Annotated in this window: 34 protein-coding genes, 2 tRNA genes and 1 pseudogene; 18 read left to right on the top strand and 19 right to left on the bottom strand. The window is 34.0% G+C overall.

Features of this window, described 5'->3' with window-relative positions; translation table 11 throughout:
* Nucleotides 1–123: 123 nt before the first annotated feature.
* Both CJF42_RS14560 and CJF42_RS14555 read right to left on the bottom strand, forming a co-directional pair.
* Nucleotides 124–199 (bottom strand) — tRNA-Thr (locus CJF42_RS14560).
* 42 nt (nt 200–241) lie between these two features.
* A tRNA-Phe gene (locus CJF42_RS14555) sits at nt 242–317 on the bottom strand.
* Between the two features lie 259 nt (nt 318–576).
* Between CJF42_RS14555 and CJF42_RS14550 the strand changes: the two genes are divergently transcribed.
* Nucleotides 577–3,285, top strand: coding sequence for a hybrid sensor histidine kinase/response regulator (locus CJF42_RS14550; protein ID WP_095367388.1), 2,709 nt, complete (start codon nt 577–579; stop codon nt 3,283–3,285).
* Between the two features lie 222 nt (nt 3,286–3,507).
* On the opposite strand, the gene CJF42_RS14545 is transcribed toward CJF42_RS14550, so the two are convergent.
* Complete coding sequence (locus CJF42_RS14545; protein WP_095367387.1) at nt 3,508–3,783, bottom strand: oxidative damage protection protein; 276 nt, start codon at nt 3,781–3,783, stop codon at nt 3,508–3,510.
* A gap of 51 nt (nt 3,784–3,834) precedes the next feature.
* The gene (gene mutY / locus CJF42_RS14540) at nt 3,835–4,881 is read right to left on the bottom strand and encodes an A/G-specific adenine glycosylase (RefSeq protein WP_095367386.1); all 1,047 of its coding nucleotides are present in this window, start codon (nt 4,879–4,881) and stop codon (nt 3,835–3,837) included.
* Nucleotides 4,882–5,019: 138 nt separating this feature from the next.
* Here mutY and trmB point away from each other — a divergent pair, with 138 nt between their 5' ends.
* The 5 genes from trmB (at nt 5,020) to arcA (ending at nt 9,928) form a co-directional block, all read left to right on the top strand.
* A complete protein-coding gene (gene trmB / locus CJF42_RS14535; protein WP_095367385.1) occupies nt 5,020–5,745 on the top strand; it encodes a tRNA (guanosine(46)-N7)-methyltransferase TrmB in 726 nt (241 codons plus the stop codon).
* A 6-nt stretch (nt 5,746–5,751) separates the two neighbouring features.
* Nucleotides 5,752–6,801, top strand: a complete 1,050-nt coding sequence (gene rsmC / locus CJF42_RS14530) for a 16S rRNA (guanine(1207)-N(2))-methyltransferase RsmC (RefSeq protein ID WP_095367384.1) — start codon at nt 5,752–5,754, stop codon at nt 6,799–6,801.
* A gap of 93 nt (nt 6,802–6,894) precedes the next feature.
* Nucleotides 6,895–8,514 carry a sensor histidine kinase gene (locus CJF42_RS14525; protein WP_095367383.1) on the top strand — a complete coding sequence of 540 codons (1,620 nt, stop codon included), beginning with the start codon at nt 6,895–6,897 and terminating at the stop codon, nt 8,512–8,514.
* Nucleotides 8,514–9,065: a YfiR family protein gene (locus tag CJF42_RS14520; protein WP_095367382.1), complete on the top strand. Its 552-nt coding sequence runs from the start codon at nt 8,514–8,516 to the stop codon at nt 9,063–9,065. Before CJF42_RS14525 ends, CJF42_RS14520 begins: the two co-directional genes overlap by 1 nt.
* Before the next feature lie 146 nt (nt 9,066–9,211).
* The gene (gene arcA, locus CJF42_RS14515) at nt 9,212–9,928 is read left to right on the top strand and encodes a two-component system response regulator ArcA (RefSeq protein WP_095367381.1); all 717 of its coding nucleotides are present in this window, start codon (nt 9,212–9,214) and stop codon (nt 9,926–9,928) included.
* A gap of 87 nt (nt 9,929–10,015) precedes the next feature.
* Here arcA and CJF42_RS14510 read toward each other — a convergent pair whose 3' ends face one another.
* On the bottom strand, nt 10,016–12,355 hold the full coding sequence (locus tag CJF42_RS14510) for an ATP-binding protein (RefSeq protein WP_095367380.1): 2,340 nt from the start codon (nt 12,353–12,355) through the stop codon (nt 10,016–10,018).
* Between the two features lie 75 nt (nt 12,356–12,430).
* Nucleotides 12,431–14,347 carry a type 1 glutamine amidotransferase family protein gene (locus CJF42_RS14505; protein ID WP_095367379.1) on the bottom strand — a complete coding sequence of 639 codons (1,917 nt, stop codon included), beginning with the start codon at nt 14,345–14,347 and terminating at the stop codon, nt 12,431–12,433.
* Between the two features lie 145 nt (nt 14,348–14,492).
* On the opposite strand from CJF42_RS14505, the gene CJF42_RS14500 reads away from it, so the two are divergent.
* From CJF42_RS14500 to CJF42_RS14485, 4 genes are all read left to right on the top strand, one after another.
* Nucleotides 14,493–15,083, top strand: coding sequence for a DUF2726 domain-containing protein (locus tag CJF42_RS14500; protein ID WP_095367378.1), 591 nt, complete (start codon nt 14,493–14,495; stop codon nt 15,081–15,083).
* A gap of 78 nt (nt 15,084–15,161) precedes the next feature.
* Nucleotides 15,162–15,869, top strand: coding sequence for a 5'-methylthioadenosine/S-adenosylhomocysteine nucleosidase (mtnN, locus tag CJF42_RS14495; RefSeq protein WP_095367377.1), 708 nt, complete (start codon nt 15,162–15,164; stop codon nt 15,867–15,869).
* Nucleotides 15,870–16,856 (top strand): cobalamin biosynthesis protein CobD/CbiB, encoded by a 987-nt coding sequence (locus tag CJF42_RS14490; protein WP_252097618.1) that lies wholly within the window; start codon nt 15,870–15,872, stop codon nt 16,854–16,856. It abuts the gene before it with no gap.
* Entirely contained in the window at nt 16,840–17,664 is an 825-nt protein-coding gene (locus CJF42_RS14485; RefSeq protein ID WP_095367376.1) for a cobalamin-binding protein, read from the top strand. The genes CJF42_RS14490 and CJF42_RS14485 overlap by 17 nt, the downstream gene beginning before the upstream one ends.
* A 29-nt stretch (nt 17,665–17,693) precedes the next feature.
* On the opposite strand, the gene tyrS is transcribed toward CJF42_RS14485, so the two are convergent.
* Entirely contained in the window at nt 17,694–18,896 is a 1,203-nt protein-coding gene (gene tyrS, locus CJF42_RS14480; protein ID WP_095367375.1) for a tyrosine--tRNA ligase, read from the bottom strand.
* Nucleotides 18,897–19,344: 448 nt separating this feature from the next.
* Between tyrS and CJF42_RS14475 the strand changes: the two genes are divergently transcribed.
* Both CJF42_RS14475 and CJF42_RS14470 read left to right on the top strand, forming a co-directional pair.
* Nucleotides 19,345–20,697 carry an OapA family protein gene (locus CJF42_RS14475; protein WP_095367391.1) on the top strand — a complete coding sequence of 451 codons (1,353 nt, stop codon included), beginning with the start codon at nt 19,345–19,347 and terminating at the stop codon, nt 20,695–20,697.
* 110 nt (nt 20,698–20,807) lie between these two features.
* On the top strand, nt 20,808–22,943 hold the full coding sequence (locus CJF42_RS14470; RefSeq protein WP_095367374.1) for a DUF6351 family protein: 2,136 nt from the start codon (nt 20,808–20,810) through the stop codon (nt 22,941–22,943).
* A 299-nt stretch (nt 22,944–23,242) separates the two neighbouring features.
* Here CJF42_RS14470 and CJF42_RS14460 read toward each other — a convergent pair whose 3' ends face one another.
* The 8 genes from CJF42_RS14460 to prmB all read right to left on the bottom strand — a co-directional run bounded on the left by CJF42_RS14460 (nt 23,243) and on the right by prmB (nt 31,736).
* The gene (locus CJF42_RS14460; RefSeq protein WP_095367372.1) at nt 23,243–24,373 is read right to left on the bottom strand and encodes a sodium ion-translocating decarboxylase subunit beta; all 1,131 of its coding nucleotides are present in this window, start codon (nt 24,371–24,373) and stop codon (nt 23,243–23,245) included.
* A gap of 8 nt (nt 24,374–24,381) precedes the next feature.
* Entirely contained in the window at nt 24,382–26,166 is a 1,785-nt protein-coding gene (oadA, locus tag CJF42_RS14455; protein ID WP_095367371.1) for a sodium-extruding oxaloacetate decarboxylase subunit alpha, read from the bottom strand.
* 11 nt (nt 26,167–26,177) lie between these two features.
* The gene (locus CJF42_RS14450; protein ID WP_095367370.1) at nt 26,178–26,447 is read right to left on the bottom strand and encodes an OadG family transporter subunit; all 270 of its coding nucleotides are present in this window, start codon (nt 26,445–26,447) and stop codon (nt 26,178–26,180) included.
* A 1,044-nt stretch (nt 26,448–27,491) separates the two neighbouring features.
* Nucleotides 27,492–27,767, bottom strand: coding sequence for a YfcL family protein (locus CJF42_RS14445; RefSeq protein WP_095367369.1), 276 nt, complete (start codon nt 27,765–27,767; stop codon nt 27,492–27,494).
* Nucleotides 27,768–27,785: 18 nt separating this feature from the next.
* Entirely contained in the window at nt 27,786–28,913 is a 1,128-nt protein-coding gene (locus CJF42_RS14440; protein WP_095367368.1) for an ATP-NAD kinase family protein, read from the bottom strand.
* A 6-nt stretch (nt 28,914–28,919) separates the two neighbouring features.
* Entirely contained in the window at nt 28,920–29,444 is a 525-nt protein-coding gene (locus CJF42_RS14435; protein ID WP_095367367.1) for an elongation factor P hydroxylase, read from the bottom strand.
* A gap of 116 nt (nt 29,445–29,560) precedes the next feature.
* Nucleotides 29,561–30,661: a chorismate synthase gene (aroC, locus tag CJF42_RS14430; protein ID WP_095367366.1), complete on the bottom strand. Its 1,101-nt coding sequence runs from the start codon at nt 30,659–30,661 to the stop codon at nt 29,561–29,563.
* Nucleotides 30,662–30,806: 145 nt separating this feature from the next.
* Nucleotides 30,807–31,736, bottom strand: a complete 930-nt coding sequence (prmB, locus tag CJF42_RS14425; protein WP_095367365.1) for a 50S ribosomal protein L3 N(5)-glutamine methyltransferase — start codon at nt 31,734–31,736, stop codon at nt 30,807–30,809.
* 152 nt (nt 31,737–31,888) lie between these two features.
* Here prmB and smrB point away from each other — a divergent pair, with 152 nt between their 5' ends.
* Complete coding sequence (smrB, locus tag CJF42_RS14420; RefSeq protein ID WP_095367390.1) at nt 31,889–32,470, top strand: endonuclease SmrB; 582 nt, start codon at nt 31,889–31,891, stop codon at nt 32,468–32,470.
* A 46-nt stretch (nt 32,471–32,516) separates the two neighbouring features.
* Here smrB and sixA read toward each other — a convergent pair whose 3' ends face one another.
* On the bottom strand, nt 32,517–32,990 hold the full coding sequence (sixA, locus tag CJF42_RS14415) for a phosphohistidine phosphatase SixA (protein WP_095367364.1): 474 nt from the start codon (nt 32,988–32,990) through the stop codon (nt 32,517–32,519).
* A gap of 226 nt (nt 32,991–33,216) precedes the next feature.
* Between sixA and CJF42_RS14410 the strand changes: the two genes are divergently transcribed.
* The 3 genes from CJF42_RS14410 to CJF42_RS14400 all read left to right on the top strand — a co-directional run bounded on the left by CJF42_RS14410 (nt 33,217) and on the right by CJF42_RS14400 (nt 38,568).
* Nucleotides 33,217–35,901 (top strand): insulinase family protein, encoded by a 2,685-nt coding sequence (locus CJF42_RS14410; protein WP_095367389.1) that lies wholly within the window; start codon nt 33,217–33,219, stop codon nt 35,899–35,901.
* 75 nt (nt 35,902–35,976) lie between these two features.
* Nucleotides 35,977–38,211 (top strand): EAL domain-containing protein, encoded by a 2,235-nt coding sequence (locus CJF42_RS14405; protein WP_095367363.1) that lies wholly within the window; start codon nt 35,977–35,979, stop codon nt 38,209–38,211.
* Between the two features lie 96 nt (nt 38,212–38,307).
* The gene (locus CJF42_RS14400; RefSeq protein WP_095367362.1) at nt 38,308–38,568 is read left to right on the top strand and encodes a DUF2999 family protein; all 261 of its coding nucleotides are present in this window, start codon (nt 38,308–38,310) and stop codon (nt 38,566–38,568) included.
* A 269-nt stretch (nt 38,569–38,837) separates the two neighbouring features.
* On the opposite strand, the gene aspS is transcribed toward CJF42_RS14400, so the two are convergent.
* Complete coding sequence (gene aspS / locus CJF42_RS14395) at nt 38,838–40,616, bottom strand: aspartate--tRNA ligase (protein ID WP_095367361.1); 1,779 nt, start codon at nt 40,614–40,616, stop codon at nt 38,838–38,840.
* A 598-nt stretch (nt 40,617–41,214) separates the two neighbouring features.
* Here aspS and CJF42_RS14390 point away from each other — a divergent pair.
* Entirely contained in the window at nt 41,215–41,619 is a 405-nt protein-coding gene (locus CJF42_RS14390) for a YgjP-like metallopeptidase domain-containing protein (RefSeq protein WP_095367360.1), read from the top strand.
* A gap of 127 nt (nt 41,620–41,746) precedes the next feature.
* Nucleotides 41,747–41,848, top strand: a pseudogene (locus tag CJF42_RS28640) (thioredoxin-dependent thiol peroxidase); the annotation flags it as partial.
* A 57-nt stretch (nt 41,849–41,905) separates the two neighbouring features.
* Here the strand turns inward: CJF42_RS28640 and CJF42_RS14380 are convergent.
* Both CJF42_RS14380 and CJF42_RS14375 read right to left on the bottom strand, forming a co-directional pair.
* Nucleotides 41,906–43,339: a hypothetical protein gene (locus CJF42_RS14380; protein ID WP_141235564.1), complete on the bottom strand. Its 1,434-nt coding sequence runs from the start codon at nt 43,337–43,339 to the stop codon at nt 41,906–41,908.
* 92 nt (nt 43,340–43,431) lie between these two features.
* Nucleotides 43,432–45,306: a helicase-related protein gene (locus CJF42_RS14375; RefSeq protein WP_095367358.1), complete on the bottom strand. Its 1,875-nt coding sequence runs from the start codon at nt 45,304–45,306 to the stop codon at nt 43,432–43,434.
* Between the last annotated feature and the right edge of the window lie 254 nt (nt 45,307–45,560).

The raw sequence follows: 45,560 nt of genomic DNA, 5'->3' as shown, positions 1-45,560 counted from the left end.
CGAGGCACATAAACTGTGCTAATCTTAATTATGTATATTAATTTGTGCCTACTAACCGAATCTAACGGATAATTGGCATGAGTTACTGATTACAGCTGCTCATTTTTATCTTTAAATAATAAGTGGTGCCGACTAACCGAGTCGAACGGTTGACCTACTGATTACAAGTCAGTTGCTCTACCAGCTGAGCTAAGTCGGCACACTAAAACTGTCTAACGTTTAAATAAAACGAAAAAATAAATGGTGCCTCGACGCGGAATCGAACCACGGACACGAGGATTTTCAATCCTCTGCTCTACCGACTGAGCTATCGAGGCAGTACCTAACAAACTTTGCAGCTGTATTGGTGTGCGGCGTATTAAACTGGTTTTACTTGTTTAAGTCAACTTTTTTTTTCACTCTATTTATTGTTTGCATAGTTTTCAATCAAGGTTATGATTTAAAGCTTAATAAGACATCAATTTGATAAAAAGTCATACAAAATACTTAGCGTCGCTTTTAATAAATAATAGGCATGCTATTATCAAATTTTCTAATAAAAAGCTTTCGATATTAATAACAAGGAATCTCTTACGTATGAATGCAGCAGCACTTTCCTCTAAAAAAGTTATGCATCTTATATATGTTCTTCTTTTATCTGTTCTTATTTTATCCATCGCTTATACAACATATTTAATTCCTGCAGAAAGTAACCATTACTCAAAATCAGAAATTAAAAATATTGCCAATAAGATTGATACTCCACTTGCTAATTCTATTACCAGATTTGGTTACAACACTGCCATTCAAATTTTATTTTCAGTCAAAGCGATAAATCCCAAACTCGATTTTCTTTTATATAAGAAAATAAAAACAAGTTCATTGCAGCTGATCAGTCAAACTTCAGATATAAAGATTGCAGGAATTTTAAAAAATCACACCATTGAAAAAGATCAAAAAATGATGTTGCACCACATATTAAAGATAAACGAAAATATCGTTGGTACTTTAGTAATAGTGCAGGCAATTAAAAAACCAAATAATGACCTTTTTTATATTATGTTAACTGCCAGTATTATTATTAGTCTAATTTTAATGTTTATATTTCCACGTTATTTAAGTAAAACAATAAGAAATAGTACACTACAGCTTGAAAATGAAATGATTCTAATCACACAAAAGCAAGATTTTAGGTTGTCTGTTTCAACAAATATTGGTTTAGGCTTAAAGCAGATTTCGATTTTAATTAATCAGCTATTAAATAAATTACAAAGTCAAAAAGAATCTCATGCGCAAATTGAGCTTGATTTACAAGCTTTACATTCGAATCTTGAGATTCAAGTCGCGTCTCGAACAGAGGAGCTAGAAAAGGCCATAAAGTCTGCAGAGCTTTCAAATGAGTCTAAATCAACTTTCTTAGCCACTATGAGCCATGAGATCCGCACACCGATGAATGGCGTTATAGGCACGATAGATTTATTACGCCATACCGACTTAAGTGGCACACAGCATAGATTAAGCAGTATCATTCGTGATTCTGCATTTTCTTTACTAGGGATCTTAGACGATATTCTTGATTTTTCAAAGATTGAAGCTGGTAAACTAAAAATTGAAAAAAAGAGCTTTTCAATTATCAAAATTACTGAAGAGGTTGCCAAAGTACTCTCTTCTGTTGCCCATAAAAACAACCTTGAACTAGATCTTTATATTGATCCTAATATTCCAGATTCTGTTACAGGCGATATAGTACGGGTAAGACAAGTTATTTATAATCTATGCAGTAATGCTATTAAATTTACAAAATCTACAGATACACAACAAGGGTTAATTTGCATTCAAGTTTCTTTGGCAAATAAAAGCGATGCTCACCATACGATAGAGTTTAAAATTTCTGATAATGGTAAAGGCATGAATAAAATGCAGCTTGCCAAAATCTTTTTACCTTTTAATCAAGCTGAAACAAGCATTACTCGTGAATATGGTGGTACCGGATTAGGTTTATCTATATGTAAAAGCCTCATTGAGCTTATGTATGGTGACATAAAAGTAAACAGCGACTTAGGCTTTGGCAGTGAGTTCATAGTAACCTTGCCATTTAAAGCTGATGAAACGAGTAAAGTAAAAGATAAAGGCCGCCTGAAAGGTAAGAAAATTGCACTATATAGCAATAGTAAAAACTCAAAACGAAGTGATTATATCAATAACTATTTGAAATTTTTAGATGCAGAAGTAATTTATTTACACGACTTAAAAAAAGAGCCTGTTTGGCATAATACAAAAAATTTAATTTGGTTATTAGATGGCATAAATTCAATGCCCGAGGTAAATCAAGCATTAAAACGATTAAGTGCTTCTTTAGAAGAAAACAGCCAACAAGTTATTGTTTTAAGCAAGCTAACAGAAGCTAAACTTACTTTTAACAATACTTTTTACCTCAATGCCGCACCATTATGTAAAGAAAGCTTATTTAATTCATTATTTATTGCGGCAGGATTACATCAAGCAAAAAATATAAGAATGACGAAATCTTTAAATCAATACCCATCCATAGAACAAGCACGACTTAACAACCAACTTATTCTATTAGTTGAAGATAATATGATGAACCAACAAGTTATATGCGATCAACTTCATTTGCTTGGGTACGGTGTTGAAGTTGCATCTGATGGTGAGGAAGGCTTAAAAATGTGGCAATCTGGAAACTACCCTCTGGTATTAACTGATTTACATATGCCAAAAATGTCGGGCTATGATTTAACTACAAAAATTAGAGAGAACGCTCCAAATAGAACTGATATGAAAAAAGAGAGTATTATTATTGCTATTACAGCTAATGCACTTAAAGGAGAGAGAGAGAAATGTTTATCTCAAGGTATGAATGATTATATTACTAAACCTGTTGAGCTTAACTTATTAGAAGAAACCTTAAATAAATGGCTGCCAATTAAGGAAACACTGAACACTTCTCCAGCATTAAATCTAGAAGCTTTAGCTGATTTTATTGGGCCTGATACTTCTCAACATGCTCATTTTCTTAATCTGTTTCTTGAGCATGGCTCAAAGCTCATGACAGATTTAAAGCTTGCTGTAACCCTTGAAGATAAAAAAAGCATTATTAATAATGCACATCAATTAAAAGCAACAGCTAAAAGTATCGGTGCAGATATTCTATCTAAAACAGCTGGGGATCTTGAAGAATTAGTAGAACAAAAACCTTCTGATGCGCATATCATAGAGCATTTATTTGATCAACTTGAGCAACATTATTTTAAAGTCAATGAATTTATAACTCAAAAATTAGACTAACTACTTTAACAATATAGAGTAGACTGAGTTTCATGTCTTTCCTATTAAATATAAACAAGCTATTCAAATCATTTATTAGGCATTGAAAAAATCGATAAAGGACTATTCGCACTTAGTCAAGAGTTCATATTATAACTAAAATGACAGTTCCTGTTAGAAATTCCATCCTAAAATACAATATTATTCTGACTAAGTATATACTCACATTATCCTCTGATGAAGTTACTTTTTCTCTTGAGGTTTATAACCTTCAATTTCAACTTCTTTATTTTCAAATAAAAAACCAGTCATTTGTTCTTCTAAAAAAATACGGTGTTCATTGTCCATCATATTTAAGTGTTTTTCATTAATTAGCATAGTTTGTTTATGTTGCCACTGCTGCCAAGCTTCTTTAGAAATATTGTTAAAAATCTTTTCACCAAGTTCACCTGGGTAAAGTTGAAAAGAAAGACCTTCAGCATCTTTTTGTAATTTTTGACAAAATACGGTACGTGACATTATATAAACTCTCTTTGAAGTTTGAAATATATCGTTATTTTAATGTTTCAACTAAAATAATTCTATTAATTTTTTTGTGGGTGCAGCTAAACCCACTTCTGATTTAGATTTTAGATCATACCACATTATTTGATTATCATTTATCACATCAGGGTGAGCGTTCAACTCAATTAAAACAGGATTTATGGTTAACTTGAAATGAGTAAATATATGCACAAATGAATCTAAGTATTTTGCTTGATATTTTATACCTTGTTGAGCTAGGTACGTTTGTAGCTGCATTTCATCATCAAATTGTAAAAAAGCATGTAAACCACCCCAAATTCCTTCGCTTGGTCTTTTTTCTAATAAAAACTGATCTTTTACTTTAACGATTAGCATATAACAATTGCGTTTTGGCACTACTTTTTTAGGTCTTGGATTTGGGTATTGTTTTACCGCATCATTTTTAAGTGCTAAACATTTGCTATTCAATGGGCATGGATCACAGTCAAACTTTGCACGAGAACAAAGGCTTGAACCTAAGTCCATCATAGCTTGATTAAATTCTGTCACATTATTTTTTGGTGTCAGCTTTTCACTATATTGCCATAACCTTTGCTCAACAGCTTTGTTGCCATACCAACCATCTAACATGAAAAATCGGGCTAGTACGCGTTTTACATTGCCATCCAAAATGGCATGTTGCTGTTGCAATGATAATGATAAAATCGCACCTGCAGTAGATTTTCCAATACCAGGTAAAGCGATAACCTCGTCTATATCTGTTGGAAATTTCCCTTTATATTGCTCATGGATTATTTTTGCAGATTTTTGCAAGTTACGCGCTCTGGCGTAATACCCTAAACCAGTCCATAAATGTAATACTTCATCTTCAGTCGCATTCGCTAATGATGTGACATCTGGAAACTTTGCCATAAAGCGCTCGAAGTAAGGTATTACAGTGATCACTTGTGTTTGCTGTAACATGATCTCAGAAACCCAGACTTTATAAGGTGTTTTATTGATCTGCCAAGGTAAGGTTTTTCTACCATGTAAGGCATACCAATCTACAACTTGAGACGAAAACCACTTACTTTTTGTCGATGTTAATTCCAACTTAGCCAAACCCCATGCAAAAATATGCCGTCAGTCTATAACTCATAATAAAAAGGTCAAGAGATTACTTGTGCCAAGAGATGCTAACAGGGATAATACGCCACCAAATTTAGGCTGAAGATATGGTTGGTACCAAACATGAGTGAAAAAGATCAAACTCGATTAGAGCAAGCAAAAGAAAATGGCAAATATATAAGAACTATTCGTAGTTTTGTAAAACGCGAAGGCCGTTTAACCAATGGTCAAGCAAACGCCCTTGAAAAAAGCTGGCCAACCATGGGACTAATGCATGAAGACGGTGCTTTAGACTTCAAAGCTACTTTTGGCAATGATAATGACGTTGTATTAGAAATTGGTTTTGGTATGGGTAAGTCATTAGTCGAAATGGCAGCCAATGCGCCTGAAACGAACTTTATCGGTATAGAAGTACACCGTCCAGGTGTGGGTGCATGTTTATTAGATGCTGATGTTGCACAAGTGACTAACTTGCGTGTTTATGAGCACGATGCAATTGAAGTGTTAGCTGACTGTATTGCTGATAATTCATTATCAAGAGTGCAACTTTTTTTCCCTGATCCTTGGCATAAAAAGCGTCATCATAAACGCCGTATTGTTCAAACTGAATTTGTAGAGAATTTACGTAAAAAATTAAAGATAGGCGGTGTATTCCATATGGCTACTGATTGGGAAAATTACGCAGAGCATATGCTTGAAGTAATGAATTTATCAGATAAATTCAAAAACCAATCTCAAAGTAATGATTACATGCCTCGTCCAGACTTTAGACCTTTAACTAAATTTGAAAAGCGCGGTCATCGCTTAGGTCACGGTGTATGGGATCTTATGTTTGAGAAAGTGGAGTAATTTATAATGAGTCAGCTAACTAATCCAAGTAAATTATTATTACGCAATGAGCACTCACTTGAAGCTGACTCTATTTTAGTTATTAACTTTAGCCAAGATGATTTTTTACAGCAATTAGACGCTTTAAACACATGCAAAACACTAACTGCTTTTACAAATAATTTTGCAACCAAAGCCGCAGCACAACACACTCATAATTGTAATATCCAACTAGGTATAGAATTACCTAAAGTAGATAAAAACAATAAGCCTTTTGATTTAATCATTTATTATTATCCAAAAGCAAAAGCTGAAGCTTTAATGATACTAGATAATATTCGTGCTGTTTCATCAAATGAAACCCGTTTATTGATCGTTGGAGAAAATAAAAGCGGCGTAAAATCATCAGAAAAACAGCTTAAACCACTTTGTAGATTTTCAAATAAGATTGACTCAGCCAGACATTGTATTCTTTATCAATTTAATGGATTAGAACTTAAAGAAAACTTTGATATTCATCAATATCAAAAGACTTTCGAACTTTTGATTAAAGATCACACTATCAAAGTGGTGAGCTTACCGGGTGTATTTAATCATGGTGAATTAGATCTTGGCACAAAATTACTGCTAGAAACTATGTCAGTGCCTAAATCAGGTCAAGTTTTAGATTTTGGCTGTGGTGCAGGCATTATTAGCGCCTATCTAGGTAGCTTAAACGATAATCTCTCATTTACGTGTTTAGATGTCAGTGCATTAGCAACAAAAGCAACAGAATTAACGCTTGCTGCAAACAATGTGAAAGGTGTTTGTTTATTGAGTGATGGTTTAAGTAAAGTATCAGGAAAATATGAGCATATTGTTAGTAACCCTCCTTTTCATACAGGATTGTCTACTGATTATGACATTGCTGAACAATTTATTATTAAGTCAAAACAGCATTTATCATCAAGGGGTAGTATCACTATCGTGGCAAATAGCTTTTTGAAGTATCAACCCTATCTAGTGCAAAGCTATAATCAATATGCAACTGTTGCTAAAACAAATAAGTTTACTGTTTACCAATGTATTAAGAAATAAAAGCTCTTCAAATTAGTTTTTTATTGCCTATTTCTAAGTTAGATCTTAAGATCAAAGAAGATGTTTTTAATTTTAGACTTAACTTAGTTTAATATGCCTAGATATGGCCAAACAATTAGCATAAAAAAAGCTTTGATCAGAACTGTAATCCTTATTACAGCATTTTGCCTGTTCTTGTCAGTTTCTGTTTCAACTTATTTAGACATTGCGAAACAACGTACAATAACGATTAATAAATTAACAACTTATGCTGATATTATTGCATTCAATGCTCAGGTAAGCTTGTTGTTTGATGATGAAAATACTGAAAATAAACGATTAATAGCGTTTAGGGCTGTTAAAGAAATAAAAAATATCCATATTTATAAAATCGATGATTTCACTAATGAAACTTCTTTTTTTACAAGTTATAACGCCCCAAACACCCCTCCTATTCCAGTAAAAATAAATAAAATTAAAGCTCCTTTCACTCCAGAGTCTATTGGTAATCATATCGATGTTATAAGACCGATAATGTTCGAAGGAATCATTCAAGGATATGTCTATATTCGTGGAGATTTATCGGCTTTAAATGCCTATATAAAAGATAAATTGATAATAGATATATCAGTCGCTTTTTCAGTTTTAATTGTTGTGTTTATCCTTAGTTTAAGAATTCAACGCCAATTGTCTAACCCAATAGAGAGATTGAGTACTTTAGTACAAGGTGTTTCTAAAAATAAAAATTACGATATAAGAGCCCCTCATGTAAATGTTTTAGAGTTAAATCAACTTAGCCATAGTCTAAATGTATTATTTTCTCGCACCCAAGCTCAGCTTGAAAGACAAAAAAAAGACGAACAAGAAATTAGACTGTTAAATCAAAATCTAGAAGAAAAAGTAAATCTAAGAACAATTGCTTTAAAAGAAGCAAACCAAGAGTTACTAAATACTTTAGAAAGAATGCATCAATATCAAAATCAAATCGTAGAGAATGAGAAAATGGCCTCATTAGGCCAAATGGTTGCTGGTGTTGCCCATGAAGTGAATACACCAATTGGTTTAGGGGTTACTGGCTCTACTTTATTGAAAGATAAGCTCACCGAAATCAAATCTGCTTTTGATAATAAAACACTCACATCAAAACAACTGTCACGATTTATAGATGATGGTATTGAAAATTTAGAGTTGGTTTACCGCAGCCTAAACCGAGCAGCTGAACTTATATCTAGCTTCAAACAAGTTGACGTTAATCAAGATACTGAAAGCTACTTGATGATTAATATTAATGATTTAATTAATGAAGTGTTGCTTTCGATGAAAAAAGATATAAATTTAAATCAGCACCAAATAATTATCGAATGTCCTGAATCCCTCTATATACAATCCAAAGCAGAGCCATTACGTCAAATATTAGAAAATTTAATTGAAAACTCTTTGATACATGCTTTTGATGAAATAACCTCAGGGATAATTACAATAAAAGTAGTTATTGATGAGGGGCAATGCCAAATAAATTATACTGACAATGGTAAAGGTGTTCCTAGAAATATCAGAAACAGAATATTTGACCCATTTGTTACCACTAGAAGAGGTGAAGGTGGCAGTGGATTAGGTATGCATTTAGTATATAACCTAGTCACTCAAGCAATAAAAGGTAGAATCACGCTAAATAATACAAGTTCAACTGGTGTAAATTTTATCATTACTTTCCCTATTGATGGGAGAATATAATGATGAAAGCAATCAATTTATTTTTGAATAATGCATTATTTATTGCTATGTTTTGTAGCCTTTTTCTTATTTCTAAAAGTACTTATGCTGAAAATATCACTAAAGTACGCTCAGCTTTTATTTTTAAAATATCAAAATTTATGACCTTTCCTCCACCTACTTTAAATAATATGAAACTTTGTTTTTTTAATGAAAAAAAAGGTCCTGAAAAATTTCTTTTTAGTAAAAAAAGTTTAAAATCTCAAACGCCTCCCATTTCCATCGTTTTTTTTGATGATATAGAAAAAATAATGGAACTTAATCACAGTTGCAACATCATATACTTGAATGAAAATATACAAAGTAAAATTGATAAACAATGGATTAACAAAATAAGCTCTAAAGTAGTTGTGATCGGAGAAACGCTTGAGTTTTTAGATTTAGGTGGTTTAGTCGCTTTAATTCAAAAAGGGAATAAAGTAAGGATTTTTATTAACAAAGCTAAATTATCCCAAAGCCAAGTTAAAATAGAGTCTCGATTACTTGCTTTAGTAAAATTTCATCCTCAATAGCGCGTTAGTACTTAAAGCGATTTGATAGTCTTATTACGAGTTTTACTTGTTAACAAATCGATAAGCACCTATAATCGCTAGACATTCAAACGATTAACATTTTTATTATTAATTGTAAACTAAACATTTCCAAAAGGTTACAAATGATGCAAACACCAGTCATTCTAATCGTAGAAGACGAAGATGTCACACGACTAAATCTCGTTAGTTTATTCCAAGCTGAGGGATATAAAGTTGTCGAAGCCATTAATGGTGAAGATATGCACGATAAACTATCTGCAAATGATGATGTCAACTTAGTTGTAATGGACATTAACTTACCGGGTAAAAACGGCTTAATTTTAGCCCGCGAATTAAGACAACAGAAAAATGTTGGTCTTATTTTCTTAACTGGCCGTGACAATGATGTTGACCGTATTTTAGGGTTAGAAATAGGCGCTGATGATTATATTACTAAGCCATTTAATCCTCGTGAATTAACAATTCGTGCTCGTAATTTATTAACGCGCACTTCAAATTCAGATGATGAAAATGAATTAAGCACAGATGGCGTAGTGACATTCAACGACTGGGAATTAGATGAAAACAGTCGCTGTTTAACATCTCCATCTGGTGATTCTAAACGCTTACCAAAAGGTGAGTATCGCGCCTTACGCTTAATGCTAGACTCTCCGGGTCGTATCTTTAGCCGAGAGCAGCTTATTAAACAAATGACAGGTAGAGAGCTACGCTCTAACGACAGAACAGTAGATGTTACAATACGTCGTATTCGTAAACACTTTGAAAGTGATGATACAACTCAAGAGTTAATCAGCACAATTCATGGTGAAGGTTATCGCTTTATCGGTAAATTAGATAAATAGAAGTAATTGGTTTATCTAATTAAACAAGCCCGCACTTTTAACTGCGGGTTTTTTAATCACATAGTCATTTATTAATTCAAACTTAAGTTACTTAAAAGCGTCTGTTAAATACTTTTTAAGCTGAACTAAACTCAAAATAATCTCTTCAGGAAGCTCATCAAGCCAAGATTTCAACTCTTTAAGCGTCCCTATATGCGTATTTTTTTCCATGTTTTTAGCTAAAAGTTGAACTGATTTTAATCCAACCGAACCAGCAGCACCTTTTAACTTATGAGCAACGGACTGATATTCATCTAAATCATTTTCATCTAAAGCTGTTTGCATCTCAGTGATATATAGAGGTCCAAGTTTTTCTAACAATCGACTACTTTTAATAAAAGGCTCTACTCCCATAGATTCAACAAAGTCATTAATTGTTTCAAGATCTAATAACTTCGTTTGTGCTATAAATTCAGGATTATCTTGATGTAAAGACATTATTTTAGGTTGTTGCCTTTTAAGCTCTTGGATTTCGGTTGAATGAGGAAACAATTCAGCTAACATGCGGTCTAAACGGCCAGTATTAATTGGTTTTGCTAGCGCTCCTTGAATATTAATTTGGGCTAAATCTTCCTCGGCTCGACGTACATTTGCAGTTAAGGCTACGATAGGTAACTTATCAAAGTAACTGTCTTGTCGAATAATACGCGCGACTTCATCGCCATTGATATCAGGTAATTGCATATCAAGTAACACTAAATCTAAATCATCTTCAGTTTCAACAAATGATAGTGCATCTTCACCTGTTTCAGCCCAGATAACCTCATGGCCTCTTTGCTCGAGTAAGTTTGTTGCAATTTCTGCATTTAGAGGTACATCTTCTACTAGTAAGATATTCAACCCTCTACCATCATACATTCTTTGCTCAGGTGCAATAGTTAATGTTAGCGGTATCTCCATGGTAAAACAACTACCACGTCCTTGTTCACTTTCTACAAATAGTTTACCGTCCATCGCTTCAACGAGGGCTTTTGTTACCGCCAAGCCAATACCTGACCCTAATGCATTACTACCGTTGATATCAGGTACTTTATAATACATATCAAATATGCGAGCGATTTCTTGAGGTGCAATACCAATACCACTATCTGCTACCTCAATCATCAACCATGGTTTTCCTTTACGATACTCACGAATTGATGTAAAACTAACACCACCTGCATCTGTGAATTTAACCGCATTATTAATTAAATTCCATAACACCTGACGCAAGCGTGTTGGATCTAATTGTACAAATACATCTAACTCGCCTTGTTGCTCAACTTTAAACTCAAGCTCTTTTTGTTGAGATATTACACCGCCAAAATTAATGACATCATTTAAGAAATCAGATAAATTAATACTTTCACACGCAATATCCAACTGCTCACGATCAATTTTATCTAAATCTATAATATCATTGAAAATATTACCTAAAGTTTCCGCACTTGAAAAAACGGTATTACACCAACTTTTTTGCTCATCACTTAAATCTGTATCTAGTAACATACGTGTTAAACCCACAATACCATTAAGTGGTGTTCTTAATTCATGGCTTAATGTCGCAATAAACTTACCTTTATCTTTATAGGCTGTTTCTAACGCTTGCTCTGCTGCTTTACGGCTTGTAATATCTCGGCCAAAGCCTAACAAACCTATATATTGATTTTTATCGTTAAAAAATGGGACTTTACGCATTTCAAACCAATGTATTTCACCTTTAATTTCATATTTAACATCTAAAGTAACTGCAATATGTTTTTGCTGCACTTCTTTATCTGTTTTCAAAACTGAAGGTAGGTGCGTTCCGGTATAAATTTCACTGGCATGTTTTCCAATCAAGTTTTCTGCAGATATCCCCACTACTTTCTCAAACATGCGATTACAACCTGCAAAAAAACCACTTTCATCTCTGTAATAAAATAAATCTGGAGATGAATCTACAATAGATCTGAGCAATACCCCCTGCTTAGCAAGCTCTTTTTGCGTTTTTTTACGTTCTCCGATTTCTCGTCTAAGCTCATCAATTGCACGACGCTTGGCTTGAAATGCCATTTTTCGCTCATCAATTTCACTATTTAAGCGCTGGATATTATCTTTTAAGGTTTGGTTGAGTAGTTTTTCTTGTTGTGTTGCATTGTCTAAAAAATCATAAGATGCATTTAAATGTAAGATTAAATTGATTGTAACGTAGACTAATATGGGTGAAAACAAAGCGGTTAAACCGATATTTTGTAGTAAGTCCAACCAAGCAATTGAGCCTATTGCGACATAATAATAAATACAGGATAAAATGAGTGCGATAAACAATAATAAAGTATATAAGATAACACTTGCTTTACTATTGCCCCATCGAATTACAAAGGAGGATAAAATACGTACCCAAGGGGTAAAAGACGATTCAATCATAAAAATTAAAGAGGCTCTAAATTAAAAACCTCTCTATTGTAATCAACTCATCGTCATTTGTACTTAATAATTATACTAATTCAGTATTTTTATTTGACTTGAAATACTTGCAAAAGAACAAGTATTTAGATTTTGGCTATCTAAAGAAATAATTCCCTGGCGCGAGATGGTAGAAGCATCACGAGTAAGTAACAAGGTATAATCAACACCTTGAATATCTCCTGTTCCTTTCGCTTGCGCTGCACCTGTGTTACATAACATCTTATTTAATTTATAAAAGCTGTAACGTGAAAAAGGTTGTGAAGATGTTACTGTTGGCGTTTGAGTATTAGTTGAATTTGTAAACTTCCAACTTGCAAAATCAACGGATATAACACCATTTCGTAAAGTCATAGAGTCTTGGTGGGTTAAATAATAGCTCATAAATTCATCCATTTCGATACTCGATGCTTGTAGATTTATTTGCTTGCCATTATTATGAGTATCGAAAATCCAAAATCCACCTTTACCTAAAACACTAAATTCAATCGTATCTCCACTTTCACTTTTACTAGTAGAAATGGCAACACTTGTTGACTTATCCAAACCAAAAGCAAAGCGATTATTAGTTTCTACCGCGGTTTTTATTAATCTTGGTTGGCGTGCCAATGAGCTAGTTTGAGTATCAATAACACCCCATGGGAACATATTAAACAATGTTGAATTGAGATAACCTAAATTTCGTTCAGACTCCAATGCAATACAATCTAATCCTAAGTTACAAGCTTCGTTGCCAGATGACATGATTGTAGAAGGCGTTAACATTACCTGTAATCCCTCTCCTGAAAATATGGCTGAATTGTTACTTAGACCATGAATACTACTTCCTTCTAATCCTAAAATTATTTGCTTTTTGGTTAGCATTTCTTCAATCTTTTTAAGAAGATCTGACTTTTCCCCAGTTGGTAAATAAAAACTATGAAATGCTAATAACGGACTACCATCAGCTATAAATAATGCATCAGATTTTTTCAAGATATCTATAATTGCGTCTTTCTTTTTACATTGAGATACTTGTCGTTTAAAAAGATCTGGGTATAAAACTTTTCTACGATAACTAGCCAATTTTTTTATTTGAAATTCTTCCAAACTATCACATGAAGTTAAATCATATTGCTTTGCAACCAAAGCAGTTTGCATTGCTGAGTCAATAGGTAGCCAATTTGCTTCAAAACCCAACTTATCGAAAAGATCTTGAAAGTAATCAACTTTTTTATAGGGATCTCTATCATTACCTGTTATAAAAACGATTTTTGGTTTTCTCTTGTTGCCAGAGACTACAGCTGCCGCATTATAAAAAGCTTTATACGCAAGCATAGAGGATTGGTTATTAGATGATTTTATATCTACTGATGTATTTAGTCGTTTTCCAGACTTTAAGGTTTGTTTTTGCTCTAACAGGTCAAATAGGTTTTGTTTTTCAAATTCAAATAAATTAGACCAAACATCTCTACCTTTGAGATCTTCATTTAAATATTTAAAATTTTGGCGACGCAACATTCTAATAAATAATCTTTCACTAAATTGTTTATTTTCTAACTTAGGTTTTAGTATCTTTAATAACTCAATTGTTTGCTGTTTTAGTTCGGGTTGCTCTGTCCAAGGTACTTCATTCAATCGCTCAAGTGCCTGCTCTGTTACTATATAAATTGCCGCTTTTTTTGCTTTACTTTCAAATCCAATTGTTTTTTTATCTTGAGAGCATTGCTGCAAATTTTCACTAGAACAAAAAGATAAATCTTGACCAAATAGAAATAAATCGGGGGTTACTGCAATAGCAACATTAAGATTTACCAACAAAAACAAACCAACAAAAACACTTATTTTAGTTTTAAACAAATCCATATTTATACCGTTTTTATTATTATTAATAATTAAAGTAATAAAAATGGAACGACCACCCATTTCATTAATCTTAAAAGCGCATTCTACCAACATATCTCTCAATTTCATATATTGTTTATTACCAATAAAAAGATATCGGCTAATTGTTTCATTCCACTAAACAATTAAGAATTATGGCATATATCATGCTTGTTAAATTACAAATTCACTGATTTTTATCATTAGTGTCAAATTATTGAAGTTGGAGTTTATTATGGAGTTTGTTTTATTGTCGATCTTGGTTTTAGTTGTTATTGCATCTATGGTCACAACTAAGCTCACTGATAGTGGGAACCCTTACCCATTTACTAAAAAAGAGACTTTATATACCCATATAGAAAAAGGATTTCTGAATTTATTAGAACGCGCTATTGGTAATGAGTACAAAATAGTTAGCCGTGTGAAGTTAATTGATGTAATAGATTTTAAATCTGACACAACTTCAAAATCAAAACGTGTTGCATTAACTAAAGCACAAAACAAACAGCTAGACTATGTTTTACTTGATAAAGAAACATTGAATATCGTTGCTGCAATTGATTTAGTTAATAACAATAACAAGCAAGGACATAAAGCACAAAAAGACTGGTTTGTGAATGGTGCGTTAGAGTCTGCTGGCATTCCTCATATCCGAATGAAAGTAAAAGCAGGATATAAACCATTAGAAGTAAGGCAAGCGATTATGTTCAAACTTGGAAAATCATCTCCTAAAAAGCCAATGATAAAGACTCGAAATTCAAGTAAACCAGCTGTTTTATCTCCATCCCAAATTAAAACACAATCTACTGGACTTGTTCAGGCATAGCATTTTAATTCCAACTGAAACTCGCATCTTGGAGTAGCTTGGGTATAATATATAAAAATATTATTTTGAGTTAAGTAAATGAAAATTGGCATTATTGGGGCAATGGAACCTGAAGTAGCTATTTTAAAAGATGCTATGGAACAAAGTACAGTAACACAAAAAGCAAGTTTTACTTTTTATGAAGGTACACTTGCAGGTCAAGACATCATATTAGTGCAATCTGGTATCGGTAAAGTTGCATCTTGTATTGCAACAACTGTATTAATTGAATCATTTTCACCAAATTGTATCATTAACACTGGTTCTGCTGGTGGATTTGAGCCAAGCTTAAATGTGGGTGATGTGGTTATTTCTTCTGAAGTACGCCACCATGATGTTGATGTAACCGCATTTGGTTATGAAATAGGGCAAGTACCTAACATGCCAGCAGGTTTTAAAGCGCATCCAGCTTTAATAAATGCAGCTAAAAATGCTGTTGAGCAAATGCAAGGCATTAAAACAATGACTGGTTTAGTTTGTACTGGAGATTCATTTATGTGTGATCCAAAACGTATAGAAATAACTCGCTCTCAATTTCCTGATATGCTTGCAGTTGAAATGGAAGGTGCAGCAATTGCGCAAACATGCCATCAGCTTGATACACCATTTGTTGTTATACGTTCATTATCTGATATCGCAGGCAAAGAATCTCCTGAATCATTTGAAAGCTACCTTGTCAAAGCATCTAAAAACTCATCAAAAATGGTTACTGCTTTATTAGAGAAACTTCAATCGGTTTCTCTATAAGTGACTGAAATTATAAATCAAATATTCCTAACAGACTCACAAACTTCACATGAACTGCTTGGGACTTTTGTTTTATTGTTTGCACTGATTGCTGAGCGTTGGCTTTCATTACCGCGCTTATATCACCCCACTACTTTATTATGTGTAATATTTTCAAATTTACAAAAACGTGTTTATAAAAAAAATGACTCTAAAAGTTATCAACTTTTATCTGGCACATTAGCAACAATTTTGCCTCTATTCGTTATTTTAGCACTGTGTTATGGCTTATTAGAGTTTGCATCTTACCCTGAGTTCTTATCTGGCTTAATTCTATATTTATGCCTGGAAAGTCAAAAATTAGAACAATCAATTAAAAGACTCCCTCTATTACTGAGACAAAAACAAAAATCTGCAGCAAGAGATTTATTAAGAATTTGGCTTAGACGTGAAACTAAAAACTTATCTGAACCCGGACTAATCAAAGCTGCAATTGAAACTTTAACCTTGAGAAGCACTAGGCTTTATTTTACGGTATTATTTTTTTATTTAATTGGTGGCCCTATAACCGCATTAGGTTATCGTATTTTAACCATAATGCATGCCAGTTGGAGTCAACAATACTTGCCCAATACACCGTTTATTCAACCTATTAGAAACCTTACTTATATATTAGAATGGCTACCTGTTCGCTTAGTCGCTATTTGTATTGCTTTAAGTAAAGAAACTAAAGTGGGCATTCACTATATTAAGCACTATGGCAATCATTTTTATCAAAAAAATACAGGATGGCTATTAAGCACCATGAGTGCTGCTTTAAAAACACAACTTGGTGGGCCTGCATTTTATTCAGGAACACGCTTTGCAAAAATACGTGTAGGAAAGTACCCTGTCCCCACATTACTTAGTATTAAACATACAGTATCCCTTATCAACCGCGTTAAAGTATTGTGGTTATGTTTTATTATTTTATCCAAAGTGAGTATTTACCTTGCGTTTAACCTTTAAATTAACAGTTACCTTTTTTTTATTACTGAGTTTAAATATTTCTGCATTAGAACAACAAAATCCCCAAAGAATTGCAACGCTTGCGCCTCATCTAACTGAGTGGGTATATAGTTTAGATTTAGGGGAAAATATTGTTGCTGTGAGTGCTTATAGTGACTTTCCAGAGCAAGCAAAAAAACATCCTGTTGTATCAGACGTTAATGGTATTAATTTAGAAAAGTTAATTGAGCTTAAACCCGATCTTGTTTTATTGTGGCAAAATAGCCATGTACTTGGTCAAGTAGAAAAATTAAAAGCCTTAGGAATTAAAGTATTCATCTCCGCACCAAAAACACTCAATAATATAGCAAATGAAATTATTCGATTAGGAGAAGTTACAAATACCCAAAGTATCGCTAAACAAGTAGCAGATACATACTTATCAGACTTAAAAAATTTAAGAGATAGATTTAAAGATATCCCAAGGAAAAAAGCATTTTTTCAAGTTTGGCATTCCCCTTTGATCACAGCAAATGGCGATAGTTGGATCCAAAATTTAATGGATGTTTGCCAATATGACAACCCATTTTCTGAGCATATAGTGCCTTACCCTACGGTAAATAAGGAGCAAGTTTTGATGCACAACCCCGATATTATTATTATCTCTGATAAATCGGATAATAGCGTGCAATTAACAACTTGGGATTCATTACCTATGATAAGCGCAGTTAAAAATAAAAAAGTATTTAATATTAACCCAGATCACCTTCACCGGTTTACCAGAAGAGTCTTACTTGGAATTGAAGAATTGTGTGAACTAAGCCGATAAAAAAGCCGCCGTTGCGGCTTTTAAATTATTTAAGCAATTGTTATCTTGGCGAATTTACGTTTACCTACTTGGTAAACTTCTTCAGTACCTTTAGCAAAAGTTTGTTTAGTATCAGAGATTTTTTCTTTACCGTTTAGTTTAACCGCACCTTGTTTGATCATTCTCATCGCTTCAGAAGTGCTTGCTACTAAGCCTGCTTGTTTTAACAAATTTGGGATGGCGATATCCTCACCATCAATCGTGATGCTTAACTCAGGTATTTCATCCGGTAATGCTTTCTTTTGAAAACGTTGAATAAAATCTTGATGTGCGGCTTCGGCATCTTCTAGTGTATGAAAACGAGCTATCATCTCTTTAGCAAAGTCAATTTTGATATCTCTTGGATTAGTACCCGCAGTAATTTTAGCTTTAAGTTCTTCGATCTCGCCTAAAGATAAGCTACTGAGTAATTCGTAATAGCGCCACATTAACTGATCTGATATAGACATGATCTTACCAAACATTTCTGATGGTTTGTCAGTAATACCAATGTAGTTACCTAATGACTTTGACATTTTTTGAACGCCATCAAGACCTTCAAGTAACGGCATCATTAATACGGTTTGTGGTTTTTGACCTTCATCTTTTTGAAGCTCACGCCCCATTAATAAGTTAAAACGTTGATCTGTGCCGCCAAGTTCAACATCGGCTTCTAATGCAACTGAATCCCAACCTTGTACTAATGGGTATAAGAATTCGTGAATTGCAATAGATTGATTATTGGCATAACGTTTTTTAAAATCGTCACGCTCTAACATACGTGCAACTGTTTGACGTGCAGCTAATTTAATCATGCCTGCGGCACCTAACTCTTCCATCCAAGTAGAGTTAAAAGCGACTGTTGTTTTAGCGGGATCTAAAATCTTAAAAATTTGTTCTTTATATGTTTCAGCATTTGCTAATACATCTTCACGGGTTAATGGTTTACGCGTAACATTTTTACCCGTTGGATCACCAATTAAACCTGTAAAATCACCAATTAAAAAAATAACTTCATGGCCTAAGTCCTGAAATGTTTTCATTTTATTGATTAAAACGGTATGCCCTAAATGTAAATCAGGTGCTGTTGGATCAAAACCCGCTTTTATTTTTAATTTTTTGCCAGACTTTAATCTTTCAAATAAATCATCTTCTATTAAGATTTCTTCAGCGCCACGTTTTATCTCAGCAAACGCAGCTTGCAAATCACTCATCAAACACTCCAAATAATATTTAACTTTTAGGCTAGTAATGCTAGACCTCGATTCTAGCCTATTACAAGTCCAGTTTATATACCCAAGCCACTTGATAATGCTTGTTTCAGAATTTATCAGGTGAGTTAGCACAAGGCACATCATTTTAGGAATGCTTATAGCCTTTCAAACAGATGTAACGTAGTGATTACTTACCTGATAAATTTCCTACGGGCGGGTTTTAAATGGTCAACTACCGCGTTATTTATGTTGATAAGGGAATAACCATTACCTGCAATTAATGTCTTGTATTTGACCATTTAAACTCCCGCTGAAATCATGCATTTCCAAGTAGCTTGGGTATATGCCTTTATATAGCTATATTTTCACAAAATTCTGGCATCTGAGCAAAAATCGTTATATGCTAAAATATTGTTATAAAATATCATTAGGCTGATTCAAATAAATGATGGTCAAAGCGGTACAAAAGCTACCGAAAAAACACAAGTTTTTCATATTAGGTTTTTCTTCTTTAATGCTAGGTTTAACTCTGATCCCTGTGGAACAAGCAACTGCTTCAAAAGACAATAACACCAAGGTTTTAGAAATAGGCAAACGTTACAATTTAGAGCTAGAAATTGTTAAGCAAACACCAAAAACACAAACATCACCAGTTAAAATAACCGTTGAGCAACCCAAAGTAACTGAAGTCACTTCAGAATTAACATCTGCAGTCAATTTTAAGAACTTCAAAGTTAAAAAAGGCGACAATTTAGCAATTATTTTCAAGCGAGCGGGTTTTTCAGCTAAAACATTACATAAATTGATAAGTGCGGATAAAAACACCAAAAAGCTAACTCAAATACATCCAGGGGAGACACTAAGTTTTGCTAAAAACGCTAATGGCGAGCTTTCTCAATTAAAATACATATTAAATAGAACCGACACCTTATTAATAAATCTTAATATTCAAGGTAAATATCAATCTAAAATACAATCAAAAACGATTGAAAAACGCACTAAGTCATCTTCAGGACTAATTACGTCTAATTTTTGGAATGCGGGTGTAGCAGCAGGCTTAAATGACAAACAAATAATGAACTTAGCTGATATTTTTGGTTGGGATATTGATTTTGCCAACGATATTCGTAAAAACGATCAATTTACGCTTATTTACGAAACCCTTTTTATTGAAGGCGATTATATAGGCTCTGGCCAAGTACTTGCTGCAGAATTTATTAACCAAGGTGAAAAATACAACGCAATTTTACACACTGATGGTAATTTTTATACTGCACAAGGTCGCAGTATGAAAAAATCGTTTTTACGTGCGCCTGTAAACTTTAAATATATTAGCTCTAGTTTTAACTCGCGCAGAAAACACCCTGTTACCGGAAGAGTTAAAGCACATCGAGGCATTGATTACGCAGCCCCAACTGGCACACCTGTTGTTTCATCTGGTGATGGTAAAGTCATTCAATCTGGTCGTAGTAGGTTTAATGGTAATTATGTATTTATTCAGCATCGCTCAAAATATGTAACTAAATACCTCCACCTACACAAAAGAAAGGTGAAAAAAGGACAAAAAGTAAAGCAAGGACAACTTATTGGTACTGTTGGTGCGACAGGTCAAGTAACTGGTGCTCATTTGCATTACGAATTTTTAGTAAATGGCGTTCATCGTAATCCTAGAACGGTTAAATTACCTAAATCACAATCTTTGCCTAAATCTGAGTTAGCTAAATTTAAGCCGATTGCAAATGATTACCTTGTTAAACTAAATCGAAATAGAGAATTGCAACTTTCTATGGTTAATCTTTAAATTTATATCTGGGCACTTTTAATGTGCTTTATTTTAAATATTAATGTAAATTTCAGTCCAAAATTTCGAACCACCTCCTATAATTAAAGTAATATCAGGAGGAGGTGGTAATGAAGTTACTTAGTCAGATTTTAATCTCTGTATTAGTTATATTGGCACTTATCACTTGCAGTTTTAATCCCTATGAAGATCAGCAAGTTTTATCAATTGCGCCATCAGTAAAAGCGCCCTTACTTAATGTCAAAACACATATTAGAAATACTCCTAGACCAAATGACCCAACACGTTACCCTATTGGCTTAGGTGAAGTGGGCCCTACTGAGCCATTATTCTCAGGTAATTTAAATTATCCTTTTTCATGCCATACCCAAGCATCCGGCTTAGGTCAACCTTTAGTTGATAACCAAGAACTACTTGGTATCCCTATTTTTGAACTCGATGAAAAAGGAAAAAAAACTCATAAAGTTATCGGTTTTAGTAAAGATTGTTTAATACCAAGTCAATTGAGGTTTTTTAAAGTCGATATCAATGAAAAGATTACTGAAATACAAAATACAAAAAATATAAAGCCTGATGATTTAATACTTCGCATAGAACAAGGTACGATAAATAGATATATCTACGCAATTGTGATGCCCGTAAAAGCAAATGAAGTAAACGACCGTTTATTGAACTCGTTATGGAATAAAAAGCTTATTTATCAATTTGCAGGAGGTGTAGGCATAGGTTTTAGACAAGGAAAATTAAACCCTAAAAAACTCATTAGCAGACGTATACCACAACTCAAACAAGGCTATGCGGTAATATCAAGTACAGCCAATAAAACCAGTTTCAGCTACAATATGTTACAAGCAGAAGACACTGTTCGAAGAGTGAAAAGTCAGTTTATTGCTTTGTATGGTAAACCCTTATATACCATAGGAATAGGTGGCTCAGGCGGTGGATTAGCACAATATCTTTTAGCACAAAATAGTTCTGGATTAATCAATGGTGCTCTACCCTTATATTCGTATCCTGATATGATCAGCCAAACTTTATATGCTTTAGATTGTGACTTATTAAATAGCTATTACACCTTTAAAAGTTCACTAGAAAACTGGGATATTGCTGATAAAAAGCAATCAATCGAAGGCTTTAATAACTCAAACATTGAACACAAATCTTGGTATTTTTATCCTTTTAATCAATTAGCTAGTGCTAAAAAAATATATATCCCTAAAAATTATAGTGAATGCATTCATGGCTATTTTGGCTTAAGTTCATTAATAAATAACCCAGATCAAGGGTTTATTAAAAATACCTTCTCTCCTGAGGTAAAGCGTCAAGCCCATTGGAGTTACTGGCAAGATCTTATTAACATTTTAGGGAAAGATAATAATGGATTTGCAAACTCAGCTTGGGATAATCAAGGCGTTCAATATGGATTATCTTCTTTACAAAAAAATATCATTTCACCCGAAGAGTTCATACATTTAAATTACCATATTGGTGGCTGGAAACCACAGCAGAAAATGAAACAAGAACAATTAGTTTATTTACCTTTTACCAAAATCCCTATTTGGATGACACAATGGAGTCGGCACAATATCTACCCTGCCATAAAAGGTCCTGCAAAACGTAGTAAAGCATCAAGTAAGGCAATTGAAAAAGCTTACCGTTATGGTCAGGTTTTTATTGGATTTAATGATATCCCTACCATAGATATACATCATTATTTAGAGCCTAAATTAGATATGCATCATATTTCAACGTCTTTTGCCACTAGACTACGCATCTTAGCACAAACCAAAAGCCTCAATAATCATAAGATTTGGATAGCACATCCAGATCATACCCCTTTAGACGAAGCTTTTTCTGTTATGGATAAATGGTTACTCAAAGGAGATTCAAAACAACTACAAAACCAAACAAGTGATCGGTGTTATGACAAAGACGGTCAAGTAATAGCTCAAGGTACTAATGTATGGGATGGTGATTGGAATAGCAAACCGCATGGTAAATGTACGACTACCTACCCTATTTACACTAATAGTCGCATACAAGCAGGTGGTCCTTGGCAAGGCAGTATTTTTAAATGTAAAACGATGTCCATTGAGCAAGCTATCAGTTCAGGCCTTTATGGCAGTACAGATATGACACCTTATAAAAGTAAACTCAAACAAATTTATCCTGATGGTGTATGTGATTATCGCTTTCCTGATATAGCTAAACCACTCGATATGGCTTTACACCAAACTATAAAGTAATTGTGTAATGATTAATATCACCAACAAAGGCCAAATAAACTTTTGATAGCGACTCAATTGCTCATTAGAAAACCTAGGGCCAAATTTTTCTATTAATGGCACAAGTATTATAAGTGCAACAAACAAACTTAATAAGATAATTAATACTGGAGGCATTTTTAGTCCTGAAGCTAACATAAAAGATCATACTAACACTTATTCTAGGAATAAAAAAACGCGCACCATCATAAAATAGTGCACGATCAAGGTCGGGAGGTTGAGCCCTAAAACTTTTTACTGTTACATTAGCCTTGCTGGAACTACCCTACAAGTGCCAATAAAATACCTGCTGCTACTGCGCTTCCTAGTACACCCGCTACATTTGGTCCCATAGCATGCATTAATAAGAAGTTATGTGGATTGCTTTCTAAACCTACTTTATTTACAACACGTGCAGCCATAGGTACTGCTGATACACCTGCTGCTCCAACTAATGGGTTAATTGGGGTTTTAGAGTAGCGATTCATCACTTTAGCCATCAAAACACCTGATGCTGTACCAATCGCAAACGCAACGGCACCTAAAGCTAAAATACCGATAGTTTCTACAGTTAAAAATTTATCTGCAGCTAACTTCGAACCAACGCCTAATCCTAAAAAGATAGTTGTAATATTGATAAGTTCATTTTGTGCAGTTGAACTTAAACGCTCAACAACACCACTTTCGCGCATTAAATTACCTAAACAGAACATACCTACTAATGGTGCTGCTGCGGGTAAAAACATAATAATTAATACCAATACTAATAGCGGGAAAGTTATTTTTTCCATTTTAGATACGTGACGTAGTTGTGGCATTGCAATTTTACGATCTTCTTCACTTGTTAAAGCACGCATTATTGGCGGCTGAATCAATGGCACTAATGCCATATATGAATATGCAGCTACCGCTATTGCGCCTAATAAATCAGGTGCTAATTTAGAAGCTAAAAAGATTGCTGTTGGACCATCAGCACCACCAATAATAGCGATTGCCGCAGCATCCTTTAAAGTAAATTCAAAACCTGGTATAAAGTTAAGTAAAATAGCACCAAATAAAGTGACAAAAATACCAAATTGAGCTGCAGCACCTAACAATAACATTTTAGGATTGGCGATTAATGCACTGAAATCAGTCAGTGCACCAACTCCCATAAAAATAATTAATGGAAAAACACCTGAATCGATACCTACTTTATAAACGTAATAAAGCATACCACCAGTGTCCGACATACCAGCTAAAGGTATATTTGTTAATATTGCACCAAAACCAATTGGTATTAATAATAAGGGTTCAAAGTTCTTAGTAATTGCTAAAAATAATAATAAACAACCCACCGCTATCATTATTAGTTGTGTAAATTCTATATTGGCAATTCCTGTAGACTGCCATAGATTAATTACCCCTTCCATAACAGCTCCTAAGTGATTGAAAGCAAGGCATCGCCGACTGAAACAGCGTCACCTTCAGATATATAAATTTCGCCAATAGTACCCGCTTTAGTGGCTCTGATTTCTGTTTCCATTTTCATTGCTTCTAAAATGATAACCACATCACCTTCTTTTATTTGCTGTCCAGTTTTCACTTGCACTTTAAAGATATTACCCGATAAAGGCGCGGCTAAGTCTTCAGCATCACTTACGACAGGAGCAACCGGCGCAGCAGCAATAGTTTGCATATTTGAAGAAACTACATTTTTTAATTCACCACTTGGGGCAACAACAACATCATAAACTTTGCCTTCAACTTGAACACTGTAATGTTCAGTTTTACCTGATGCTGGAGCTGGAGCTTGCTCTAGTAAAGCTGGCGAACTTTCTAGTGAAGGAGCAGGCTCAAATGCATCTGGATTTCCTTTGTTTTTAAGAAATTTCAAACCAATTTGAGGGAATAATGCATAAGTTAATACATCATCTATTTGTTCATCTGCAAGTGAGATATTATCTTCTTTTGCAGCAGTCAATAATGCCGTCTCTAGTTCAGTAAGTTCTGGTTTCAATAAATCTGCGGGGCGACATGTAATGACTTCTGCACCCTCTAACACTTTATCTTGCAATGTTTTATTAACCTGCGCAGGTGTTGAGCCATATTCACCTTTAAGTACCGCAGCTGTCTCTTTACTAATTGATTTATAACGTTCTTTTGTTAGAACATTTAAGACTGCTTGTGTACCAACGATTTGCGAAGTGGGTGTAACAAGGGGTAGATAACCTAAATCTTCACGCACTTTAGGGATCTCTAATAATACTTCATCAAACTTATCAGCTGCACCTTGCTCTTTTAACTGGCTTTCCATATTAGTTAACATGCCACCAGGTACTTGTGCTAATAAAATTCGGCCATCCACTCCTTTTAAGCTACCTTCAAACTGTGCATATTTCTTTCTCACTTCTCTAAAGTAAGACGCTATTTCTTCTAATAATGGTAAATCTAAACCCGTATCTCTATCAGTACCTTCAACAATAGCAACCATAGTTTCAGTAGCACTATGACCATAAGTCATACTCATAGATGAAATTGCGGTATCAAGCATATCTATACCAGCATCAATTGCTTTTTGATAAGTTGCAGTGCTTAAACCGGTTGTTGCGTGACATTGCATTGCAATTGGTACATCTATGGTCTTTTTCAAACCCAAAATTAGCTCTTCAGCTTCATAAGGTCTTAAAAGACCTGCCATATCTTTTATACAAATTGAGTGACAACCTAAATCTTCTAGTTGTTTTGCTTGTGTTAGCCACATATCTAAATTATGAACAGGGCTTTGTGTATATGAAATTGTACCTTGAGCGTGAGCGCCCACTTTGATAGCTGATTTTATTGCTGTTTCCAGATTCCTAACATCATTCATAGCATCAAAAATACGAAATACATCTACACCATTGGCGTGAGCACGTTCAACAAATTTTTCAACAACATCATCAGCATAATGACGATAACCTAGCAAATTTTGGCCACGTAATAACATTTGTTGTTTAGTATTAGGCATTGCCTTTTTTAAGGCTCTAATACGTTCCCAAGGATCTTCACCTAGGTATCGAATACATGCATCAAATGTTGCGCCGCCCCAAGATTCCATTGACCAATAGCCTACTTTATCAAGCTTTTGTGCAATTGGGAGCATATCTTCTAAACGAAGTCGAGTTGCCAAAATTGATTGGTGTGCATCTCTTAATACTAACTCGGTAAGTTTTAATTTAGACATAGAATAACCCCTTATGTTTTCTTGTGACTATGTTGTTGTCTGTACTGATGAATTGCCCCTGCAATTGCAGCTAGATGTGCTGAAGGTACAGTTGACGATTTAGTAGTGATTGTATTTTTTGTTTTGGTTTTATTATTTGTAACTAGATCACCATCTCGACTTGCAAAAAAAGCCGACATTAATTTAACAGCTGAAATCAATAACAATAAAAAAACAAAAACAACTACCATGCCTGTAAGCATTAAATTGGCAGCCTGCAATAATAAAGATGTTATATCCATCTTTTTTTCCTCATTCCCAACAATAAATCTGTTCTCAAATCACTTTAAAAATATGAATTAATTTATACTCTGAAACTTAAAAATCTTGCTTTACTAGCCAAAGAACTAAGCTTTAATTCACATTATTTATACAAACATAATAATTACCACAAAAATATTGTCAATTGGTAAAACCAATTAATTTTTTAATAACAGTGAAACACAATTTTTTTACATTGATATGTACGAAAAATAATATACCTTATAAATCATAATATTAAATTATAGCAAGTATCAATTAAAATGATTTGACGTTAACGTAAACGTAAATTTTAAGGTGGGATTTTTGCTAATATATTGACTAAACTGATTAAATTATTACTTAAATTTAAAATTGGTAAAATTGGTAAAATTTCAGATTAAAAAAAAGCCACCTTAAAGTTGTCAACACTGTCAACTACCATGTTTTTATTTATATTTATATGATTATATCTTTATTAGAAATGCCAAAAAACAGAATAAATAAGTAAGATGCAAAATTTTCAAGTAATGCATAAAACACATAAAAATATAAAAAGCTACCGTAGAGCGTCGTAAATTTATACTATGATTGGGGGGTTTTACTGTCAGAAATGATAAATAAAAGAAGCATTGGAACCAATGGTGTCATAATTTAATATAATTCGTTTAATTATTTCTCTCTAGTTTTTTATTCTTGTTTACTTTAATGGTAATTTATCTAAAAAGTAAGTATACCCATGCTACATAGAAATGCGTGATTTCAGCAAGTCGAGAAGCGTGTCAAATGCGAGGCATAAGATGTGTCGTTAAGTCATTCTCAATATATATCTTATAACAACACAGTTGACCCCTTATCGTCTTGCCCTACGGGAGTTTGGGTAGAAAACGATTACGGCGTTATGATTTATCATCAGGGAATAACCATGCATTACAAATCATGCCTTGTACTAGTATCCTACCCAAGCTCTGTAACCTGTATTTCCAAGTAGCACGGGTATAAACATAGCTACAGAGATGTTATTATTAATTAAGCTTGTGGGTTTACTACGCTATATTTTTTAATTTTTCCCACACAGCTACAACATGAGATTTATCTTCATCAGATAACTCGCCACCTCTATATGCTTTTACAAGTGACTTTTCAATATTTATATTAAGATCTTCGATTGTAAGATCTAATTTTTCAACCTGTGCATATCCAACAGCAAGGTCAAAATGTCCTTGAATATAACTTCCAGCAAATAATTCATCATCAGAGGCTATTTCAACTAAATGCTCAAAAAATGTTTGCGCTTGCTCTACATATTCTTTTAATGTCATCTTTGTTCCTATTAATTTCTAAATACCAACCGCATACATAACATGATCATCATACCCAGTGATCACTTTAATATACCCACTTAGTTCATCATCTAACTCACTATCGCCCGTATCACAGATCAAAGGACGATTATTCAGCGCTTGTAACTTAGTTTTAGTGGCTATTAAAATAATATTATCTCTACCAACCAATTTAATAACTTCAGGGCTTAACTGTTGATTTCCACGTCCAAATATATGACCTTGGCCACCAATCAAGGTGATCACTAGTTTAGCTTTTAACCCTTGAGATATTTGTTCTTTGATAATATTAACAAGTTGATCCGCAGTTACATCCGATGCAACCAGCTCATGATCTTCTATAACATCAACACCCAATAAAGTATTCTCTAAACCAATTTCTGCCATCACGGCAGCCACTGTAGAACCAGATCCTATGATATATTTTTCATCATTTTCCATTTCAGACGCGATATATGCTGCGATATCATCTAATACAAGTTCATCAGTTTCTTTACCGCCACTTTTAACACTTTGAATATATCTCAATTCTGAAGGCACTTGCATTTCACCATACCTTCGAGCTTTTACACGCCCTTGTCTAAATGCAACTTCATCAATATCCATAACATCGGCATTTTGAATTGTGACAAGTTCTCCTGTTACTAGTAACTCGACAACACGCCCCGCTGCTTTTGGTGTAATTGCATATACCCCTGAATGAATTTTGCAGCCTGCTGGAATACCTAAAACAACACAAGAATCTTCTACTGCATGACATATGTTACGAGCAGTACCATCACCACCGGCAAATAATATAAGATCAACACCTATATATTTTAAAGATTGTACTGCTTCTTCAGTATCTTGTGCTGTAGATTCCAATTGAGATTCATAAACAACATGGGTATCAAAACCTAAATCCTTTGCGACTTGCTCTCCCATTAAGCCTGTAACCGTATAAATTTCTATTTGAGATTGATATGGCATTAAAACATCAAGTGCAGCACGCGTTCTCATATTTGATTTAGCAACAGCACCTAATTTAAAAGCTTGTTGGCTCATATTATCGCTACCTTTAAGGGCAACACTACCGCCTAAGCCTGCAACTGGATTGACAATTAAACCTAACTTAAATTTTTTCATTATTTTTTACCAATTAAATCTTTGCTCTGTTAATGGCCAAGGTGTTTGATAAAAGTCACTAAGTGCTTTTAATAACTGTTGTGTTCTTTGACTAAAACCGTTTGCTATATATTTCATGATTTGTTGGTGTACTTTTTTTTGAAAACTCACTCTACAAGGCTGCTCACCATTTAAGTTATCTGCTGATACATTAAATTTAAAGCCCGCAGCTATACATAATGCCCATTCAATTGCTTGAGGTTTTATTTCTACCTTTTCAAATTCAGCTTGTTGTTTTCCAGATCGACCATCTGGAGAATACCAATAGCCATAATCCTCAATTAATCTGCGCTTTTCACCCGCTATCAACCAATGTGCTATTTCATGCATACCACTTGCGTAATAGCCATGGGCAAAAATAATACGATGAAAATTATATTCATTATCTGCAGGACGATAGATTGGTTCATCATCTCCTCGAATAAGTCGAGTTTGATAGTTTCGATAAAATGTATTATCAAATATAGAAATTAAGTCAGATATTTGGTGCATAAAAAGTAATTTAGTTTAATCCTAACAATTGCTGTTAATTTTACAAAATAGTCAAATTAAAAAACACTCGTTATATTAATATAAGTAGTGTTTTTAATTTATTCTTTATCTCACTATTAACTGAAACTGCCTGGGATTGGTCCGTGCTCTAAATTAACATGTGGATTTTGTCCTCTTTGACGTAACAAATGATCCATCAAAGTAATTGCAAGCATCGCTTCTACAATTGGAATAGCACGTATACCAACACAAGGATCATGACGACCTTTTGTGATCATATCGACTGATTCATTATTAGTATTTAGACTCTGCCCTGGTATCGTAATACTCGATGTCGGTTTTAACGCGATAGATGCGATAATATCTTGCCCTGTAGAAATACCAGCCAATACACCTCCAGCATGATTGGATTTAAAACCTTCAGGCGTTAACTCATCTCTATGCTCAGAACCTTTTTGCTCAACAACATCAAAACCATCACCCATTTCAACGCCTTTTACTGCGTTAATACTCATTAACGAATGGGCAATTTCAGCATCAAGTCGATCAAATACAGGTTCACCTAATCCAACAGGAACATTTGAGGCCACAACTTTTACTTTTGCACCAATAGAGTCTCCTTGCTTCTTAAGATCTCGCATATATTGATCAAGAGCTTCAAGTTTTGTTTTGTCAGGAAAGAAAAACGGATTTTCTTCTACTAAGTCCCAATCAAATTGCTCTGCTTTTATTGGTCCTAACTGACATAAACACGCCTTTATTTCAATACTATGACATTGTTTTAAATATTTTTTAGCTATGCCACCCGCAGCAACACGGATCGCAGTTTCTCTTGCCGATGAACGACCACCACCACGGTAATCGCGTATGCCGTATTTATGCCAATAAGTATAATCACCATGACCTGGGCGAAATACGTCTTTAATCTTACCATAATCTTGCGATCTTTGATCGCCATTTTTGATTAGCAAACCAATACTTGTACCAGTTGTTTTACCTTCAAAAACACCCGATAAAATCTGTACTTTATCTTCTTCGCGTCGTTGCGTGGTATAACGGTTTTGTCCTGGTTTTCTTCTATCCAAATCAACTTGTAAATCATCTTCATTGATTTCTAGTCCTGCTGGACAACCATCTACAACACCACCTAAAGCAACACCATGGCTTTCACCAAAAGTACTTACTTTAAATAGCTGCCCAATACTATTACCTGCCATTGATTTTCCTCATTCCCATAAAAAATTATCAATATTTAATTACATGTGATTTAAATCACATACGACTTACACCTAAATGAAACGCTATAATTCCAGTATCCTACCCAAACTCTGAAACCTGTATTTCCAAGTATCATGGTACATGTTAAATATGTTCAATCAATTCTTCTTTGGTCAATACAAATACACCTATGCCACCATTTTCAAATTCTAACCAAGTAAATGGCAGATCTGGATAGATAACTTCCATGTGTATCATAGAATTACCTACTTCGACAAATAATAATCCATTATCAGTCAAGTGTTCTGCTGCTTCAGCTAAAATAATTCGAGTAACATCTAAACCATCATCGCCTGAAGCTAAACCTAATTCTGGTTCATGATGGAATTCATCAGGTAAGTCGGACATATCTTCAGCATCAACATAAGGCGGGTTAGCAATTATTAAATCATATTTTTGACCCGGTACACCACTAAATACGTCTGATTGTATTGGATAAACACGATCTGACTCCATATGTTCATGAATATTAAAATCAGCAACCTCAAGGGCTTCATAAGAAATATCAACAGCATCAACTTGTGCATTTGGGAATGCTTTTGCTAGTGCAATAGCAATACAACCAGAACCCGTACACATATCTAATATACGGTTCATAGGTTTACCGTCTTCTAACCAAGTAGAAAAACGATTGCTAATAAGCTCTGCAAATGGCGATCTTGGCACTAGTACGCGCTCATCAACATAAAAAGGTAAACCTGCAAACCACGCTTGATTTGTTAAATATGGTACTGGTGTACGATGATTAATTCTTACTTCAATAAGCGCAGCTAATTGTTGTTTTTCACTGGTAATTAGTTTTGAACTAATAACATCACGAGGCATATCAATTGGTAAATGAAGTGAAGGTAAAATTAAGCTAACAGCTTCATCCCAAGCATTATCAGTGCCATGACCAAAAAACAATCCAGCTTGTGAAAATTGACTCGCACTAAAACGCAACCAATCATTTATAGTTTCAAGTTCATTTATTGCTTCCTTGAGTATTTCAGGTTTTATTTGCGCTTCATTCATTATATTTCAACTAACCAACATTATATTTCCCTATTGTATCCGATCGTCAAGATTATTGTCTTGATATTATTTTTGAGATTTAGCTTATTTTTAATTAAACTTGTCTCATGAAAAAAGAATTGCAACAAATCAAAAAAAGCATAGTTAAAAATATGCAACAAAAAGCCGATGTAGAAGCAAAAAAACGCATCCAAGAATCTGAAAAAAATGTCTTGCCAGAAGATGACGCTGATCTATTTAGAGATATGTTTGGCGACACAAAAAAACTACAACAAGATAAAGTCGTATTTAAGCGAAATATATTACAAAAGAAACATGTAATTGAAGAAGGTGAAAAGAAAAAGCGCTTAGCTGAATTTTATTTTTCCGATGAATACGTGCCTAATTTAGAAAATAACGGCACGATAAACTATGTTCAACCAGGGCAAGATACTTACTTAGCGAAACAGTTGAGGCGTGGTGACTTTTACCCTGAACTTGTGCTGGATTTACATGGCTTAAATAAAGAACAAGCTAAACAAGAGCTCATAGCCTTAATTGCAGAATGTAAAAAACAACATTACCGCTGTGCATGTGTTGTACACGGTATAGGTGAATATATCTTAAAGCAAAAAGTACCGCATTATTTGGTACAGCACCCTGACATCTTAGCCATGCATCAAGCTCCTTTAGAGTTTGGTGGAAAAGGCGCTTTATTAGTTGTGATAAGCCAACCAACTAATCCGAAGTTTTAAAACGTGAGATAAAGATCAAGTGATTAACCTACAGTTCTTTATCTCATCAAATTCTACTAAGTGATTTTAACCCAACCAACTCACCTAATCCGTCATTATCATCATATTCAATACAAGCTATGGCTGCCGTATCAAATATAGGCATTTGCTCTGGGCATAACTCACCCACTAAATAACTAACTAAAGGCATATGCGCGACCACTAACCAATTATTATTTTCAGGATGTAGTGCTATTAGAGCTTGTAAAAAATCACAAGAATCGGTTGAGTTTGCCTCAGGAATAAAGTCAGTTGATATTTGTTCTAGTTTAATGTTTTTTTGGTTTTTTTTGACTAATTTTAAAGTTTGCTGCGCTCTTACATATGGACTCACTAGCACAGCATCTATCGAAACTCTTGTTGCAAGCCATTCGCTCATAACATTAACTTCACTGATACCTGAACTTGTTAAAGTGCGGTTAGCATCATCGGCACACATAGGCGATGCTTGACCATGACGCATAATAAAAATTTTTTTCATTTATGATACATTCGCTACTAATAAAAAATAAAAAGAATAGCCAGGCTTGGTTTATTTCAGCTATATTACTAATACATCGAGTATAATTTAACGTACAACTAAGTGCTTTTAATGTTCAGGATAAAATAACCATCACCTGAAGCTGTCAGCAAAAAGCTCCTAAATACCCAGAGTTTACAATTAGGGTATGTAAATTTTAATTTGGAGCCATCTTTTGAAACAAACTATAAAAATTAGTAATAATGATAGCAGAACTTATCAGAGTCTTACACTAAACAATGGTCTTAAAGTTTTACTCATTCAAGATCTTGATAGCGAAAAGTCAGCCGCTTCTTTAACTGTCAATGCGGGAAACTTTGATGATCCCGAAGATAGGCAAGGATTGGCGCATTTTTTAGAGCATATGCTTTTTTTAGGCACTGATTTATTTCCCGAACCAGGTGCGTTTTCTAAATACACAAGTCAACATGGTGGCAGTTGTAATGCTTGGACTGGCAGTGAGCATTCTAGCTATTTTTTTGATATTGAAACCCCGCACCTTCAATCTGCTCTTGAACAATTTAGCCGCTTTTTTATAAACCCATTATTGAGCTCTGATGCCACTAAGAAAGAAAGAAATGCGATAGATGCAGAGTTTAAGCTTAAGTTAAAAGATGATAGTCGTAGAATTTACCAGGTCCATAAGGAGACAGTCAATTCAAAGCATCCATTTTCAAAATTTTCAGTAGGAAATTCCGATACATTAAATGATAGAGGAAAGTGCATCAGTGAAGAAATTAGAACTTTCTTCTCTAAGCACTATATTGCAAAAAGAATGACCTTAGTATTATGCAGTAAACTTTCAATTGAAAAGCAAACAACTTTAATTAATAGCTTATTTAATGAACTAAATGATAATGATATACAAAAAAATCCTATTGCAGAGCCTTTATATCAAACAACACATTTAGAAAAAATTATTTATATTGAACCTCACAAACATATGCAAAAGCTCATCATCAGTTTTGCCATGCCAAATATTGATACTTTTTATAAACATAAAACAGTCAGTTTCATAGCACATATTTTAGGTTATGAAGGAAAAGGCTCTTTGTATGATATTTTAAAAAATAAAGGTTGGCTCAACAGCTTAACTGCTGGAGGAGGCATTAATGGTAGTAACTTTAAAGACTTTAACATGAGTATTTCTCTCACCGATGAAGGTATAAGTCACTATCAAGAAATAATAGAAACTATTTTTTCATTTCTTCCTTTATTAAAAAAAGAGTTAAACACATTTATCCCATTATATAATGATAAAAAATCACTTTTACAAATCGCTTTTGACAACCAAGAAAAATCGAAAATAATAGACTTTGTACATGGGTTAAGTATCAACATGCAGCATTATCCAACTCAGGATTATGTTCAAGGGGATTATTTAATGGATGGATTTAATGAAACTCAGTGGCTTAAAGTACTCAACTGGCTAAACCCAAACAATATGCGCATTGTTTTAATACACCCTGATGTAAAAACAGATAAAAAAGCAGCTTGGTACCATACGCCCTACAAATGTGAAACTATCAATAAAGACTGGATCGATAAACTCAAAAATATAAATAACGCTTTGAGTGAAATGCAACTTCCTAAGACTAATCCTTATTTGGCCAATAAAATAAATTTATTAACCTTAGAAACTAAAAACTCAGTTCCAAAAAAGTTGATATGTAAACCAGGTATGAAATTTTGGTTCCAACAAGAAAAAGAGTTTAGAATAATAAAGGGCCACTTTTATATGGCCTTAGATTCATATTTCACAGTACAAAGTGTCACAAATATGGCACTTACACGATTATTTAGTGATTTATTTATGGATCATGTTGCTCAAGATTTTTATCCTGCAGAATTAGCAGGTCTAAGTTACCAACTTTCAATCCATCAAGGTGGTTTAACCTTACATACTTCAGGTATTTCAACTAATCAATTAGATCTACTTGAAGGACTTTTAGCAAAATTATTTAATAGTCAATTCAAACCTCAGCGTTTTGAAGAGTATAAAAAACAACTTTGTAGGCACTGGAATTCAGGGAACCATAATAAACCAGTAAGCCAGTTATTCAGTTTATTAAGTGCTGAACTTTTACCTTGGAACCCGACACCTGAATCTTTAGCTGAGTCTTTAAATCAAGTCTCTTTTAAGCAATTCGTAACCTTTACGGAACAATTATTTAACAAATTACATGTTCAAGTGTTGTTACATGGTAATTGGCAAAAGCAAGATGCTATAAAGTTTAATAGTGCGATTGAAAAATATATAAGCAAGCTAGAGATCATAGGAGATCTAAATCGCCCCATAAATATTTTAGATAAGCCAATAAGTAAAGTCGTATCTCTAAATCATGAAGACCATGCTATGGTTGTTTATTATCAGGCACTGTCAAATAGTGTTGATGAAAAAGTAAAAATGATGTGCTTAAACCACCTTATATCACAAGACTATTTTCAAGAGTTAAGAACACAAAAACAACTAGGATATCTCGTTGGCACTGGCTACGCGCCTTTAAATGGCAGAGCTGGTATCGCTTTTTATATACAATCACCAGAAGTTGATGCCCAAATGTTACTTGAATATAGCCATGCCTTTACAAGTCAATATGTAGAAACAATAAATGATATGCCTCAAGAGGCTTGGCGTAACAGTAAGCAAGGTTTATTAACTCAAGTACAAGAAAAAGATAAAAACCTAAGGCTGAGATCTTTACGTTTTTGGCTCTGTTTAGAAAACCAAGATTTTGAATTTTCTATGCAAACACGTTTGGTGAAATCACTAAAGTCACTTTCAAAACAAGATATGTATAAATATGCTTTAGATACGTTAAATAGCGCTAGATCACGTATAGAATACAGATCAACAAACAAAAATAGCTAGAAAACTTTGACACTAGGCTTTCATTGCATTATTGTAACCAGTCAAAATGAGATAATAAGGTAGCTGTTGCATCTTATGCGAACTATAATAACATATACCTTGATATTAAGTGTTTTTTTTACGCTATTTTATTCTGCATCTGCTTTTAGTTTTGAAGCTAGTTATGTTGAATCTATGGCGGCTATCCCTATTATTTTTATGGCCATATCCCTCCCCATCGCGTTATTTGGTATATACAAACTTCGTCGTTCTAAAAAAGAATTAAAACGCTCTGAAGAACGTTTAAAAAATAGCTTAGTTGGAAGTGGGGATACTTTATGGGATTGGAATATATCTACCGGTGAAATGATCCGTATGAATGACGGTCAATTTATAAAGCAAGATGAGAACGTCACGACTCCACCTAATAGAAAACATATACATCCAAAAGATTTACCAAAAGTTGAGTTGTTATTAAAACAACATTTCTCAGGACATACAGCATTTTTTGAAGCTAGCTATCGTACTAAAGATAATTTAGGAAACTGGCGTTGGGTATTAGATAGAGGAAAAGTAATTGAGCACACTGCTATTTTAAAACCAAAAAGAATGACTGGCACACTTAAAGATATTAGCCGAATAAAATCAACTGAAGAACATTTAAACTTATTTGCCAAGTGTATAGAAAATCTTTCAGATCCTATCGCTATTTATGATAAGTCATTTAATTTTGTAGAAGTAAACCCAAGCTATTTAAAAGCTTTTGGCGGCCAAAAAGCACAATATATAGGTAAACGTTTTACTCTACATGGTTATAAAGATATTTATATAGATAAACTAAAAAAAGTACTAGCTGAAAAAGGACATTGGCAACAGGAACTCAAGTTACCAAATCAAATGAATAAGCTTATACCAATCGATATGTCCATTGATGTAGTGAAAAATAAAGCTGGAAAAATCACCCACTTCATCGTGTTATATAATGATATAAGCGAACGTAAACAAACAGAATTTGAGTTACAAAAATTATCAAATCGAGATCGATTAACTGGTTTACCAAATCGTAATGTTTTTTTTAGTAATCTTAAGAAGCTAGTCGATCAACGCACTCATCATTCTTTGCTTGTTTTTGATTTAGATAACTTCAAAAAAATAAATGATTCATTAGGGCATCATTTAGGGGATATGCTGTTATGTCGTTTAGCAAATAGACTTAGTAAAATAACGCGGCAACAAGATAGTATCTACAGATTAGGCGGCGATGAATTTGGTTTAGTAATGACCAATACAAATGACATTTACACTATAACCCGTATGGCTAAAGATTTTTTAGCTGAAATTATCAAACCTTTTCATATGTCAGGTCATGAGCTTGTGATCACATCAAGTACAGGTGTTGTATTATTCCCCGAAGATGGTAACAGCCCTGAAGTATTACTAAAAAATGCAGATACCGCTATGTATCATGCTAAAACGCAAGGTAATCGATATTTATTTTTCAATGACACTATGAACAAACAGGCAGTTAAACGTCTTCAAATTGAAAACTTAATGAGATATGGTCTTAAAGAGGATCAATTCTGTGTATTTTATCAGCCGAAAATGAACCTAAAAACGGGTGAGTTAATGGGTATGGAAGCTTTAGTTCGTTTTATTACACCCAATAAAGGTTTAATTAGTCCTGTGCAATTTATCCCAATTGCTGAAGAAACTGGACAAATCATAGAAATTGGGGAAGTCGTTCTGGATAAAGCCTGTAGAGATGTAAAAAAATGGTTAACAAAAGGTCTTTTTAATGGCAGAGTCGCAGTTAACTTATCAGCGAAGCAATTTTCACTTCCAGACTTAACTCAAGTAATTGATCGTATTTTGCAAAAACATAATCTGCCCTCTTATTTTTTGGAACTAGAAATAACTGAAGGCACTGTAATGGATGATCCAAAAAATGCTATCAGTATCATGAAATCACTCAGTGAACGTGGGATACATTTAGCGATGGATGATTTTGGTACTGGCTATTCTTCTTTAGCATTATTAAAAGAGTTTCCACTCAATACATTAAAAATTGATAAGGCTTTTATAGATGATATTTGCTCAAAACGTGGCCGTAATATGGTTGATTCTATTGTTACTATTGCCCATAACTTAGATTTAGATGTGGTTGCTGAAGGTGTAGAATACTCAGATCAAATTGATATTCTGAATGAATTAAATTGTGAAATATTGCAAGGTTACCATTACTCTAAACCTTTATCTGCTGAACAGTTTGAAGCCTTTTTACTAAAAAAAAGCGGTAAAGCTCAATCTAGATTAAGCTTAGTAAGTTCATAAACACCTACATAAAAACTCATAGTTAAAATATTTATTCTAATGGGCTTTTTTATAGTAAAATATCCTCATATTCTACCGTCTAGCATAAGGCATAACATGAACCCGATTATCCAAATTTTAAATGAATCAAATATAAGCAAAGAAAAAACTAAAAAACTTTTTCAAGCCTTAACTGAAAATCCAATGGCGGCAATGGCTTTAATCCAAACTATGGGCATTGCACCTGAAAAACTACAGCAAATAATGGGATTAGTAATGACTAACCCTAATATTATTAAAGAAGCTGTTGAAGAATTGGGTTTTGATTTTTCTAAAGTGGAAGCTGCAAAAGAAAAACTAAAATCAGGTTTAAATTAAGTCATAAAAATTACTTAATTTACATTTGATATTAAAAAAGGCGGCTTAACTCGCCTTTTTTATACCTTTAATTTGGGAGATATTATTTATACCAATTCCGATAATTAAGTGACCATTCAGAGCTTATGAGATTTTACAATTCTATGCATGTCAGTGAGTTCATGGTTATTCTCTTTAGAACTGACATAACAAAGAAGTGTAAATTATCAAAAGCTCCTTTTAAGCGGATTTCAAAGCGCTGATTGACCACTTTATTAACGGAAATACTATTATTCGGACTGACCATCTATAGGTAAAGTAACCGTAACAGCTAATTCAACTAATGAGTCAGGGTTAGCTTTACTTGGTGCATTGGTTAATAAACATGATGCTTGCGTTGTTTTAGGGAAAGCAATTACGTCACGGATATTATCTGTGCCGCATAACAACATAGCTAAACGGTCTAAACCAAATGCTAAACCAGCGTGTGGTGGTGTACCGTATTTTAATGCTTCAAGTAAGAAGCCAAATTTATCTTCTTGCTCTTGTGCTTCAATACCTAAGATACGAAAGGCAGCAGCTTGCATATCATTATTATGTATACGAACCGAACCACCACCTACTTCATAACCATTTAATACCATATCATATGCGTCAGAGATTGCAGCAGCGGGATTTGCTTCTAATTCTTCAGCAGTCATATATTTTGGTGCTGTAAACGGATGATGAACTGCATGAAGTATTCCTTCATCATCTTCTTCAAACATTGGGAAGTCTACAACCCAAAGCGGTGCCCATTTATTTAAATCAGTTAATTCAAGATCTAAACCAATCTTAAGACGTAATGCACCCATCGCTTCGTTTACAACATTTATTTTATCAGCACCAAATAAGATGATATCACCAGTTTGTGCATTAGTGCGCTCAAGTAGTGCATTGATCACATCAGCATTTAAAAACTTAGCGACTGGAGATTGAACACCTTCAATACCTGCATCTCGGTCTTTTATTTTCATCCATGCTAAACCTTTAGCACCGTAAATACCGATAAATTTTGTATATTCATCTAATTGCTTACGAGATAATTTAGCTCCACCTGGTACACTTAATACTGCTACACGGCCTTTTTCATCATTTGCAGGAGCTGAAAATACTTTGAATTCAACATCTTTCATTAAATCAGCTACATCAATCAGCTCTAGTGGATTACGTAAATCAGGCTTATCTGAACCATAACGTGACATTGCCTCATAATAAGGCATTACAGGGAAAGTACCTAAATCAACGTTTAATAAAGACTGCCACATTTGAGTGATTAATTTTTCAGTTATGTCGCGAACTTGATCTGAGCTCATGAATGAAGTTTCAATATCGATTTGTGTAAATTCAGGCTGACGATCAGCACGTAGATCTTCATCACGGAAACATTTAACAATTTGGTAATAACGATCAAAACCAGACATCATTAGCATTTGTTTAAATAACTGTGGTGATTGTGGTAAAGCGTAGAAAGATCCTTTATGAACACGACTCGGTACTAAATAATCTCGCGCACCTTCAGGAGTCGCCTTAGTCAATACTGGTGTCTCAATATCTAAGAATTCGTTACTATCTAAAAAGTTACGAACAAAGCTGCTTGCTTTTGCGCGCAATTTAATACGATCACTCATTTCGATACGGCGTAAATCTAAGTATCGGTATTTAAGGCGCATTTCTTCAGAGTTTTTCTGATTGAAATCTAACGGTAATGGCTCAGAGCGGTTAATAATTTCAAGACTTTTGCCTAAAATTTCAACTTCTCCTGTTGTCATATCTTTATTTATTTGACTTTCAGGGCGGGCACGAACAATACCAGTTACTTTTACGCAAAATTCATTACGTAAACTTGTCGCATTATCCATTAAACTAGCTACATCAGGATCAAAAACTACTTGTACAATACCTTCTCTGTCTCTTAAGTCTACAAAGATTAAGCCGCCTAAATCACGACGTTTATTGATCCAGCCACATAGTTCAACAGTTTGATCTACATGTGTATTGTTTAATTGTCCGCAGTATATCGAGCGCATAGTTTTCCTATCAGTCAAATGACCTGATGAGTTGTTATAAATAATTGCTGCTGATTATACCCAAATAACACATAAATGCGAGTATCTATACCCTTGCTACATGGGTATTTCGATTTTTTAAAAAGTGATTTTAAACTCGGATCCTGAAGAATTGAAATCAATCAGCGGGAGTTCAAAGCGCTTTAGACAAGGCATTGATTATAGACAATGGTTATTCCTTATCAAAACCAATAACGTAGCATAAAGCGCTTTGAAACCCGCCTAAAAGGAGTTTTTGATAATTTACACTTCGTTGTTATGTCAGTTCTAAAGGGAATAACCATTAATACCAATACGAGTAAGTTAGTGATCAAATTTTAATAAGGATAAATTTTCAAGAACAAGACGCTTGATTGAGTAATAGCAAACTATTAGGATTGAAAGCAACATGTTATTGGAATATTTAGTTCATTTAAATTGAGTAATTATTTATTCGTATTGGTATAATTCACTGACATCCCTAGAATTGTAAAACTTCATAAACTCTGAGTGGTCACTTAATTATCGGAATTGGTATTACTATAAAAATCAAATATAATCTTTTTTTTGAGGAAGATTCGTGTCTGTAAACAAGTACTTTTTAAATTATCCACACTATATTCAAACTCAAGTAATGCAGTTAATTCAAAGTAATAAAGTTAAAACTTATTTATCAAATAAGTACCCTACCCCACATAATATCAACTCTGATAAAGCACTTTATCAATATGCTAATGATTTAAAACAACAATATCTACGAAATACTCCTCAAATCAGTAAAGCATTATATGAAAAGCAAAAAGACTTAATCCAAAACGCATTAGGCACACATACTTTTATAAGTCGCAATCACGGCGGAAAACTCAAAAGTAAACATGAAATAAGGATTGCACAAAGCCTAAAGTCAGCGCCAAGCGAAATGCTAAAAATGCTAGTGGTACATGAACTTGCTCATTTTAAAGAAAAAGATCATAACTATTCCTAACAACCGATTATTGGCTAAATGTTGTCAACTTATCTATACCGACAGTAGGTGTGCATTGGAAAATATCGACCATCAATGCTCCCAAATTATATTCAACTCTGCCACATCTAATGTATAATTAATGCCGTCCTTCGTTATTGATGAAAATGGAAATCTAGAACATATTTTTAATAAGTTTAAAATTAAAGATCACCACGAAGTTGTTCTAAGCTACTTAAAAAATAAGTAAATTACATTATTCAAGTGATAAAGAAGTTTTATCATCTTTAAATAGCTAACAAAAAAACTAACTGTATTTTTCAGAATACGTTAATTTCCAACCATAGACCGACTTGCGCTCCCCTTTTTCTACCCTTGTAACATTAGACGTTTTGGTGCCTAATTTTGAAACGAAATCAGATTTAAAACCAATAAAAATCTCTCCTGTATCAATATTTTTAGCTTCGACAGTATATTTTAACGCTTTCATTTTTTGTTGCAGAGGCCTAAATATCTTTGATTGTAAATCTTCATCTGATAATTGAGTAAGCTCTTCAAAGTTTATATTTATATCGTATTTTTCTTTATTTTTGTTCCAACAATTTTTGGATCTTTCCAATTTACGGGCCATGCATATACCACCCACTGAATACATCCCGGCGATTAATAACATAACTTGAGGAAGGCTACCAAAACCAAGCCTAAAAATAGACTTATCTGCAACAACACTTCCTGAAAACCTAACATATTGTATTAAAAATATATTTAATCTATTCGCTTGCTCAAGGTTAACACAAAGACCTATTTGTTCTTTCGTTATTGTTCCATCCCCCTCAAAGAAGCCACGTAAAAACGACCAGAAGAATTTAGTATTATTAAAAATATATTCTGGAAATCCAAATTCCGTTTTTTCTTTGTTTTGAGGCATACCTAGCGATTTCAGGTAGTTAGCATAAGAACTACGAGCTATGGTGAAACCCACTCTATCTTTATCGCTATGACGGCCACTATCTGATTTAGTTTTAATAATTGAAACTTTTGGCCCTTGGCCAGACACGGCAAGGCTAAACGATAGATCTCTTAAGTATTCTTGATCGTCGATACAAATTGCTATAACAACTTCATTACCTGCCTGTACTGTGCCATCAGCCCAAATAATCCTCTCTAAATGCGAATTTTCGATAGTTTTATCTTGTAAATTTCGGTATGAAATTTTGGTTCCTCGAACTCCAAAATCTTCAGATAACTCAATATCTACTTCATGACGCAAGAATGCAATTACTAAGGTAGTAGGTTTGTTTACTTGGTCAGATATTGTCTTGTAATCGTCACCATTTAGGGCCATTTTCTTGGCTTCATCGTGCCAATTTTGCAATTTTATTGCAGTACGATGCCTGTAACCAAGTGCTCGTAGTCTCTGATTCATTGCATTAATATCAACATTAAATCTAGTTGCTAAAGCAACAACAACATCTGCTCGTGGATGATGACGGATCATGAATAAAAATCCGCGCTCAATCAAAGTGGTTTTGTATTCTCTATCAGTCAATATATTATTTTTTTGTAAAAGATCACTGAGCTTTTTATACGTAATTAACCCGTTAGTTGTTTTTAAGTCATAATCTTTAATTAATTGCTCTTTCTCATCGCGAGAAACATTTCCAGTCTTGCGAATTATTTTAAACTTTTGAACAAACCTCTCCCATTTTAGATCAAAAACATTCTGTTCTTTAGCCTTCATCCTTCCCATATGATTTTTACCCTATGCTATTATTAATGGCTTCCAAGAGAAGTGAGTTACAATAATTTTTGAAATATGCTCTACCCATCAAATTAACTGGCTTGAAAAGGATTTTCACCAGTTCCCCAATAAGTTACCTGTAAAAAATTATTTGCTTCAACCTGTGTCCGATACACTCCATTTTTCAATAACTCATATCTTTCTCGAAGCTTACCAATTACTTCACCATCAGAACTAAGCACCTTAGTCACATCGGCATCTTCATTATGCAGCTTAATAAGTTGACCAATCTGTGCATTAACGCCAGGTTCCCAATTTACAGGAAGATTAGTACTGGTTCCTTCCCAAACAGTATTTGATTTCGGTTGGTATTCTTTAAGGAACATTTTCCACAGTTTTGCAGTATTTTCACTAATTAAGTTTAATGCTGCTACGTATGCTTTGATCGCGTCTGATGATAACCACTCTTTAAATTCACGACTATTGGAAAAAGTGCCTCCAGTCGATTGAATAGCACTTATAGCTTCTGAACGAGACCCAAAACCTGCCTGCATTAACATGGCTGCACTTCTATTTAGAGTTCCACTTTCAATCGCAGGAACAATTAAACCCAGTTCATACTGATCATCAATTACCCCTCCTTGGACAATCATATAACCTTCTATATCGAATGTTTCATTAATTTCATCTTCATTAGCTTTTGCACGTACCCTTACTGCTTCTAATCCCCAAGGTAATCTATAAATTAAACCATCTTCAACAAATTTTAATGCATCATCAATAGAATCAAATTCATGGTCACTGAAAGCTTCTCCTTTTAACCAAACTTCTAAGATATGTCGCCAGTCATCAGGGAATGTTAAAGGACTAAATGGTGAGATTTCAAATACTAATTCGGCTAATGCAGTGATTGTTTCTATTGCTTCATCTTGAATATTTTTTAGAATATAAGCGTTTGCTTTAACGAGTAATTTATTTGCGTTTGGTGCTATCAGGTCTAATTTCTGCCCTGTTTCTAACCCTACTCCTGCTAAAAAATATCCTTTTCTCTGAAGAGGTGTGGATGAACTCCAAATATGTTTAGCTCGAATCTCCAAAATTGAAGAAAACGTACCTTGTACATCTTCTTCATGTCGTCTTAATCTTCTTTGCCACAATGAAGATTGAAGAACGCTATCAAGAACACTTGGTATCGTTGCATCGTTAACATCTTCCTCGCCTAACATACTAAGAAGAGCTGTATCTAATCTTACGATATTGATATTCCATTCTTTCCTTTGCTCTTCTGTATCACTTGATGGTTCATTTACAACTAAGGGGAATTCCAAGCTTTGATTGTTATTTAAAATGTATTCTTGAATGTCACTAAACTCATTTTTTCCGCTGCTTGCGGCAATCCTTGTAATAAGTGAATAAACAAGCATAGCTAAGCCACTTTCCATTTCTCTTGCATTAGTATCTTCAACAAGTCCTCGCCACAACCCTTTTTGCTTAGCATGGTCTTCGTATATCGGATACAGCACCAGTCCGTGAGTATCAACAAAAGCTCTTCCTGCTCTTCCTATTACATTTTTAAACTCTGATGCTTCAATTAAGTTACCGTTTCTCCACAAAGAATATATAACAACAGCGGTAGCTGATAAATTGAGGCCTTGAGCCAACGTTGGAGAAGATATCGTAACTTTTAAAGCCCCATCTCTTAAAAGTTTTTCCATTTCCTTTCTAAAAGGAGTTGGTAATCCACCATGGTGCACAGCCACCCCAATATTTAAACATTGAACAATTGGGTGTTCGTTACCGAGCCATTCGCTTCCTAGAGTTTTTGCAAACTCTAGTTGTTCAACTGGTACTGTTAACACCGATTGTAAAGCTCCTCTCTTATGCAAATCCATTATTACAGATGCAAATGTATTTACAGAAGTCTTTAAAGGGCAATAAATTAATACTGAGTGCTCATCTTCAGTCAATCTCCAAGCCGTTGCTAAAGTTAATTCTTGAGCATTTCTAGGGAATTCTGTTCTACGTAACCTAGGGTTAGGTAAAGGCGGTATAAATGAAGTTATGAAGCCTGGAATAAACGGTTGCTCCTCTTGTCAGCAGACAATAAAGTTTGATCAATATACGATGTTATTCGCTAATAATTTATAGACTTTAAGTGTAAAGTTTGATCATTTCAGGAGTTGGGGAAACTGATAATGACCCCTAATGACAATATAATTTG

The sequence above is a fragment of the Pseudoalteromonas sp. NBT06-2 genome (genome assembly GCF_002276045.1).
Classification (GTDB): Bacteria; Pseudomonadota; Gammaproteobacteria; order Enterobacterales; family Alteromonadaceae; genus Pseudoalteromonas.
Note: the sequence above shows the minus strand (reverse complement) of the source record. Positions and strands in the feature narration are given on the sequence as shown.

Excerpts from the sequence above, each read along its gene's own strand:
- CJF42_RS14550 (WP_095367388.1), top strand. The coding sequence starts at position 577 with ATGAATGCAGCAGCACTTTCCTCTAAAAAAGTTATGCATCTTATATAT.
- CJF42_RS14545 (WP_095367387.1), bottom strand. The coding sequence starts at position 3,783 with ATGTCACGTACCGTATTTTGTCAAAAATTACAAAAAGATGCTGAAGGT.
- trmB (WP_095367385.1), top strand. The coding sequence starts at position 5,020 with ATGAGTGAAAAAGATCAAACTCGATTAGAGCAAGCAAAAGAAAATGGC.
- rsmC (WP_095367384.1), top strand. The coding sequence starts at position 5,752 with ATGAGTCAGCTAACTAATCCAAGTAAATTATTATTACGCAATGAGCAC.
- CJF42_RS14525 (WP_095367383.1), top strand. The coding sequence starts at position 6,895 with ATGCCTAGATATGGCCAAACAATTAGCATAAAAAAAGCTTTGATCAGA.
- CJF42_RS14520 (WP_095367382.1), top strand. The coding sequence starts at position 8,514 with ATGATGAAAGCAATCAATTTATTTTTGAATAATGCATTATTTATTGCT.
- arcA (WP_095367381.1), top strand. The coding sequence starts at position 9,212 with ATGCAAACACCAGTCATTCTAATCGTAGAAGACGAAGATGTCACACGA.
- CJF42_RS14510 (WP_095367380.1), bottom strand. The coding sequence starts at position 12,355 with ATGATTGAATCGTCTTTTACCCCTTGGGTACGTATTTTATCCTCCTTT.
- CJF42_RS14505 (WP_095367379.1), bottom strand. The coding sequence starts at position 14,347 with ATGAAATTGAGAGATATGTTGGTAGAATGCGCTTTTAAGATTAATGAA.
- CJF42_RS14500 (WP_095367378.1), top strand. The coding sequence starts at position 14,493 with ATGGAGTTTGTTTTATTGTCGATCTTGGTTTTAGTTGTTATTGCATCT.
- mtnN (WP_095367377.1), top strand. The coding sequence starts at position 15,162 with ATGAAAATTGGCATTATTGGGGCAATGGAACCTGAAGTAGCTATTTTA.
- tyrS (WP_095367375.1), bottom strand. The coding sequence starts at position 18,896 with ATGAGTGATTTGCAAGCTGCGTTTGCTGAGATAAAACGTGGCGCTGAA.
- CJF42_RS14475 (WP_095367391.1), top strand. The coding sequence starts at position 19,345 with ATGGTCAAAGCGGTACAAAAGCTACCGAAAAAACACAAGTTTTTCATA.
- CJF42_RS14470 (WP_095367374.1), top strand. The coding sequence starts at position 20,808 with ATGAAGTTACTTAGTCAGATTTTAATCTCTGTATTAGTTATATTGGCA.
- CJF42_RS14460 (WP_095367372.1), bottom strand. The coding sequence starts at position 24,373 with ATGGAAGGGGTAATTAATCTATGGCAGTCTACAGGAATTGCCAATATA.
- oadA (WP_095367371.1), bottom strand. The coding sequence starts at position 26,166 with ATGTCTAAATTAAAACTTACCGAGTTAGTATTAAGAGATGCACACCAA.
- CJF42_RS14450 (WP_095367370.1), bottom strand. The coding sequence starts at position 26,447 with ATGGATATAACATCTTTATTATTGCAGGCTGCCAATTTAATGCTTACA.
- CJF42_RS14445 (WP_095367369.1), bottom strand. The coding sequence starts at position 27,767 with ATGACATTAAAAGAATATGTAGAGCAAGCGCAAACATTTTTTGAGCAT.
- CJF42_RS14440 (WP_095367368.1), bottom strand. The coding sequence starts at position 28,913 with ATGAAAAAATTTAAGTTAGGTTTAATTGTCAATCCAGTTGCAGGCTTA.
- CJF42_RS14435 (WP_095367367.1), bottom strand. The coding sequence starts at position 29,444 with ATGCACCAAATATCTGACTTAATTTCTATATTTGATAATACATTTTAT.
- aroC (WP_095367366.1), bottom strand. The coding sequence starts at position 30,661 with ATGGCAGGTAATAGTATTGGGCAGCTATTTAAAGTAAGTACTTTTGGT.
- prmB (WP_095367365.1), bottom strand. The coding sequence starts at position 31,736 with ATGAATGAAGCGCAAATAAAACCTGAAATACTCAAGGAAGCAATAAAT.
- smrB (WP_095367390.1), top strand. The coding sequence starts at position 31,889 with ATGCAACAAAAAGCCGATGTAGAAGCAAAAAAACGCATCCAAGAATCT.
- sixA (WP_095367364.1), bottom strand. The coding sequence starts at position 32,990 with ATGAAAAAAATTTTTATTATGCGTCATGGTCAAGCATCGCCTATGTGT.
- CJF42_RS14405 (WP_095367363.1), top strand. The coding sequence starts at position 35,977 with ATGCGAACTATAATAACATATACCTTGATATTAAGTGTTTTTTTTACG.
- CJF42_RS14400 (WP_095367362.1), top strand. The coding sequence starts at position 38,308 with ATGAACCCGATTATCCAAATTTTAAATGAATCAAATATAAGCAAAGAA.
- aspS (WP_095367361.1), bottom strand. The coding sequence starts at position 40,616 with ATGCGCTCGATATACTGCGGACAATTAAACAATACACATGTAGATCAA.
- CJF42_RS14380 (WP_141235564.1), bottom strand. The coding sequence starts at position 43,339 with ATGAAGGCTAAAGAACAGAATGTTTTTGATCTAAAATGGGAGAGGTTT.